This window comes from Clostridioides sp. GD02377, from assembly GCF_045899875.1.
Lineage (GTDB): Bacteria > Bacillota > Clostridia > Peptostreptococcales > Peptostreptococcaceae > Clostridioides > Clostridioides difficile_A.
In genome coordinates, this window is the sequence record NZ_JBJODA010000014.1 from 57,672 (window position 1) to 115,342 (window position 57,671).

51 protein-coding genes and 2 pseudogenes (2 of these 53 cut by a window edge) are annotated in these 57,671 nt (G+C 29.4%); 9 read left to right on the forward strand and 44 right to left on the reverse strand.

The annotated features are described in order from the left end of the window. On the reverse strand, nt 1-1,503 hold the 5' portion of the coding sequence (locus Q3304_RS13380) for a sigma-54-dependent transcriptional regulator (RefSeq protein ID WP_407813736.1). It extends 996 nt beyond the left edge of the window; the window shows 1,503 of its 2,499 coding nt (coding positions 1-1,503); it begins with the start codon at nt 1,501-1,503; its stop codon lies beyond the left edge, outside the window. Between the two features lie 234 nt (nt 1,504-1,737). On the opposite strand from Q3304_RS13380, the gene Q3304_RS13385 reads away from it, so the two are divergent. Continuing rightward, entirely contained in the window at nt 1,738-2,481 is a 744-nt protein-coding gene (locus tag Q3304_RS13385; RefSeq protein WP_407813735.1) for a phosphatase, read from the forward strand. An 870-nt stretch (nt 2,482-3,351) separates the two neighbouring features. On the opposite strand, the gene Q3304_RS13390 is transcribed toward Q3304_RS13385, so the two are convergent. The 22 genes and pseudogenes from Q3304_RS13390 to Q3304_RS13495 form a co-directional block, all read right to left on the reverse strand. Further along, nucleotides 3,352-3,753, reverse strand: coding sequence for a hypothetical protein (locus Q3304_RS13390; RefSeq protein ID WP_407813734.1), 402 nt, complete (start codon nt 3,751-3,753; stop codon nt 3,352-3,354). Between the two features lie 68 nt (nt 3,754-3,821). Further along, complete coding sequence (locus Q3304_RS13395; protein WP_407813733.1) at nt 3,822-5,414, reverse strand: hypothetical protein; 1,593 nt, start codon at nt 5,412-5,414, stop codon at nt 3,822-3,824. A gap of 47 nt (nt 5,415-5,461) precedes the next feature. Then, nucleotides 5,462-7,207, reverse strand: a complete 1,746-nt coding sequence (locus tag Q3304_RS13400) for a DUF262 domain-containing protein (protein ID WP_407813732.1) — start codon at nt 7,205-7,207, stop codon at nt 5,462-5,464. An 18-nt stretch (nt 7,208-7,225) separates the two neighbouring features. Then, nucleotides 7,226-7,621, reverse strand: a complete 396-nt coding sequence (locus tag Q3304_RS13405) for a hypothetical protein (protein ID WP_407813731.1) — start codon at nt 7,619-7,621, stop codon at nt 7,226-7,228. Nucleotides 7,622-7,745: 124 nt separating this feature from the next. Next, nucleotides 7,746-7,886, reverse strand: a complete 141-nt coding sequence (locus Q3304_RS13410; RefSeq protein ID WP_407813730.1) for a hypothetical protein — start codon at nt 7,884-7,886, stop codon at nt 7,746-7,748. Nucleotides 7,887-8,095: 209 nt separating this feature from the next. Further along, nucleotides 8,096-8,545, reverse strand: a pseudogene (locus Q3304_RS13415) (recombinase family protein); the annotation flags it as partial. After that, nucleotides 8,514-8,786, reverse strand: coding sequence for a DNA polymerase (locus Q3304_RS13420; protein WP_407815442.1), 273 nt, complete (start codon nt 8,784-8,786; stop codon nt 8,514-8,516). The pseudogene Q3304_RS13415 and the gene Q3304_RS13420, both read right to left, overlap by 32 nt. A 585-nt stretch (nt 8,787-9,371) precedes the next feature. Then, nucleotides 9,372-9,527 (reverse strand): hypothetical protein, encoded by a 156-nt coding sequence (locus Q3304_RS13425; protein WP_407813729.1) that lies wholly within the window; start codon nt 9,525-9,527, stop codon nt 9,372-9,374. A gap of 384 nt (nt 9,528-9,911) precedes the next feature. Further along, entirely contained in the window at nt 9,912-10,454 is a 543-nt protein-coding gene (locus Q3304_RS13430) for a DUF2815 family protein (RefSeq protein WP_407813728.1), read from the reverse strand. Nucleotides 10,455-10,456: 2 nt separating this feature from the next. Beyond that, a complete protein-coding gene (locus Q3304_RS13435) occupies nt 10,457-11,584 on the reverse strand; it encodes a DUF2800 domain-containing protein (protein WP_407813727.1) in 1,128 nt (375 codons plus the stop codon). After that, nucleotides 11,584-11,886 (reverse strand): rRNA biogenesis protein rrp5, encoded by a 303-nt coding sequence (locus Q3304_RS13440; protein ID WP_407813726.1) that lies wholly within the window; start codon nt 11,884-11,886, stop codon nt 11,584-11,586. The genes Q3304_RS13435 and Q3304_RS13440 overlap by 1 nt, the downstream gene beginning before the upstream one ends. A gap of 35 nt (nt 11,887-11,921) precedes the next feature. After that, entirely contained in the window at nt 11,922-12,266 is a 345-nt protein-coding gene (locus Q3304_RS13445) for an HTH domain-containing protein (protein WP_407813725.1), read from the reverse strand. Between the two features lie 317 nt (nt 12,267-12,583). Then, complete coding sequence (locus tag Q3304_RS13450; RefSeq protein WP_407813724.1) at nt 12,584-14,113, reverse strand: ImmA/IrrE family metallo-endopeptidase; 1,530 nt, start codon at nt 14,111-14,113, stop codon at nt 12,584-12,586. A gap of 60 nt (nt 14,114-14,173) precedes the next feature. Next, nucleotides 14,174-17,152 (reverse strand): type I restriction endonuclease subunit R, encoded by a 2,979-nt coding sequence (locus Q3304_RS13455; RefSeq protein WP_407813723.1) that lies wholly within the window; start codon nt 17,150-17,152, stop codon nt 14,174-14,176. A 14-nt stretch (nt 17,153-17,166) separates the two neighbouring features. Further along, a complete protein-coding gene (locus Q3304_RS13460) occupies nt 17,167-18,393 on the reverse strand; it encodes a restriction endonuclease subunit S (protein WP_407813722.1) in 1,227 nt (408 codons plus the stop codon). A gap of 17 nt (nt 18,394-18,410) precedes the next feature. Then, complete coding sequence (locus tag Q3304_RS13465) at nt 18,411-20,513, reverse strand: N-6 DNA methylase (RefSeq protein ID WP_407813721.1); 2,103 nt, start codon at nt 20,511-20,513, stop codon at nt 18,411-18,413. A gap of 18 nt (nt 20,514-20,531) precedes the next feature. After that, nucleotides 20,532-20,648: pseudogene (locus Q3304_RS13470) on the reverse strand (DUF4357 domain-containing protein); the annotation flags it as partial. A gap of 12 nt (nt 20,649-20,660) precedes the next feature. Further along, entirely contained in the window at nt 20,661-21,401 is a 741-nt protein-coding gene (locus Q3304_RS13475) for a GIY-YIG nuclease family protein (RefSeq protein ID WP_407813720.1), read from the reverse strand. Then, nucleotides 21,398-21,619: a helix-turn-helix domain-containing protein gene (locus tag Q3304_RS13480; protein WP_407813719.1), complete on the reverse strand. Its 222-nt coding sequence runs from the start codon at nt 21,617-21,619 to the stop codon at nt 21,398-21,400. Before Q3304_RS13480 ends, Q3304_RS13475 begins: the two co-directional genes overlap by 4 nt. Before the next feature lie 344 nt (nt 21,620-21,963). Continuing rightward, complete coding sequence (rlmD, locus tag Q3304_RS13485; protein WP_407813718.1) at nt 21,964-23,319, reverse strand: 23S rRNA (uracil(1939)-C(5))-methyltransferase RlmD; 1,356 nt, start codon at nt 23,317-23,319, stop codon at nt 21,964-21,966. Nucleotides 23,320-23,342: 23 nt separating this feature from the next. Beyond that, the gene (locus Q3304_RS13490; protein ID WP_407813717.1) at nt 23,343-24,065 is read right to left on the reverse strand and encodes a pseudouridine synthase; all 723 of its coding nucleotides are present in this window, start codon (nt 24,063-24,065) and stop codon (nt 23,343-23,345) included. Beyond that, the gene (locus tag Q3304_RS13495) at nt 24,065-24,394 is read right to left on the reverse strand and encodes a DUF1904 domain-containing protein (RefSeq protein ID WP_003427754.1); all 330 of its coding nucleotides are present in this window, start codon (nt 24,392-24,394) and stop codon (nt 24,065-24,067) included. Before Q3304_RS13495 ends, Q3304_RS13490 begins: the two co-directional genes overlap by 1 nt. 192 nt (nt 24,395-24,586) lie before the next feature. On the opposite strand from Q3304_RS13495, the gene fba reads away from it, so the two are divergent. Beyond that, nucleotides 24,587-25,513, forward strand: a complete 927-nt coding sequence (gene fba, locus Q3304_RS13500) for a class II fructose-1,6-bisphosphate aldolase (RefSeq protein ID WP_054268940.1) — start codon at nt 24,587-24,589, stop codon at nt 25,511-25,513. Nucleotides 25,514-25,752: 239 nt separating this feature from the next. Here fba and Q3304_RS13505 read toward each other — a convergent pair whose 3' ends face one another. The 8 genes from Q3304_RS13505 to hadA all read right to left on the reverse strand — a co-directional run bounded on the left by Q3304_RS13505 (nt 25,753) and on the right by hadA (nt 35,328). After that, nucleotides 25,753-27,384, reverse strand: coding sequence for a sigma-54-dependent Fis family transcriptional regulator (locus Q3304_RS13505; RefSeq protein WP_054268939.1), 1,632 nt, complete (start codon nt 27,382-27,384; stop codon nt 25,753-25,755). 482 nt (nt 27,385-27,866) lie between these two features. After that, entirely contained in the window at nt 27,867-28,904 is a 1,038-nt protein-coding gene (locus Q3304_RS13510) for an electron transfer flavoprotein subunit alpha/FixB family protein (protein WP_021382901.1), read from the reverse strand. A gap of 18 nt (nt 28,905-28,922) precedes the next feature. Continuing rightward, the gene (gene etfB / locus Q3304_RS13515; RefSeq protein ID WP_054268938.1) at nt 28,923-29,708 is read right to left on the reverse strand and encodes an electron transfer flavoprotein subunit beta; all 786 of its coding nucleotides are present in this window, start codon (nt 29,706-29,708) and stop codon (nt 28,923-28,925) included. Nucleotides 29,709-29,740: 32 nt separating this feature from the next. Continuing rightward, entirely contained in the window at nt 29,741-30,874 is a 1,134-nt protein-coding gene (gene acdB, locus Q3304_RS13520) for a putative isocaproyl-CoA dehydrogenase AcdB (RefSeq protein WP_021382942.1), read from the reverse strand. 47 nt (nt 30,875-30,921) lie between these two features. Next, entirely contained in the window at nt 30,922-32,049 is a 1,128-nt protein-coding gene (hadC, locus tag Q3304_RS13525) for a (R)-2-hydroxyisocaproyl-CoA dehydratase subunit beta (protein ID WP_054268937.1), read from the reverse strand. Further along, nucleotides 32,049-33,275: a (R)-2-hydroxyisocaproyl-CoA dehydratase subunit HadB gene (hadB, locus tag Q3304_RS13530; RefSeq protein WP_074179972.1), complete on the reverse strand. Its 1,227-nt coding sequence runs from the start codon at nt 33,273-33,275 to the stop codon at nt 32,049-32,051. The genes hadC and hadB overlap by 1 nt, the downstream gene beginning before the upstream one ends. Nucleotides 33,276-33,289: 14 nt before the next feature. Then, complete coding sequence (hadI, locus tag Q3304_RS13535) at nt 33,290-34,090, reverse strand: 2-hydroxyisocaproyl-CoA dehydratase activator HadI (protein WP_021382982.1); 801 nt, start codon at nt 34,088-34,090, stop codon at nt 33,290-33,292. A gap of 38 nt (nt 34,091-34,128) precedes the next feature. Then, complete coding sequence (gene hadA, locus Q3304_RS13540) at nt 34,129-35,328, reverse strand: isocaprenoyl-CoA:2-hydroxyisocaproate CoA-transferase HadA (RefSeq protein ID WP_407813716.1); 1,200 nt, start codon at nt 35,326-35,328, stop codon at nt 34,129-34,131. A gap of 676 nt (nt 35,329-36,004) precedes the next feature. Between hadA and Q3304_RS13545 the strand changes: the two genes are divergently transcribed. The 3 genes from Q3304_RS13545 to Q3304_RS13555 all read left to right on the forward strand — a co-directional run bounded on the left by Q3304_RS13545 (nt 36,005) and on the right by Q3304_RS13555 (nt 38,477). Continuing rightward, complete coding sequence (locus Q3304_RS13545; protein WP_054268934.1) at nt 36,005-37,003, forward strand: D-2-hydroxyacid dehydrogenase; 999 nt, start codon at nt 36,005-36,007, stop codon at nt 37,001-37,003. 323 nt (nt 37,004-37,326) lie between these two features. Next, a complete protein-coding gene (locus Q3304_RS13550; RefSeq protein WP_054268933.1) occupies nt 37,327-37,854 on the forward strand; it encodes a TIGR04002 family protein in 528 nt (175 codons plus the stop codon). Nucleotides 37,855-37,880: 26 nt separating this feature from the next. Beyond that, the gene (locus Q3304_RS13555) at nt 37,881-38,477 is read left to right on the forward strand and encodes a TIGR04100 family radical SAM protein (RefSeq protein WP_407813715.1); all 597 of its coding nucleotides are present in this window, start codon (nt 37,881-37,883) and stop codon (nt 38,475-38,477) included. Nucleotides 38,478-38,656: 179 nt separating this feature from the next. On the opposite strand, the gene Q3304_RS13560 is transcribed toward Q3304_RS13555, so the two are convergent. From Q3304_RS13560 to Q3304_RS13610, 11 genes are all read right to left on the reverse strand, one after another. Further along, on the reverse strand, nt 38,657-39,520 hold the full coding sequence (locus tag Q3304_RS13560) for an EamA family transporter (protein WP_054268931.1): 864 nt from the start codon (nt 39,518-39,520) through the stop codon (nt 38,657-38,659). Nucleotides 39,521-39,573: 53 nt separating this feature from the next. Then, nucleotides 39,574-40,509, reverse strand: a complete 936-nt coding sequence (locus Q3304_RS13565; protein ID WP_223152932.1) for a D-aminoacyl-tRNA deacylase — start codon at nt 40,507-40,509, stop codon at nt 39,574-39,576. 71 nt (nt 40,510-40,580) lie between these two features. Then, nucleotides 40,581-41,132 carry a helix-turn-helix domain-containing protein gene (locus Q3304_RS13570; RefSeq protein ID WP_054268930.1) on the reverse strand — a complete coding sequence of 184 codons (552 nt, stop codon included), beginning with the start codon at nt 41,130-41,132 and terminating at the stop codon, nt 40,581-40,583. A 225-nt stretch (nt 41,133-41,357) separates the two neighbouring features. Continuing rightward, nucleotides 41,358-41,849: a hypothetical protein gene (locus Q3304_RS13575; protein WP_021382913.1), complete on the reverse strand. Its 492-nt coding sequence runs from the start codon at nt 41,847-41,849 to the stop codon at nt 41,358-41,360. Nucleotides 41,850-41,877: 28 nt separating this feature from the next. After that, nucleotides 41,878-42,438, reverse strand: a complete 561-nt coding sequence (locus Q3304_RS13580) for a 5' nucleotidase, NT5C type (protein ID WP_407813714.1) — start codon at nt 42,436-42,438, stop codon at nt 41,878-41,880. Between the two features lie 151 nt (nt 42,439-42,589). Then, nucleotides 42,590-43,747, reverse strand: coding sequence for an SAM-dependent methyltransferase (locus Q3304_RS13585; RefSeq protein WP_223152931.1), 1,158 nt, complete (start codon nt 43,745-43,747; stop codon nt 42,590-42,592). A gap of 36 nt (nt 43,748-43,783) precedes the next feature. After that, nucleotides 43,784-44,722, reverse strand: coding sequence for a hypothetical protein (locus Q3304_RS13590; protein WP_407813713.1), 939 nt, complete (start codon nt 44,720-44,722; stop codon nt 43,784-43,786). Nucleotides 44,723-44,808: 86 nt separating this feature from the next. Further along, on the reverse strand, nt 44,809-45,501 hold the full coding sequence (locus tag Q3304_RS13595; protein ID WP_054268926.1) for a metallophosphoesterase: 693 nt from the start codon (nt 45,499-45,501) through the stop codon (nt 44,809-44,811). Nucleotides 45,502-45,610: 109 nt separating this feature from the next. After that, nucleotides 45,611-46,423 carry a GTP pyrophosphokinase family protein gene (locus tag Q3304_RS13600; RefSeq protein ID WP_054268925.1) on the reverse strand — a complete coding sequence of 271 codons (813 nt, stop codon included), beginning with the start codon at nt 46,421-46,423 and terminating at the stop codon, nt 45,611-45,613. 50 nt (nt 46,424-46,473) lie between these two features. Further along, entirely contained in the window at nt 46,474-47,385 is a 912-nt protein-coding gene (locus tag Q3304_RS13605; RefSeq protein WP_407813712.1) for an MBL fold metallo-hydrolase, read from the reverse strand. Nucleotides 47,386-47,425: 40 nt separating this feature from the next. After that, complete coding sequence (locus Q3304_RS13610; protein WP_407813711.1) at nt 47,426-48,175, reverse strand: YkgJ family cysteine cluster protein; 750 nt, start codon at nt 48,173-48,175, stop codon at nt 47,426-47,428. 88 nt (nt 48,176-48,263) lie between these two features. Here Q3304_RS13610 and Q3304_RS13615 point away from each other — a divergent pair, with 88 nt between their 5' ends. The 3 genes from Q3304_RS13615 (at nt 48,264) to Q3304_RS13625 (ending at nt 54,242) form a co-directional block, all read left to right on the forward strand. After that, a complete protein-coding gene (locus tag Q3304_RS13615; protein WP_054268922.1) occupies nt 48,264-48,515 on the forward strand; it encodes a hypothetical protein in 252 nt (83 codons plus the stop codon). 225 nt (nt 48,516-48,740) lie between these two features. Next, nucleotides 48,741-49,160: a hypothetical protein gene (locus Q3304_RS13620; protein ID WP_054268921.1), complete on the forward strand. Its 420-nt coding sequence runs from the start codon at nt 48,741-48,743 to the stop codon at nt 49,158-49,160. A gap of 24 nt (nt 49,161-49,184) precedes the next feature. Next, entirely contained in the window at nt 49,185-54,242 is a 5,058-nt protein-coding gene (locus Q3304_RS13625; RefSeq protein WP_407813710.1) for a DUF4132 domain-containing protein, read from the forward strand. A 159-nt stretch (nt 54,243-54,401) separates the two neighbouring features. Here Q3304_RS13625 and Q3304_RS13630 read toward each other — a convergent pair whose 3' ends face one another. Together Q3304_RS13630 and Q3304_RS13635 are read right to left on the reverse strand one after the other, a co-directional pair. Further along, on the reverse strand, nt 54,402-55,139 hold the full coding sequence (locus tag Q3304_RS13630; protein WP_169468229.1) for a LytTR family DNA-binding domain-containing protein: 738 nt from the start codon (nt 55,137-55,139) through the stop codon (nt 54,402-54,404). Nucleotides 55,140-55,157: 18 nt separating this feature from the next. Next, a complete protein-coding gene (locus tag Q3304_RS13635) occupies nt 55,158-56,093 on the reverse strand; it encodes a sensor histidine kinase (protein ID WP_407813709.1) in 936 nt (311 codons plus the stop codon). A gap of 207 nt (nt 56,094-56,300) precedes the next feature. Between Q3304_RS13635 and Q3304_RS13640 the strand changes: the two genes are divergently transcribed. Then, nucleotides 56,301-57,671: the 5' portion of an ABC transporter permease gene (locus Q3304_RS13640; RefSeq protein ID WP_407813708.1), read on the forward strand. The gene runs 1,206 nt beyond the window's last position; only the first 1,371 of its 2,577 coding nucleotides appear in the window; the start codon lies at nt 56,301-56,303; its stop codon lies off the right edge, out of view.

Below are 57,671 nucleotides of genomic sequence, written 5' to 3' on the forward strand. Positions count from 1 at the left end.
CTGAATGTGTAAGGCTATAGCTTTTATTAATTTATCTAATCCTTCTTTTCTACTCCATTTATCATGCTTTTGTAAAATATACTTCACAGTAGTTGCAATTGAATCATTAACAATATTGTTATAAGCTGTTTGATTACTACTATTATATATAAAAGTATTCATTAAATTATAGGAATACTTCTGTATATCTTCATCTATAAAGCTTCTAATTTGTGACTCTTTAATACCTTCTTGTTGAAGTTTATCCCAAGTTTCTTTTATCATTCCATAGAAATCTAAATCATATTTTTTATTTTCTATTAATAAATTTTCACTTTCAAAATTCTTTTCTTCTGGTAAAAAAATAATATCATCTTTCCCAATAAAACTGAAATTCTGTACAAACTCCTCTTTTCTGTTATTTCCATACAATGACTCTCTAATATTGTTTGGTAGAAGAGAAAGTCTTACATATACACATTCCATTTTATAGGTCATATAGTCTAAGAAAGCTCTTGCACAAATTAATTGTATGTCGCTTTTTAATTGTCCTATATTTCCCTTACACTTATATAAAATAAATGCCTTAATAACTTCTTTTGAAACCTTTAACTTAACACCAATCCTAATACTTTCTTCTTTTAAAAAATAACATATAAGCCTCATTCTCTCCTGAAAACCTCTTTCCTCTAAAGACGGAATCTTTATAGTTACAGGTATTCTTCTTAAAAACGTTTCCAACATTGCTGTTTGTGGATCTTCTGTAGTAGCCGCAATTATCATAACCCTACACTCATGTACCTTATTAGTCTCTCCTAACCTTCTATATATACCTTTATCCATAAGCAGAAATAGCATTTCTTGTCCCTCTGCAGATAACCTATGAACTTCATCTAAAAACAATATCCCATTATTAGCCTCATGTACAATACCATACTTATCTTTATCAGCCCCAGTAAATGCCCCTTTTACATATCCAAAAAGTTGCGCTAATAATAATTGCTGATTATCAGAATAATCAGCACAGTTAAATATGATAAATGGTGCATTATCACTATTTTCTTTTATAGTTAAGCTATACTTATACATATATTCTGCAAATATAGATTTACCAACTCCTGTAGGTCCTATTATTAATGTACTCAAACCCTTAGGTGGATATATTACTGCTGCTTTAGCTTGCTCTATCTGGGACTTTAAACTTCCATCATACCCTATTAAATTAAAAATATTGTTCTCTTTTTTTATGCTATCTAAAATATACTCTTCTTTGATAGAATCATTCTCACTATATTCGTTTATAGAGTTAATATTATCAAATATCCCTTTATGTAGTTTCTTTCCTAAAATACTCTCAATACTTTCTTTATATAAGTACTGAACAGGTTTTCCCTTTATTTTTATAATAATACTTTCCTTTATTAATTGATTTAATTCCTTACTAGCATTACTTCTATTTATACCTACTTCAGTAGCAATATATTCTGCATCAAATCCAAATCTAATGCCATTATTAAGGTTCAAGTGTTCCTCTGTTAGCCTTTTCAATCAAATTAAAACTTTTTCTTTCCTTGATAACTTCTTTTGTATCATAGTTGACCTCCCCCATAAGCAGTAATACTGTTAAATATTTATTATTAAGCTTAATTCTACAATATTTTAATATTTTTGTCTAATTGTGTAACTATTGATTTTATTTCTGGTTCGTTTTATAATATAAATTACGTTACCCTCATCTTTTATAGAGGAGGAATTTATATGAATTTTTTATCAGATTTACACACCCACTCTATAGTCAGTGGTCATGGCTATAGCACTTTGTTAGAAAATATTAATTATTGTAAAGAGAATGGAATTAAGATACTAGGTACATCTGAACATGGTCCTAAGATGCCTGGTTCTCCCCACAAATGGTACTTTCACAACATTCAAAATATTCCAAGAATCATAAATGACATTATAATCCTAAGAGGATGTGAAGCAAATATACTAGATATTGAAGGAAACATAGACCTAGAACCCTTTGTCATTCCTCGATTAGATTATATTATCTTGTCATTTCATGAAGCCGTTTTTTCACCAAATACATTGGAGAATAATACTAAAGCCTTAATAAATGTAATAGATAAGCATGATAATATTGAAATATTAGGTCACCTTGGAAACCCAAACTACCCAATCGACTATGAATTAATCATTAAATTAGCCATTGAAAAGAATATATTAATAGAAATAAATAATTGTTCTATCAAAGGCGTGTCAAGAAGTGGTAGCTTGGATAATTGTAAGTATATTGCTACACTTTGTAAAAAATATGGTACTAAAATCATACTAACTTCAGATGCTCACATTTGTTTTGATATAGGTAACTATGAGTATTCTGAGAATATCTTAAAAGAAATTAATTTTCCAGATGAATTAATAATGAATTATCCTAAAAAACTTGTTAATCATTTTCACCAAAAAGGTAAATTGCTAGATGTTGATTATACAAATATTTAAGTAATAATACATGCTTGCTTTAACTCTTATAAAAATCTTAATACTATTTATATTATATAAAATAATGAAATTATAATGAAGATGATATTTGATAAACTCCTTGTATCTTACACATTTATGATTTTATACATACTAAGTTCATTAGGTACAATAATTCTAAAGAAGAGTGAGATTGTTATTACAATATCCAATGGAAATATAATTATTTACCAAATGAAATTTTAGTTTCTATAAAAATGGGGATAAAATAGTATTAAGAAAATGATAGATATATAAGTAATTTAGAAGATATAAAATGTAAATAGTAAAATAGGTACTTCTTCACTTAAGAAAAAATACCTTGGAATATTATCCTATTTAAAATACCAATCTCATATTAACTACAAATAGACTATAATTTATGTATTTGTCTACTTTTTATGTGCTTACAAAAAGGTACTATACTATCAATGTTTTAGTATAGTACCTTAATTGAATATTTATAGTGTAAGTTAAATTTTTTCATCTATATCACAAGTAATTATTCACTATTACAAATCTATTGTATAGATTTTACTCTAAATTAATTTGGAGTCTGGAAATATTTTTAAAAGCATTGTAGAATAAATTTACCACTGAAAAATAATTATGGTGGCAAATCGATGGCAAATCCACCTTTATAACATCATACAAATAGCTATAACCTTGTTATTCTCTAATAAGTTTAACTACAGTCTCGCAATGCGTTACCACATATTTCTTATGCTATTTAACAAATGAGTTTTATCTTTATATAAAAATTCTAATGTTCCTCTCTATCCGAAATGCCATTAACTAACGTTTTTATCCAAACTGGTGCATTTGGAATAGCCTCTTCTTTCTCGAGAAACTTTATGACCATCTCTGTATATCTTCTTTTCGATAGAACCTATTTCTCTCAAAGCATTTATGGCTACAAAACTTAGCAATCTTTGCAAGGCTTGTAAATTCCTTCCCACAGTAATCACAAACATGTTCATGCATAATAGGATTTACTTGATACCATTTCTTTTTACAATCTACTGAGCAATATATGGGTATTCTTCCAGTAGCTTTTCTTTCTATTGCTTTATTGCAAAATTTGCATCTAAGTGCAGATGACAGTTCACTCCCTAACCCATCCAATCCAACAGATTTACAATAGTTTCTAACGCAGTCTCTACTTAAACCTGTTTCTGCAGCCACCTGTCTATAGCTTAAGTCTGTCATACGCAGATTTCTAATTTCTTTTTTAAGCTCTTCTTCTAGCTTCACAATGCACTACTCCTTATCATTTTATTAATAAGTAGTAATGCTACATTTTATCCTAAAAGTCAAGTTTCTTATTCTGTAATTTCATATCTTCCTTCAACAACATCTGGTACATGTTTTGATTTAATTTCATATTCTATATACTCTGGAAACTTCTTAAAAAACAAATGTGTCGGTAAATACATGTTTGTATTTTGCTTTAAATACCTAATGTTAAACTTTATTATATCATGATCGGCTTTATTAAAAACTTCGTAGCAAAATAAAGATTCCAACTCTCTTAGATATTTTTTCTTTTGTACTTCATATTTTTCTGATGCTGAAGGTCTATTAAATGGTGTCTTCATTGATGTATCATATGGTATGTAGTTATTGATCGGATAATCAGTGTATCTATCTATATCATCTGATTTTCTACTACAAAATAGTAATTCACATAAGTTATGATCATTTATTTCTTCAATACATGATAATCCGGGCATTGGTAAATCATCAATACTTACTATAGCTCCTCTAGGAATTATAATTTTTACATCAATATCTTCATCAAATATAGATCCTGTGTTACTTACTATAAAATCTAGACACCATAATTGATCAATTGATTTAAAAAAATTGTGATATTCATTATACTCATATATTTTAGCCCATAAACTTGTAATTAAATTATACTTTTTTTCTGCTTCTTCTCCACCTCTATACTTTTCTTCACTTCCATAAATAATTCTTGTTTCTTTTTCCAAATTACCTAGATCCCAAAACTCTTCATTTATAATAATATTTCTTTCTATACAGTACTTTTCAACAGTATCTCTTACTTCTTCATCTATCACCACTTTAACAAATGTTGATTTCATGAAATTCTGCATACCTTTTAATGATGATAGAGATATAGATAATTGTTCTGTAATTGTACTATTTAATGCAGTTGTATCATTTATAGGGTTATCTTTATTTTCAACTACAGCATCTATTTTTTCAATTCTAATATCTTTTATTTGATTTATTAACTCCAAAATTTCCTGTTCTTTATTTAAAAACAATTTAGCACTTTGAAAATTAGAGTGTTTAGCTACTGCGTTCTTACTTTTATCATTCATTAATAAATTCAATTGTGGGGTTCTAGTATTTACTTTCACCTCCTGTTGCGCACTTATTAACTGTAAAAAATAGAGTGTTAAATGGTTGAGAAATAACTTTCTAAACTCTTCATTATTTTTAACTTGCCAATATATCCCTTTGTTTGTGTATTTTTCTTTAAAAAGTCTCACTTTATCTAGTTGATTTGTATCGATTGTACTAGGATCAACTAGCCTTTCAATAAAGTACATAAATACTTGTTTTCCATTATTGATCATATCTTCTATTTCTTCTTCAGTACCAGAATCATATTTTTCAGTTGGACTCCCAAATCTATTAGCAAGTAAAGCTACACATGCATCACAATCATGTATAAATTGTTGATTTAATAATTCCTGAGCACTCCCACCTGATTGTGGATATGCATTTGAACTCCAATGTTTTAATTCAATCTTTATATTATTTGTACTACCAAATAACCCGTTAAAATCATCAACAGACTCCTTTACTATATCCTTTAAATCAACTACATCTCCCGGACATGAAAGTAGTAAATCATATATCGTTGCTCCTGGTCTAGGCATAAAGACTCTCCTCCTACTTCTCTTATAATCTAGTCTACAAAATTTTTCTACTTCCTAAGTTCGCTATTCAATCTTTCAATTAACATCTTTTCACGTTCTTCTAGGAATACATCAAAATTATTAAATGCTAAATTTACTGATGGAACATAATGTTTTTTCTTATAGTCTGCTAGTTCACCTGATGGAACTTTTTCGCTTAACCACTTTTCAAACTCCATTGCCTTTTTCTCAATATTAGGTATTTCCTCAAGCAACTGTAGGTTTCCAATAAAATTATAATTTTCTATGAAATAATTAATTTTATCTTCAGGTACTCCTTTAGCTGTCAATTTTTTAGGCGTAAACTCACTCTTAGGAAACATATGATCAACATGGAAATTATGTCTTAAATAAGCCCATGGATACAGAATAGAAAGGATTACTAACGTATCACTATGTCCATATTTTGAATAAAGTAAATTATTAATATCATCATCTGTGAATCGTAATGAACGATTAGTTCCTTTAAAATGTGCAAATATTGAATCTATCGGGAATCCATTTAATGATTGATTTTTAATTATTTCTCTTACTGGCTTTAGTACTCCATCTGGTGCAAAACTAAATACCTTCTTCAATAATGCTGAAACAAACCATAATTTAATATTTCTCCTATCATCAATTCTTGACATTGATGTTTCAAAGTTATTTGGTAGCCCTATAGTTTTAAGGTAATATGCAACTGGAATTATTAAGTTATTGGATGTAATATTGTCCCTACTGAATCCAAAACTACTTACTAATTTTAAAGCATCTCTGATTGCCTTTGTAATACCATCCCACTCTTTTTCAATCTTAAGCATATTTGTACGGTTAAAATTATCAACCTTAAATGAAATGTCAGGTAAATCACAAAGTACTAAACAAGCTTTTAGCACTATATCTTTACTAATATTAAATCCTCTACCAATTTGATTTATTTCATCCACGAATTCATTAATTTCTTCTCTTGCATCCCTAGTTTCCCATTGAGCAGTAGCAAAAGATAAAAGTAAATCTGAATAACTTAATGTTGTTCCACCACTATTTACACGTATAAAAATATTAAGAACTTTATCAAGCTCTGAACTTTGCTCAAGGTAATAGCTTATTATTTTATTTACATGAATTACAGAGTGTAACTTATATAGTGCTTTATTTGCAAATTTAGCTTTTTCCTTGTTTGGATTTGATGATAGTCCTGCTTCAATCATGAAATTCATTACATCGTACTGTTCTTTCAAATCCATAATTTTTCCAACTTCAAACCAATAATGATTATCATCAACTTCCTTTGATTCTACTTCAGTAAGAAATTTAAATTCATACTCATATGAAATATCTTCTGGAGTATCAAGTAAGTTTATATATAATTTTTTCTTTGGATAAGCTAATGGATTATCCCACTTTTTATATGCAATTTTATTAGCATAGCTTCCTTTTAAAGCTATGTACAAAGATGTTAAACGTTGCTGTCCATCAAGTACAGCCATTACATCGTCACTACCATTAATATTTGCCTTTGGATTATGTCTATTATCTTTTTGATGATACTCACGAAGAAATTCGTAGAATTTAAACTCTGAAGCTTTTTCTTTAGGAACCTTCAAAAATAAAAATGAATTAATAGGATAATCTCTCATAAGACTATCAAAAAGCATAGTTATTTGCTCTGGACTCCATACAAATTCCCTTTGTATGGATGGAAGCAAATACTTTTTTGAATGAATATCATTTATAACTTCACTAATTGTAATTGGTGTTTGAAAAGACATATTTTATTCCCCTTCCCCTTATTTAAGTTTTATAAAATTACCTGGTAAAGCTTCAAACATATCAGGGTAATGACCACAACGTGCCCTTAACTGATTGTACTTAGCTTTTTCACCATTTTTCTGAACATATAATTTTCTTTCATATATAATATCTGCTAATTCTGAAGCATGAAGTGTGTTATTCTCTACCTCTAATAGAACAATCTTCATAGCTTCTTGTAATGTATAATTACCACTTGCAGTTACTTTATTAGCATTAATTTCAGCACTTTCTTCATATTTAGATATAATGTAGGCTGGTTTATTATCCTTTAAAATAATAACTTTACCTATATCATCAACAATTTCAAAAACTCCATCAACATTATTCAACGCATTTTCTATAGATACTAATCTATTAACATTAATTTCCATTTTTTCACCTCTCCCTAAAAATAACACGCCTTAATCCTATTGTAAATACAATTGTTTAAACATTTGTATAAAATAAAAAAAGCCAACCAAGATATTTTAATTATCCTAATTGGCTTCTTGTAGTTTATTCTCTACCTAATTCGAATTCAGTTCCCTCCATAAACTTTATTACTAATTTTCCACTTTCATATACCTTAATATAATCTAATGTTTTTAGTAAGAAGTCTGTTTCGTAACTTGTTATTTTACTTGCATCTTCTGTCATATCTGCAAATTGTAACGCTCTATACTGCTCTAATGGATTCCCAAATTCAGCATATCATTCCCAACGTTTTTTTATTTCATTCCTATTTTCTAATAATGTATTCCATGCAAGTATAAAAGCCTCTTTTAAAACTGCTTCTTCAATATGTCTGCTTGTAAACCCCAAAACTCCCTTTACTCTATATCTTTCTTGGCACTGCCATACTTTTTTATACTCATTTCCATTTTTCCTGAAAGGTATTCATCATATAATCTTTCAACTATTTTAGCTTGTTCTTGGTTAATTACTAACTTTCCATTTTCATCTGCATCATATCCCAAGAACCTCTTTGTACTCATTCCATACTGACCATTTTCATATCTCTTTCTTATCCCCCAAGTTGAGTTTTCTGAGATTGACCTACTTTCATCTTGTGATAGAGAAGATAGTATTGTAAGCAGCACCTCTCCTTTTGCATCTAAAGTATCAATGTTTTCCTTCTCAAATATTACTCCTATACCAAGCTCCTTTAATTCTCTTATATAAGTCAAACAGTCTAATGTATTTCTAGCAAATCTACTAATTGATTTTGTAATAATTCTATCAATCTTCCTTGCTCTACAATCTGCAATCATTCTATTAAACTCATCACGTTTTTTTGTATTTGTTTCGCCTATGCCTTAAAGGACTTCCTTTAGTTATTTCATCTATTGCTACATTAAACATTGCAGCTGCTGAAGCTTCATATATCTTTCCATGACTTGCAAATACCTCAAGTCTCCATGTTTCACCAGAAATCCAAGCAAGAACCCTAGCTTCAATAGCTGAAAAATCAGCTACAATAAATCGATAACCATCTTTAGGTATAAATGCAGTTCTAATAATTTCAGATAATACTTCTGGCATTGAATCATATAACATATCTATATCTTCATACCTTCCTTGCTTTACAAGATTCCTTGCTAGCTCTAAGTCAGCAATATGATTCTGTGGTAGATTCTGAACTTGAACGAGTCTTCCAGCCCACCTACCTGTTCTATTTGCACCATAAAACTATAATAACCCATGAACTCTACCATCTAAGCAAACTGACCTCTCAATTGCTTGATACTTTTTAACTGATGTTTTTGCCATAAGAAGTCTAAGTTTTAATACTTCTAGCACTTCACCATCACTATCATAAATTAAATTTTTAACTGCTTTTTTATCTAAACTTTCAACTTCTACTCCACGTTCTGTAAGCTACTCTTTAACCTGGGACACAGAATTTGGATTGTTTAACCCTGTTAATTCATAAGCCCTTTTTGTACACGCTTCTTTATATTGAATATCACATTCTACCGCATTACTTACTAAATCTAAATCAACAAGTATTCCTTTATCATTAATTTCTTGGTCTAACCTGTATATCTCTTGCTCACTTTCTAAGATAGGATAGTTTCGTAGCTTCCATCTTATTTCTCACTCTGCATCCACATCTCGAATGCAATATGTTCTAAATAGTTCTCACTTCTCTGGTGCATGTTTTGAAAGATTTCTGGTTCTACCACCATTGCTTTTTGTTGGCTTACATGGTAGTGAAAAGTATCTAATTAAATCTGAACCTTCCTTTAATTTTTTACGTTCTATATTCAAAACCTCACCTACACCTTCAAGTGACAAAGGTAGCGCAAGAATAGATGCTTAAACTGCTGTACATACCCATGAGGTTGGTGATAAATAAATTCCTAAATATTTAGAAATACATCTTCTTTCAAGTGCTGCATTAAAAGCTGTTTTACTAATACTTTCATCTTTTAATGCCTTTAAAACTTCTTGTGGTATTTTCTCACCACAAGCTAAATCTATAGTTTTTGTTTCTTCATCATCAAAAGCATATGCAATTAATAAAATTTCAAAGTTCGGACTATCAGTGTATGCATATACTCCAGATGAAAATTAAATCTATATCCGAAAAAGTTTCTATATCAATTCCTAAAGTTCTCATTACATCACTCTCCATTTCTTAAATTAGGGTGGCAGTTTTTTACCGCCCCAATATAGGAATTAACCTAAGAAATCTTCATCTTCAACTGTTCCAAATTCATTAAAAGCACTAACTCTACCACCTAATGGTTCTCCATCTTTTAGCTTTTGGATGTTTCCCAATCCTGCTGCAATTCCACGATTCCCGTTTGAGTTATAACCATAAAAAGTGACACTGATTCTTCCATAACAACCTGAGTAAACTTTATTTTGATCTAATATTGGCTGTACTTTTGAATCAACCACTTGAGGTGCTTGTCTACTATTAGCATTGAAGAAATAGCTACCTTTGTAGGCACTGTCATCACTACGCTCAATATCTCCATCTCTTAGAGGTATTTTTAGGTTATTAGGAACTTTACCTCCCCACTTTGATACAGCCTCTTTTTTAGCTTGCTCTATAGCTGCTTTTATTGCAGCGATTGTTTTAGTATCTGACTTGTCAATAATGGCAGACACACTATACTTAGGATCTCCTCTATTTACTGAGTCTGGCTCCCAGCAGTGAAGAAAAGAAAATCTGCATGGTACTATCACCTTTGTTAAATTTGTATTTTGGTTCATATTTATTCCTCCTGAAATTCCGCTATTGCGGTAGATTTATTTATTGCTTTACGTTTGTCTGCATCTGGTACTAATGTAACTTTGCCTTCTGGCTTGTACACTAAATTATCCATGATTTCAGCAAACTCTTTTTTTCCCATTAAACGTTCCATTTCAGTAATACTTATAAGTGAACGTTTGTATATATCTTTATATCCTGCATCTATTACAGCTTGAGCTACTTCTTCTTCATTTGTATACTTACGGTTGCTTCTACCTTCAACTAATTTAAATCCACTCCACTGCTTACCTTTAACAATTGCTTGTTCCTGAGCAAAGGCATATACATCAGATGCCCATTTTGATAATTCATCTGCAACCCTAAGTACCTCTGAAATTTCAGCATCTGATAATAGCGCTGGTTTCCTAAATTCCATCTTTGCAATATTTAAAAATTCTTCTGCCCTTATACGACATTGATTCCTTGCCTTGCAGAAACGGCACCATGTTCCTGATTTAAATTCTCCTGCTCCCATCAATGCCATAGCACCTCTTGGTTTAAGCACTTCTTCTCCCCACTTTTTTAATTCAGTAGGACTAATTTCCCAAGTACTAAAATTATTAATTCTTGGCTGAACAATTGTAAGCTTTACAGTTTCAATATCATAAAGAAGCTCTGCCATTGATAATATCCCAAGACCATAAATCATAAGTTGTGCATTCTCTTCACTGTAAACTTGAACTCCTCTACCTAGCTTAAGATCTATAACTTGTACTGTAGAATTTGTTATGATTGTCATATCTGCCGTACCAAAACATTCATCTACATACTCTGAAGCATCAACTCTTTGTTCCACTAAAAATATTGGATTTTCACAACTTCTTTTAGATTCCTCTATTTCATTAATCACATATAAGACATATTTATCAACAGCTTCTAAAAGCTCCTCTGAAAAATAATCTGAAACTGGTCTTTTACTTCTTTGCTTAAGATGTCTTTTTATTAAGTGTTCTGCAAGAGAGTGTCCAGCTGAACCTTCTGCAGCATATTGGCTTTCTTCATCTTCAAATTGCTCCTCCAATACCAGTGAAGGTGGACAATTTATCCTGTGATAGGCAGATGAAGGGGAAAACCTTGCATGTCCACCCATTAAAGCACCTCTGCTTCTGCAAGTAATGCAGCATAATCTTTTGGATTAACCCCTGAAAGCTTTCCTGCATCATATTTCATAAGTAAGGCTTTAACATCACGTGTTTTTCCTTCTTGTGATTTCTGTGCAAGGACTGCTCTTACCATTTCAATTGTTACGTTAACTTCTGTTACAACAGTTTCAACTTTAACCCCTGCTTGTTCTAACTTTGCCATTTTCTCTTTACCTTGTTTAGCTAATTCACGATAGGCTTTTGCAACCTTTTCATAACCATCAGCTAATTGAACATAAATCTGATTCATTACCATCATCCTTTCCATTCGGGTTTGTCCCGTAATTATATATTCAAAGCAAAATCGCTTAAAATGATATTCATGATAGAAAGTTCCTGACCTGAAAGACTCTCCTTCAGCTTTTCAAGTAAAGTCTTTTGTTGTTCATTAAGATATTTCCTATACAAATCAAAATCACCAATAATCTTAACTCCTCCACCATATCTACCACGAACAGTTTCTATTGGGTATGAGAGTGATAAATAGTCAATATCATTTCTGATAGTGCGGCTAGTAACTCCAAACTCTTCAACTAAGTTTTCCATTGTTTCACTTCTTCTTTTACAAAGAACTTTTATAACTTCCATTCTTCTTTCTGTTGGAGTTATCCAATCCTGTGCTCCATTCATCACTCACACCCCCTTTCGTTTTTGCTCTGTACCTAAATAATAAAAGTTAAACTGGAAGACCCATTTCCTATTAAAAAAAACTTTTTAGCGAAACATAAAAATAAAAAAACCACGAGTTGCTCAACTCATGGCTTAATAATACTGCTAAAATAAAAATACATCTTATCACGCTATGATAATAAAAAAAGACCTATCTAACGTATAAATTTACGCTAAATAGGTCTTTTAGGGTTAAAATAAGTTTATTAAATAAAAACATCCAACTTAAATACAATAATTTTCTATCACACTGTGATAAATTAATTTTAATTTTTTTCTTAGGCCGAAACTTTTTCCTGTTGACCTAATGGCTTAAAATCATTTTCAATTAAAAAATCATTTGCACTATCTATATCACCAAAATTGCATGAGAGAATATATTTATAAATTGCATCCTCATCATTTGTATCAACAAGTACTATTCCTGCTGCTCTCATAAACTCTAAAGAAGTATCAAGAGGTAATTTCATACCTATACAAACTGCCACCATTGTTCTTTTTGAAGTTTGAGGTGGATTTTTTCTTATTCTTGATAACTCATTATCACTTAGTAAAGTCATATCCTTAAATTTTTGTGTAGTCCATTTTCTGTTATCAAATAAATACTTAAACATCTCATTAAAGCTACGTGGTAAGTTTCTTCTTTCTTCTAGCTGGCGTCTCATTTCCTCACCTGAATACCAGCGGTCAAAAACATCAGAATTTTGTGTGTTGGTTGAATATGTTTTCCTACTTGAATAGGATTCTGCTTTATACATATAAAACATATCCGTAGAATTACCACTATCCTGTGGAACATATCCATCCAATTTAAAACTAAAGCTTAATACACATTCTGACATATGTGTCTCAGCATATTCAGTTAGTATTTGTTTTCCCTCTTCATCACTTGCTATATACTTTTTATCATTAATTACAAAAAATCCATTAATATACTTAAATGCACCTGAATGTATTATTTCTCTAAATACTTTATTTCTTCTGTATTCCTCATAAGCTTCTTTTGAACTAATCTTTTGAACAGTTTTTTTAGATAATCCTCTCTGATTTATCTTAAAATTACGTTGTTTATAAGGTGAAAAATCTATCTCATTATTATAATTATAGAATTCTCTTGCTACTTCATATCCAAAATCAACCATTCTTATAACTGCGGATTGCTTTGATACTTCAAAGAATTCTGATAACTCTTCTATTGTTTCTTTTACTGCAGCATATTTATCATTTGAATAATTATGCTTAGCTAAAAATTCTTTCACTTTAACTAATGTTGTATTCTTTGGCATTAAAATTCTTGGGGCAATATTTCTAGCTTGCCATTCCATTATTTCAGCATCTGCCCATTCTTCATCCATAGTTTTATTTGTTTCTTCTACTGGACACCTGAAGGCAATGGCTTGCATACCTACTCCCTGTCTGTTTCTGATAAAATACGGTCTATGTTTAAACCAATGTACACATTCATGCGCTAATGTATTGTTTCTCCTTCCATCGTTCAACATACTACTATCTATAAAGACCATCCCTTTTTGAACTTCTATACCTTTATATGCATTTATCTCAGGATCAAAAACATCAATAATCCCATCACATAATGTAATTGCACCAAGAATTGTATTTTTATCCGATAAAAGCTCAGTATCATATATTTCTAACTGTATTCTATTTTTTGCAATGTCCCATATAGGAATAGCCATTGGTGTTTTTAAAGCTTCTGGACAATATTTATTTAAAAAATCACTGGCTACATCATCAAATTGTTCTTTAGGTATATATGGGACAAAACTATTAGAAAATTTCTGATTCATAATATCCTATTTAGTGCTCCATTGCTATGTTATGTAATGGAGCACTTTCCCCCCCTTTTGTTATTCCATATCTCTTAAAGCTTTATATATTTCTTCCATAAAAACATTTGTAATTTTTTCTCTTAGTTCTGAATTCCCTAACAATAATGTATAGAAGTCCATATTTTGATCATATCCTTGAACTAATGCATCTTGAACACTATCCTCATAAGTAAATTTAAAATCATCTAACGAATTTTTCTTAGCACTCGTCTTAAGACGTTTATCATGTAATAATAAATCCCTTATTTGCATAGCTGATTTTGACGCTACATCAGATTGATATTCTTTATTATAAATTGCATTTATTTCATCTATTATTTCTGATAACTTCTTTTTTTGCTGCTCTTCAAGATTTGCTGGCTTTGGCTTTTTAATTTTCACTTCTGGTCTTGCATCAATATAACTATTAGAATTTTCAGAAATTTGCTCCTGTCTAAATCCACTAACTGTTACTTTGTCAGCAATATCAAAATCATTTCCACCACTTCCAACTTCAATCTCTTTTACAAGATAAGATAAGTAATTGTAAAACTTATGCATGTCCACATTTTCATAGCATGTAGCTTGAATAAGAAAACAATAACTTTTCAAGAACCTTCTAATTGTAATACGTATTTCAGCTTTCTCAATTTCTTCTAAAGGGTTAATCCTTTGAAGAGCTTTGTCTAATAATGACCACATTTTTGCTTTATCTTTAGATGTTCTCTTCTGCTGATATAAAAAATGATTAAACGCTTCAATATCCGTAAAGTCTAATATATTGTTGGATTCTATTTCTCTAAGTAAATCTCTTATATCTGAAGGTGTTATTGTTTCAAATAATACAGTATCTTTATAGTAGGGCTCAAAAGCTTTTTTTATGTCATCATATTCATTTTTAAAATCAAGAACGAATGTGCGTTTATCATATGGGGGATAAATTCTATTTAATCTAGAAAGAGTCTGTACTGCAGTAACCCCTTTTAATTTTTTATCTACATACATTGCAACCAACTTTGGTTGATCAAAACCTGTTTGATACTTATTAGCAACTAATAGAACTTGATAATAACTTCTATCAAACTCATCTCTTAAATCTTCTTCACTTATCCCATTTATATTTGGTTCTGTATATTCCACCCCATCTAATGGTACTTTTCCTGAAAAAGCAACTAGCGCGTGTATATCACTATATCCATTTCGTTGAATATACTTTTCTAACTCTTGATGATATTTAACTGCTGCTTCTCTAGATGAAGTTACAACCATAGCTTTAGCTTTTCCATCTAGTAAGTGAGCTACATTATGACGGAAATGCTCTATTATAATTTCTATTTTTTGTGCAATATTAGTATCATGTAAGTCTATAAATCTAGCAATTTTTCTCTTAGCTGTTATTGATTGTAATTCTGGATCATCTTCTATTGTTTTATTTAGCTCAAAATATGTTTTCCACGTTGTATAGTTATCTAAAACATTTAATATATATCCTTCTTCTATTGCTTGCTTCATTGGATACAAGTCAAAGGAATCTTTTTGCCCCTTATCGTTTAATGTACCAAAAAGCTGAAGTGTATCTGGTTTAGGTGTAGCTGTAAAAGCAATCATAGAAACATTTTTTTGTTTTCCACTTTTTTGTATTTCTTCAACAATTTTATCCTCTTCATCTTTTTCATCATCACCATCATTTCCTGCAAGAACAGTAGTAACAGCCTGCATTAATGTTCCTTTTGTTGAAGAATGAGCCTCATCTATTAATACAGCAAAAGTTTTGTTATTTAATCCACCAAGTAAATTTTGGTCAAGTATATAGTAGAACTTATGAATAGTTGTTACTATAATTTTTGTATTTCCTGATAACGCATCAGCTAAATCTGAAGAACTACATTTATCATCCATAACCTTTACTTGACCACTCTTATGTTCTATTCCATCTACAGCTTCCTGAAGTTGTCTATCTACAATAATTCTATCCGTTATTATTAATACTGTATCAAATATATTATTATCATAATCATCATGTAACGATGATAATATATGAGAAAGCCACGCAATAGTATTGGTTTTACCTGAACCGGCTGAATGCTCAATTAAATAATTGCAACTTGAATGATTTACTTTAATATCCCCCATCAATTTTTCTATAGCGCGTAGTTGATGATATCTAGGGAATATAACCTTTTCAGTTATGATTTTCTTTCCTGTATCTGGATTTCTTTTAGTCTCTTTATTTATATAAATAAAACGCTCTATTAAAAATATGATTTTATCTTTTGTTAAAATGTCTTCCCACATATATGAAACATTTATTCCATCTTCATTGTGTGGATTTCCAGCACCAAAATCATCTCCACCTTTATTAAATGGCATAAAAAATGATGAATGCCCCTTTAACTCAGTACATAAATATACTTCATTTAAGTCCATTGCAAAACTAGCTAAACAGCCAGCTTTAAATCTAAATAGACGCGTTTTCTCATCACGCTCATTTTTAAATTGTTTAATAGCATCCTCATAATTTTGACCTGATGTATTGCATTTTAGCTCAATTGTAAAAATAGCTAGACCATTTAGGAATATAATTAAATCAACACGTTCCCCTTCTTTGTGATAGACTTCTTCCATTACAGATAATATATTAGAATTATATCTCTCATTACCTTTCTTATTGAAACTTGTTGCTAATTTAGGAAACATAAGCTTCAACGTAGAACCATTATCAAATTCTACGCCATGCTTTAGTACATCAATAAGACTACGGCTACTCTTATTAATTTCTTGATTAATATAATTAATAACAGTTTGCTCCGTACGTTCCTTATACATTTTACGAAGTTTTTCCATTGTTTCAGGTTGTGTATTATTTAGAAACTGTAACAATATCTCTACATCCATAGCTAATCCTGCAACATACTTATCTGATGTACGAATTATATAACCATTATCCTCTTTTAACCTCTCTAATATTAGTTTCTGAAAATCCTCTTTCTCTTTTAATTGATCTGCTCTTACAGGCATTGTTCCCCTTCCCCCTATACTCTTTTTTTACCAGTTACATATTCAAATATTAATGATTTTTCATATTCAACTATTGTTTTAATTGAATTTAACTTATTCTCTATTAATACATCTATAGCACTTATTTTTTTATCTAAATACTCCACAATATCTCGTTGTTCCATAATTGTTTCAGGAACACATACATTTAGTCTCTGAATAGTAGAAACTGCTAATCCAGGTTGTGCCGCACTCTGTGAATATTGGTTTAAATTCATAGCATTAAATAGATAATATAAAAACTTATTGTCTACATTTGAGTAATTATAAGTAACAATAGCATGATCAGATGCCCAATACTTTCCTTTAGCATAATGAACATTTCCACATAATGCACCTTGCCTACCTATAAGTACATTCTCTCCACAATTTGTGTACTGAGAATAATACCCTCTAATTCCATTTCCACCATAAACTAGATATTTTCCACTATCTTCAATTTCTTCTGCTGTAATAGCACTACCACTTCTCATATCACAAAGAAATTTTACTCTTGTTCGTATCCAATGTTTAGGACATTTTTTAGAATAATCTGTATCTGATGATTTAAATTCCACATTCTTATTTAAACCTATTGAAATTGTTTCAATAATAATAGATTTTTTTAACTTATTAAGTGTTTTCACTTGAGATTCCAATACTGATATTACCCTATCTATTTCATTACACTTTACATTTAAAAATTCTGCTATCTTTTTTTGCTCTTGTATTGGTGGTATAAATATTTTAGCATTTTGGATTAATTCTTTATTAAGTAGCTTTGCACCATAAATATTAGTATTTGCATTTTCTGTAACAAAAATAGGCATAGCATAGTATAAATATCCTATATCATTAGAACAATTTTTATAGTTTATTGTAATAATAGCTTCATTAGTATATAAATCTTCATCACAAATTGCAACCTTACCAATTGAAAGCTTGAAACTAAACAATAAACTACCTTTTTCAGAAATTTTAATATTTGCTTCTCTAATTCCCTTATCAGTAAGTTTAGTAGTAGTATCATTAATAAACTTTTTATTCATATCCCCTATAGTTACCCATTTATTATCACCATCATAAAATTCCATGTTTGTGGTATCTGGGGTACCACCAGCTTGATATTTGTAAAAGAACTTTACTTTAGTGCATTCCCAATCAAATGGAATATCTTTTATCCACTCTAGTCCGCTAGGCCTTTTTTTTGTTTTTTCTTCCATAATTCAAGCCTCACTTTCTATATATTTTTAATCAATTCTTGTAATTGTTTTTCATATTCCATAAACTGATTTAGTAAAGTATCTGCTTTTTCTGGTTCATGATGTTTATAAAACATTCTAGTAATTGGAAACTCTGCTCCTAATTTTTCTTTATTAGTTGCACTAGCCTTTTTACTTTCATCAAATTCATATACATAATGAGCATCTGGTATAAAAGGATATACTTCTGCCTTAAAATACTCTTCTACAGCCTGTGTTAATTTAACTAATTCGATGTCTTTAGTTGTGGTATCAAATATTACTTCTTTATTCTTATCTTTTTGAACTATTGCAGTCTTATCCATATATGATAACTCCATTGCAATAGCTCCTAATCGACTTGGAGTCATACCTTCAACTTTTCCTAATAACTCTTTTAATAATTTTACAAAAGTTGAGTAATCTTTATATTCCTTTTCAGATATATTATTTGATAGTATATCTAGTATATTTTCTATAAATGTTTTTCCTTGTTCAAACTTTTTAAACTTCTTTTCTTCAGCAGCACTTCGTGGATTCATTTCTAAAAGTTCTTCATAATCATTCCCATTAAAAAGATGAGCATTAGCTGTAAAGAATGCACTATTTTTCAATAAATCTATCGTTTCTTCAGTTATTTTTCCGGTTCTTTGCAAAGGTTGATAAACAGCATACTCTTTATACATAAACTCTTCATTATCAAAAATCTTACAATATTTATTTGGTTTAAATTCTGCATAAATCTCAGTAATAGTTTTAATATCATCACGTGAAATTTCTTTTCTCTTTTTCCCTAAAGATTTACGAAGAGGTTTAAACATATCTACAGCATTAATTAACTGTACTTTTCCCTTTCTCTCTTTTCTCTTATTCTTAGATAAAATAAATGCATAGATACCAATATCAGTGTTGTAAAATAATTGGCTAGGCAAAGCTATTATCGCTTCGACTAAGTCATTCTCTAACATATATCTTCTAATTTGACTTTCCCCACTAGTTGTATTCCCTGAAAATAGTGGTGATCCATTTGTTATGATTGCTGCTCTTCCATAATTCTCATCCATTTTATGGATTGCATGTTGCATAAATAATAATTGCATATCACCAGTACCAGGTAAACCTGCTGCGAATCGTCCTCCTTTTTTGGCATTTTCCGCTCTTACTGCTTTTTCTACCCCTTCAGCAGCATCCTTTCCTCCCCATGGTGTTCCAAATGGAGGATTTGCAATGACAATTCTCATTGATTGTTCTTCAAATGAATCCTTTTTCATAGTATCTTGAAATTTAATGTTCTCCGCATTTTGTCCTTTTATCAATATATCTGCTAGGCAAATAGCATATGATTCCGGGTTTATTTCTTGTCCAAACAACCTTACATCTGCATTTGGATTATGTCTTCTAATAAAATCAAAAGTTGTAGATAACATTCCACCCGTACCGCATGCCATGTCTAAAACTGTAGTTACTTTACCCTCCTCATAAAGATCATCGCAGCCTTCTGCTAATATTATATTTACTAATAATCTAATAACCTCTCTCGGCGTATAGTGGTCACCAGCTTCTGCATTTTCAGAGAATTTACGAATTATCTCTTCAAACATATATCCCATCTTTATTCCATCTATTGTGTGTGGATTAAGATCTAATTCTGAAAACTTCTTTATAACACCTAATAGACGGTGGTTTTTATCCATCTTCTCAATTTCTTTCTCAAAGTCAAGACTTCTTATAATCTCTTGAACATTTGATGAAAATCCTTCTATATAACTAACGAAATTTGCTGCTATATTTGTTGAATCATTTAATAGCTCCTTTAATGTATATCTGCTAGTATTATAAAATTGAAATCCTGAAGCTTTTATTAGTACACGTTCAGGTGTGCCAGGATTTCTTTCGTACATTTCTACTACCTTCATTTTAGTTGGCTCAAGAGCACACTCTAGTCTACGAATAATAATCATAGGAATAATTACATCTTTGTATTTATCAGACTTATATGTTCCACGAAGAGTATTGGCTATTGAGAATACCAAATCTACTTCCTTACTTACATTTATTGATGTATCATCAAACATTACAGGGGCTAATTTTGAATCTGTCATTACAACTCCTCCTTAGTTTTATTCTTCACTTATTTCTTTTAATGTCTTTCCATCTTTATTTTTCCACATTTGAGGACCACTCCTACTTTGCCCACATATAAAAGTAGCTGCAGCTGATGGACTTGAGAATAATGTATTTTTAGTAAATTAACCATTTTCTATCGTTCCGTCTGATAAGTATTGTTTTCTTAACTTAACAATATTATCTGAAAGTGACTTCTCTGATAAAGCGTCATTAATACCAGAACCCTTTAGTACAATAAACCCATCTGGAGCAACTATACCTGTTGCTGATAAGCCTTTATTATTTTTAATATATAGATTCTCACTTGATACTTCTCCAGTTTCCTTTTTCTCAACTTCTACGACCGGAACTAATGTTTCAAATACTTTATGCCCTAAAGCTGAAACTACCAGTTTAACATTATCAATAAACTCCTCCATTTCACTCTCTTCTGCTTCAGAAACAGATGATTTCTTAGGTGGATTAGAATTCATTATTTCATATCGCTCTGCCTCTTTACCTATTTGATAAAAACGACTTTCTAAGTATTTGATATGTGCTTTATTTAAATGATCATCTTTACTAATAAAAACAATTGCTTCGACCCAGTAATTTTTATTTTCGCTTCTAATATGGTCTCCTAATCGTTGGATTGCATCCTCTGTCTCTCCTATGTACACAAGCGGCTTACCATTCTCATCATCATAGTCAAATAAAAAATATACTGAAGGATTTCTCAGTTCATCGCGACCCATACATTTTTTATAACTCGTTCTAGGGATTTTATAAGCCTTACCAGTCCAATTAGATAATTCACACATCCATCTACCAGTAGCTACTCCATCCATAAGAAATATCTTTAGACTTTTACCTCTTTTGCTCATTGCTCTTTAGACACCTCCGGAAATTCAACTTCCACGATATCGCTTAGTTGACATCTTAAAGCATCGCAAATACGAACAAGAACTTCCATTGAAACATACTCATTACGCGACATTTTAGAAAATGTACTAGGTGCAATGCCTGTTTTCTCTCTTAAATCTGCTTTAGACATGTCCTTATCAATTAACATCTTCCATAACCTTTTATAATTTATTGACACTCATTAGCACCTCTCTTCTTACTAAACTTATTATTTATATTTTATCACTCTATATTTTTAAGTACAATATTTTTTTCGAGTTCTCAAAATTTTATTTTAAATCACATTATATAATTCTGATTTATTATATTTTAGCAAAAGGTATTATTCTTTAGTTTTTGCTCATGCTTTTGCCAAATTGTTAAACTCTATTAGCAAAACTCCACACCTTTTTTCTACTTCTCACCCCTATTAAAACTCCAAATCAACAAAAACACAGTCCATAATCTTTAAAATTAAATCTCCATGAAATAAAAAAGCCCTTGAGAACCCCGTAAAATGGGCATTTTCAAGAACTTTATTTCTTACTTTTTAACCAGCTTTGCCACCGTCTCAACGTGAGGTGTATTCGGGAACATATCCATACACTTAACCATCTTAATCTCATAACCATACCCCTTAAAATCAACCAAATCCACAACCAAAGACTTAGGATTACAAGAAATATAAACAATCTCCTTAGCGCCAAATCCACAAATATCCCTAATAGCATCCTTATGAATACCTGGCCTTGGAGGGTCAACAATAATCAAATCAGGCTTGTCCTTCAAATCCTTAACAACCTTAGCCACATCTCCAGCAATAAACTCACAATTAGTAAGCCCATTCAACTTCGCATTCTCATTAGCAGCAACAACAGCTTCCTCGACTATCTCAATACCATACACCTTCTTAGCTGCACCAGCCATAACCTGTCCAATAGACCCAGTCCCACTATACAAGTCAAACACAACCTTATCATTGTAATCTCCAATAAAATCCCTAGCAATACTATAAAGAACTTCGGCTCCTTTAGTATTAGTTTGGAAAAATGAGAATGGAGAAATCTTAAACTTAAGACCTAAAATTTCTTCTTGTATATAATCTCTTCCATACAATACTCTTAACTCATCACATTGGACTGCATCTGCTAAACCATCATTAATAGTATGAAGTATCCCTACTAACTCAGCTTTGAAATCAATTCCTAAAAGCATCTCTTTAAATTCGTTCATGTCAAAATCTTCTTGAGAAGAAGTTACTATATTAACCATAATCTCATTAGTATGAATCCCTTTTCTAACTACAAGATGTCTCAGATATCCTTTATGATTCATTGTTCTATAATAAGGAAGCTTTTTTTCATTAAAAAACTCTACACTAGAAACTAATATCTTTGAGAAGTCCTCATCAACTAACATACACTCCTCAACAGTTTGTATATCTATATGCTTTCCTTTTTTATGAAGCCCTAATGTCAAAGGTCCATTTTTTACTTCATCTCCAAAAGTATACTCCATCTTATTTCTATAATATTTGTTTTCTGGACTTCCTTCTATCCCTAAAAATTGAAATCCAAATAAGTCTTGCTTTAAGAATAAATCCATAACTTGTTTTTCTTTTATTTCCAATTGCTTTTCATATGGTACTGATAGTAATGTACATCCTCCACACTCTCTAAAATGCTTGCAAGCTTCTTCAGTTTCAAGTGGTGAGTACTCCAATAATTCTATCATCTTAACTTCGGCTTTCTTACTTCTAACTTTTTTAACACCAGCTCTTACCTTTTGACCACTTATTCCACCCTTCATGTGAATAACTCTGTCTCCAATTTGACCTAATGATGTACCACCAAATTCCATTTTATCTATTTCAAATTCTACAATATCCTTTTTCTTCACAAACCTTCCTCCAATTTATTATATTATCTTTCTTCAATCATCTTTACTTCTTCATCTGTTAACTCTCTATACTCACCTAATTCTAGGCTCTCATCCAATTTCAAATTACCCATGGACAATCTTTTTAAGTATACTACTTTTTTGCCTACACTTTCAAACATTCTTTTTACTTGGTGAAACTTACCTTCATGTATTATAAGTTCTATCTCTGATTCATCATCACTCTTTAATATATTTAACTGAGATGGCATAGTTTTATATCCATCATCAAGCACTACACCTTCTAAAAAAGCTTCTACATCTTCTTCAGTAACTACTCCATCAATTTTTGCATAATAAGTCTTAGGCACATGCTTCTTAGGAGATAAAACTCTATGAGAAAGCTTCCCATCATTAGTTAAAACTAATAATCCCTCTGTGTCTTTATCTAACCTTCCAACAGGAAATGGTTCAAAAGCTAAGTATGATAAATCAATTAAATCTAAAACCGTTGGGTCATATTTATCAGTAGTTGCTGATATATATCCATCTGGTTTATTCATCATTAAATATATATATTCTCTATATATAACTTCTTCTCCATTAAACAATATCTCATCATTTTCAGTGTCTACTTGAGTTCCTGGATTTGAAACTTCACTCCCATTTACTACTACAGACCCCTGCTTACAATACTTCTTTATTTCACTTCTACTTCCATAACCTAAATTTGAAAGAATTTTATCTATACGTTGCTTTTTAGCCATTAAAAATGTTCTCCATTCTCATAATATTTTTCTTTTTCAAATACTGTAAATGCTAAATCCATACTTTCTACATCTAAATTATTTCTTATACTATCAGTTATTATTCTTGCTACTATATCTTGTACTTCTTGCCCTCTATCAAACCAAGCTACTTCAACAAAAGGATATACATCTGCTATTTTACCATCTCTTATTGCAACTGACTTTATACATTCTATTTCAAAATAATCTCTTGGGCATTTTACAGCTTCAACTAAATCATCTATCATCTTTTCACTTATTTTGCATATATCATTTTCATTAATTCCTCTAATTTTTATCTGTGGCATTGTTAGGTCTCCTTTATCTTAATTCTTCTTAAAACGTTCATATTTTTTATTATTTTATCTAATCCTATTATCTTATATTTAACATTATACTTGTAATTTATAGTTATTACAATTTACTATATACTTTTTTTGATTTAACGTTATAATATAAGTGATGGGTAAATTTTAAAAGTTAATAGGAGGAGTTTTAAAATGGCATTAATTACTACAAAAGAAATGTTTAAAAAAGCTTATGAAGGTGGATTTGCTATAGGTGCATTTAACATAAGTGACTTAGAACAATTACAAGGTGTTTTAAAAGCTGCTAAAGCTAAAAATTCTTATGTTATGATACAAGCTTCTATGTCAGCTGTTAAATATGCTGGACCTCATACATTAGTTGAAATGGTTAAAGTTGCTTCTGATGAAATAGGTGTAGACGTAGCTCTTCACTTAGACCATGGCCCAAATATGGATGCTATTAAAACTTGTATTGATGCTGGTTTCTCTTCAGTTATGATAGATGGTTCTCATTTTGACTTTGAAGAAAATGTTAGAATAACTAAAGAAGCTGTTGAATATGCACACTCTAAAGGTGTTGTTGTTGAAGCAGAACTTGGTGTTTTAGCTGGAACAGAAGATGATGTTACTTCTGATGTTCACAAATATACTCAACCAGCTGAAGCTGTTGAGTTTGTTGAAAGAACAGGAGTTGATTCATTAGCAATAGCTATAGGAACTTCTCATGGAGCTTTCAAATTCAAAGGAGAAGCTAAATTAAGATTCGACATACTAGAAGAAATCCAAAGCAAATTACCAGGTTTCCCAATAGTTCTTCATGGTGCATCTGCTGTTGACCAAAATGCAGTTGCTACATGTAATGAATTTGGTGGAAATATAGCTGGAGCTAAAGGTGTACCTGTAGAAATGTTAAGAAAAGCATCTTCTATGGCTGTTTGTAAAATAAACATGGATACTGACTTAAGACTAGCTATGACTGCTGCTATCAGAAAATTCTTAGCTGAAAATCCAAAAGAATTTGACCCAAGAAAATACATTGGTGCTGGTAGAGATGCTATACAAGCTGTAGTTGAAAGCAAAATAGATGATGTTTTAGGTTCTGCTAACTCTATAAACTAATATAACTTTTAAATATTTATAAAAGAAAAGAGATGACTTGGAATAATTAATTTTATTTCTAAGCCATCTCTTTTAAGTTGTACATACACTTCCCAAAAAGGTTGTCCAAAATCAACATAACTTAATCTATTCTTTTTTTAAGTTATGCCAAACAGTTTATGTTTTCTATGTAATCGTCTATCATTAGCTCTTAAAAAGTAAGACTCCATCAATTCTAATTACTTTTCTAAGCTAATTGACTATACATGAATGTGTCCACTTTTTATCTTTCTATGAATAGTAGAAGGATATATACCTATAACTTCAGCAGCCTTTGTTATTGAACCATACTTATTTATAGCCTTACTTATCATTATTTGGTCTACTATTTTATATGCATCATTAAGATTCATAATTCCATTTACCACTATTGGTGATAAATCATCTGTTTCATTATCAATCATATCTAGATTTATAAGCATATTAAATTCATCTTCTCCAATTACATTTTTAGCTGATAAAACTACGAATCTTTCAATGATATTTTTCAATTCTCTTATGTTACCTGGCCAAGAATATTCTTCCAATAATTCAATAACCTTAGGTGAAACTTCTACTTCTCTATTATACTTTTCATTGTAAAGCTTTAAGAAATAATTTACTAATGGTACTATATCTTCTTTTCTCTCTCTAAGTGGTGGTATTTTTACTGGAATAACACTCAATCTATAGTATAAATCTTGTCTAAATTTAAGATTATTTCTAAGGTCTTCATGAGAAATATTAGTAGCACTTATATATCTAACATCTATCTTTATAGGTTTGCTACCACCTATTCTAGTAATCGTATTTTCTTGTATAACTCTAAGTAATTTTTTTTGCATCTGCATTGGTAATTCACCTATCTCATCCAAAAAGATAGTTCCACCATTTGCCTCTTCAAAAAGTCCCTTTTTACCTTTTTTCTTAGCTCCAGTAAAAGAACCTTCTTCATATCCAAAAAACTCTGATTCTAATAGTTCATTTGGTATAGCTCCACAGTTTATTGCGATAAAAGGTTTTTCCCTTCTTGAACTGTACTTATAGATAGTTCTTGCTATTATTTCTTTTCCTACACCCGATTCTCCATTTATAAATATAGAAGAATCCGAAGCTGCAGCTCTCTTGACAACTTTTTTTATGTTATCCATAATCTTACTTTGACTTATATACTCTGTATCCTCTGACATATCACTATATCTTATCTGAGATTCAAGCTTAATGACCCTTGAAATATCTCTTCCTGTAAGTACTCCTCCTGTAAGTTTTCCTTTAGAGTCCCATCTTGGAACTGCTGTATAGGCAATAAGTTTTCCATCAGGGTAAACGATATTTCTATAAATCTTTTTCTTCACTTTAAGCATATTTAATATTATTGGTTCTTCTACTAATCCTTGTCTTACAAGATCCGTTATATTTCTACCAAGTACTTCAGTTCTTTTAAAAGGTAATATCTCATCACTAACATTATTCATCTTTTCAATTACCCCATCTTTGTTAAATACAACGACAACTTCATCTATATGTTCTATTATATCCTCAACTACTTTATCCGATATTACAGATTTCTCAAATAAATAAACTATAGTATTTTCATTATTATTATCTTTCATATTGTATATATGTGCATTCATTCTTAATTCTCTGAAAGCTATTTTCTTTTTACTATCTGTCAGAATTTCTTTTTTGTCAAAGTTAGAATCTAATTCATTTATATTTTTAGGCTTTTTTATATCTAGAAAACTAAAAATACTATCTATTAGATGATTACAATATATTATTTCGCCTGATTCCTTACATAAAATAGCTGGATTTTCTACATGTTCTATAAGCCCTATTAAATTATTATCCATTAATATTCGCACCTTTCATTAAGTAATTTATTGAACTACATACAAAATTTATTGTTTGCTTACAATAAATACCATTAGCACATACAACCAACTCCTCGTAATATTTGTCTTTTTAAATAGCTTCCTTCATTAAAATGTAACTAAGATATAATTTTAATGATTATAGTTTGTTAAAAATTTCATTTTGCTTTTAATTGTATTTTATCACACATTTAGTAATTATTTGTCTATTTAGTACAATTTAATTAAATTTAAGATTTATTCAAAAAAATAAAGATAATCCTTATAGGGTATGACTCACATTTTGTAAGCAATACACATATAAGGATTATCTAGATTATCTTGTATTGTAAAATTTTATTCAAACAGACTTTTTAATAACTGACAAATACAAACTAGCAACAACTTATCAAAGGGTTAATAATCATGTTACTAACTAATAAGACTTATTCAATCAGTAATATTTATATAATTTGTATCAATTAAGCTTTTATAGCTTCTAATAAATCATCAACGCTATCTAATTTATCTATAAGCATTGGTACTATTTCATGTAAATCTCCAACTACTCCATAATCAGCGATTTCTAAAATTGGAGCTGCTGGGTTTTTGTTTATAGCAATTATGAAATCTGATGATTGCATACCTGCTAAATGTTGTATTGCTCCTGATATACCACAAGCTATGTATAGGTTTGGCTTAACAGTAGTTCCTGTTTGACCTACTTGGTGAGAATGGTCTATCCATCCAGCATCTACAGCTGCACGAGAAGAACCAACTACTCCACCTAATTTGTCAGCTAATTTCTTAAGCATTTCAAATCCTTCTGGTCCACCTAATCCTAAACCACCTGATACTATAACATTTGCATCTGTAAGAGATACTAAATCTTTTTTAGTTTTAACTGTTTCTAAAACAGTAGTTCTTATATCATCTTGAGTTATTTTATAGTCTAATGCTATAACTTCACCAGTTCTTGTTTCGTCTTGCTCAGCTTTATCCATAACACCAGGTCTAACTGTAGACATTTGAGGTCTATGGTTTGGACATATGATTGTAGCCATTATGTTTCCACCAAATGCTGGACGAGTTTGTTTTATTTTCTTATCTTCTGGGTCTATTTCTAACTTAGTACAGTCAGCTGTTAATCCAGTTCCAACTCTTGAAGCTATTCTAGGTGCTAAATCTCTACCTATATGAGTTGCTCCGAAAAGCATTATTTCTGGTTTTATTTCATCTATTGCATCTTTTATTACTTTTGTATATGCATCAGTTGTATATTTTTCTAAAAGAGCATCATCTGCAACATAAACTTTATCTGCTCCAAAAGTGATTAACTCTTTAGCTAATCCATCAACATCTTTTCCTAATAATACTGCACAAAGCTCAGCATCTACTTCTGTAGCTAATTTTCTTCCTTCTCCTAATAATTCGATAACTACTGGAGCTATTTTTCCTTCTCTTTGTTCTGCAAATATCCATACGTTTTTATAAGAACTTAAATCTTTTATATCATTCATAGTTTGTACTCCTCCAACTTATATAATGTGCTTTTGTTTTAGACCGATTATTATTTTGTTAGCTATTTCATCAGCTTTACCTTCTAAGATTTCTCCTTTTCCTCTTGGCTCAGGAGTAAATGATCTAAATACTTTAGTTGGTGATGCTTTTAAACCAACCTCTTCTTTATTTACATCTAAATCATCAATTGTCCAAACTTTTACATCATGTTTATATGCTTTTACTATTTTATCAACAGACATGTATCTAGGTGCATTTAACTCTTTTACTGCTGTTAAAAGTACAGGTGTACTTACTTTTATTAATTCATATCCATCTTCTAATTGTCTTTGAACTATTATATCTTTTCCTTCTATTTTGAAGTCTTGTACATATGTAACTTGAGGAATGTCTAATTTCTCTGCAATTTGTGGTCCAACTTGTGCAGTATCTCCATCTATTGCTTGTCTTCCTGCAAATATTATGTCATAATCTCCAACTTTAGCTATACCTGCTGCAATAGTATTTGATGTAGCCCAAGTATCAGCTCCTCCAAATGCTCTATCACTTAATAATATTGCATCATCAGCACCCATAGCTAAACACTCTCTTAGCATAAAGTCTGCTTGAGGAGGTCCCATTGTTATAACTGTTATAGTTACATCATCATGCTCATCTTTAATTTTTAAAGCTTCCTCTAATGCATTAGCATCATCTGGGTTTAATATACTTGGAACTCCATCTCTTATAAGAGTACCTGTTTCTTTATTTATTCTTACTTCGTTAGTATCTGGAACTTGTTTTACGCAAACTAATATTTTCAAAGTCTATACCTCCAATTTCATTAGATTATTTATTATTTTAATACGTTTGATGAAATTACCATTTTTTGAACTTCTGATGTTCCTTCGTATATTGATACGATTCTAGCGTCTCTGTACATTCTTTCGATTTCATAATCTTTTATGAATCCATATCCACCATGAAGTTGTAATGCTTTGTAAGCAACTTCATTTGCAACTTCTGCTGCATAGTATTTAGCCATTGCAGATTCTTGAGCAACTCTCATTCCTGCATCTCTCTTTTGTGCTGCATCGTAAACTAATCCTCTAGCTGCACAAACTTTTGTTTCCATATCAGCTATAGTAAATTGAGTATTTTGGAATTTAGCTATAGGCTTACCAAATTGAACTCTTTGTTTTGTATATTTAACAGCTTCATCTAAAGCACCTTGAGCAATTCCTAGAGCTAGAGCAGCAACACCTATTCTACCTACTTCTAAAGTACCCATTGCTATTTTAAATCCATTACCTTCTTTTCCTATAAGGTTTTCTTTTGGAACTTTAACATTTTCAAATATTAAGTCAGAAGTTTCAGTTCCTCTTATACCCATTTTATCTTCATGAGCTCCTGTTGAGAAACCGTCCCATTTACTTTCTACTATAAATGCTGATGTACCTCTAAGACCTTTACTTCTATCTGTAACTGCTATTACTATAGCTATGTCGCAGAATGGTCCATTAGTTATGAAAGTTTTTCTACCATTTAAGATGTAGTGGTCTCCAACTAATTCTGCTGTTGTTTGTTGCCCACCTGCATCAGAACCAGCTCCTGGCTCAGTTAAACCAAATGCTCCTATTAATTCACCTGTTGCTAAACCTTTTAAGTATTTTTGTTTTTGCTCTTCAGTACCATTGTAAAGTATTGGTAATGTAGCAAGAGAAGAACCAGCTGTAACAAAAGTAGCTGTTGATGCACATCTTCTAGCTATTTCTTCCATTATGATAGCATAAGAAACATATCCTGCTCCCCCACCACCATACTCTTCTGGAATATTACTGCTTATAAATTTTGTTTCAGCTAACTTTTTGATTAATTCCTTAGGCATTACACCTGTTTTATCCATTTCTGCTGGTAAAGTATCTAATTCTTTACTAACAAAATCTCTTACTGCTTTTCTTAAAAGTTCTTGTTCTTTGTTATATAACATAGCTTCCTCCAATTTTCACATTTTATAGTAAATTTATTTTAATGAACTTACGCTAAACTCATCATCTCAGCAAAAGTTTGAATACGAGTTCTGGCTTGTTCATTATTCTGAGTTTGTTGGTCAATTTCAACATATAAAGTAGGTATTCCACTATCTTCTATATCTTTTTTAACTAAAGGATAATCGTATTCTTCTGGGTCACAGAACTTCATCATACAGAAGATAACACCATCTATATCTTTCTTTTTAACTTCATCTACTATAAGTGACCCACGTTTTTTCTTAGGGTCATAAGCTAATGAACATCCTTCTATGTTTGACCATTGTCTTGCTAATCTCTCTAACGCATCATCACCTGCTGGTACATCTGTTCTGAATTGTCTTGTTTCTTGAGCTAAATCATCTGCTACAACTGATATATTGTTGTCTTCTAAAATATCTAATATATCTTTAGAATCAGCTACTATACCTGTTAATAAAACTTTCTTTCCAGAACAGACTTCTTCTGGCATAGCATTTAATTTTGCTATTAATTCTTTTACTAATTCAGTGTGTTCTTCTTTTCTCATAAAGAATCCACTTTTGATTACCAAGCTTCTTACTGATGGTTTTATAGTATTAGAATGTTTATAAGCTACTTCAACAAAGTCTCTCATAGTTTTTCTATGTTCATTGTAAACTTCTATACTTTCATGAATTTTTGCTTCTTCTATTTCATAACCACATATTTCTTCAAGCTCTCTTTTTACACCTTTGTACTCACTGATTAGGTATTTTACACCAGCTTCAAGTTTTCTATTTTGTGGATGTACTAATGATATATATTTTATATGAGGTACTGCTGATTTCCAGTTTTGTCCTAGACAAATTAATGTATCACACATACCTGGTATAATAACTCCAGATAATTCATCATAAGCACCTTTTAATCCATATTCTAAACATGATTGCATTATTGAACATGCAAATGCAGGGAAATATTGTTTAGCTAAATCTAATTCTGTTTGTCCTCCCCATATACCAACTGGAAGCATTCCAGCTGCATGTATAATCTCTTCTGGGCAGTAAACTGGGAAACAACCTATAGCTTTTTTACCAGTTTCATCTTTATATTTTTTTACAGCCGCATTTGGATTTTCAACTACTTCTTTCATTTTAGATAAAATAGCTTCCATTATATCTCACCTCTATTAAGTTTTTTTCTTTCTTCCATTACTTCAACTAAACCTTGAATTCTTGTTTCAAATTGAGCATTAGTAAAAGCTCTAGGATCTGCTTGGTCACCATCAAATCCAGCATATGGTAATCCAGTTTCTTCAGCTGCTCTTCTTTGCATTTCATATTGTATTAAACTCATAAGTTTACAGCTTCTGTTCATATGATAGAATGCTCCATCACATTTACCATCTATTAAAGAATCAACTCTATATTTTGTCATACGGTCTAAGTTTACATTGTTAAACATAGTACTGTATGCTACTGCCATTCCATCTAAATCATTAACTTCATATTGTAATGCCCAAGCATGTGGGTAAACACTACCTGTCATGTTAACTCCAAATTTAGCTAATGTTTTCATTTTGTATCCTATATATGGCCAACAAGGTATACCTTCCATCATTATTCTGTATTTTTCTTCTCCTCTGAAAGAAGATTTCCCAGTTTTCATGTTGTCCTCTAATTCTTCTATAAGTAACTTAAATGCTTCTGTAGTTTCTTTTTTACCTCTAGCACAAACTATTACAGCCATGTAAGTAAATAAGTCAAATCCATTCATTGGTGAAGGAGAAGAATCTGCTGGTAAACTCATAGAGTATTTCCATAGTCTTCCGTTTTCAGCTGATATTTTCATTACTTCTTCAAACTTCTTAGGGTCAAATTTCTTTCCTGATATAATTTCTAATTGCTTTATAGCTTCTTCAAATTGAGCTTTAATATAATCAATTCTTGATTGAGTAACTTCATCTTCATTATTGAAAGTTGTATCAATCATTATTAGAGGTATATCTAATTCTCTTGAAATATTTTCATACCATTTTATAACTTGGTTACATATATTGTTACAGCAAAGTAGGAAATCTGGAGCTGGCATATCTAAAGCTTCACAGCCACCATTTTCTAAAAGACCAAAATTTGTTCTTGCATATGCACATAGGTCGATAGAATATCCTTTAGATTCAGCCATTTCACATAATTCTAAAGAACCTTTTTTAGCCGCTACCCCAGCTGCTTGATTTTCTGGATATAATACATTTAAGTCAAATACTTCTGCTAATTCTTGAGGAAATACTGATGTTGACCAACCTACAGGTCTTCCTTCTTCTTTAGCCTTAAATGCATTTGCATATTGTTCAGCTAATAAATCATTTATTACTACTCTAGCTTCTTTTTTTTCAGACATTTTCATCCCTCTTTTTATATATTTTTCACTTCTTTTTGTGATGTTTTCGCCTCATCAAAAGCGTATAATGCTGCTCCTAAAGCGCCTGTTAATTGAGGTATATCAGGTACAATAATTTCTGTGTTGATTTCTCTTGCCATAGCTCTTACGATACCACTATTTCTAGCAACTCCACCAACCATAACTACATTTCTTTGTACTCCTATTCTTTTTACTAGGCTAGAAACTCTCTTTGCTACTGAAGTATGAATACCTGCCACTATATCTTCAATTTTTGCATTTTCAGATAAATGTGATATAACTTCAGACTCTGCAAATACTGTACATGTACTGCTTATTGACACTTCATTTTGAGAATTCATAGATATACTTCCGAGTTCAGATACATCAACCTCTATTATCTTTGCCATTACATCTAAAAATCTTCCTGTACCTGCAGCACACTTGTCATTCATAAGAAAGTTTAGTAGTCTTCCATTATTATCTAACTTTAATACCTTTGCATCTTGACCACCTATGTCAATAATGGTTCTTGTCTCTGGAATTATGAAGTTTACTCCCCTGGCATGACAGCTTAATTCACTTATCTGCTTATCAGCATCTGAATAATTCATTCTTCCATATCCTGTAACTACAACTTTTTCAATGTCTTCTCTTGCAAGACCAGTCTTGCCATATAATTTTTCTAAAACTCTTGATGGTCCAGTAGTACCAGTACCAGAAGATATTGTCTCATAAGCTACAATATCTTCTCCATCTTTTAAAATTACTCCCTTTGATGCAGTTGAACCTATATCTAATCCCATTGTGTACATCTTTAGCATTCTCCTTTTATAAAATCTAGAATTACTAATTAGTATCTTACAATTTTACTATCTTTAAAGTTATTTATTTTTTCTTCATCATAACCTAAAGATTTTAATACTTCTACAGTATGTTGACCTACTTTTGGTGCTGGTGTATAATCTTTTATTCCTTCATTTCTAAACATAACTGGAGTATTAACTAAGACACCTGTATTTCCGCTATCATATGTTTTCTTAAATAAGAAGTCGTTTGCCCAAGCTTGTTCATCATCTAATAAGTCTTCACAGCTTTGGATTTTTTCAAATGGTAAGTCTGCTTCTTCTAATAGAGCTGACCACTCATCTAATGTTTTTTCTAACATAGCTTCTCCAACTATCTTAACTAAACCTTCAACATGATTAACCATTGAATCTATGTTATTGTATCTATCATCTTCTAATATATATTCTCTATTTATAACCTTACAGAATTTGCCTAACCACTTGTTATATTGTATTAAAGCTAATTGAATCCATCTTCCATCTTTACATTTATATGTAGTCATTAATGGGCTGTTTGGATTTTCTCTTGATAAAGGCATTTCATTTCCGTATTGTGCTGTTGTTATCATTGTTCCCATTCCATATATAGCTGTATGGAAAAGACTTACTGTTACTCTTTCACCTTTGCCAGTTTGACCTTTTTTATGTAATGCTGCTAAACTTCCTGCTGCTAATGCTAGACCTGCATAGTGGTCACCAAATCCTGCTGCTGTATTTGCTGGAGATGTTCCTTTTTCCATAACAGATTGGCTAACTCCTCCTCTTGCGAAGTATGCAGTGTAGTCAAATCCTGGTTTATCTTTTAAAGGTCCTTTTTCACCATATCCTAATATTTGAGAGAATATTAATCCTGGATATTTATCTTTTATTTGGTCATAAGCTATACCCATTTTTTCTAATGCTTGAACTCTAACATTAGTTACAAATATGTCTGCTTCTGATAATAATTTATGTAATATTTCTACTCCTTCTTTTGATTTTATATTAATACTTACACCCTTTTTATTTCCATTTTCTAATTCAAACATAGGGTTTTCATCATCTGATGCTGGAGATTTAAATGTTCCACCCATAACTCTTATTCCATCACCTTCTATAGGTTCAATCTTAATAACCTCTGCACCCCAGTCACCTAACATTTTTGCACAACATGGTGCTGCGATGAAACTTGAAAGTTCTACTACTTTAACTCCTTCTAAAAGCATAACGTTTTCCTCCTTAATAGTATCAATTATAAAATTTCGATTAAATCACTCATGAAATACCTTTTTCTGATATTAACTATTTGATGTCAAAGTTCCTAATCTTATCTAAAATAACTTAAAAATTATTAAAATTATTTTTTATTGTTTTATTGTCTTACACCTATATTGTTAAGCATTTATCGTGCCAACTTTATATTTAAGCAAAATATCGCTTGATTTGAATGTTTTTTAACAATATACAATTGAATTATTATTTTCATATCGTGGCATTATGCAACTCTCCATTGCATTTTGCTATCCTTTCTATGCATATAAAAGTTTTTTTTATATATTTTTTTGTGAAAAAGCTTGACATTTCAAAAAAAGTTTTCATTGCTAAACTCAAAAACACATGTTATCATTGTAATTAATCAGCAAGTTAGTTAACTAATTTCAAACTTAGATAAATTTTTAATAATATTTAATCTAAAAAATAACAATTTCTTTGATAAATTTTTAAAGCAATTATTACATTAAATAAAAAATAACTAAATATCGAAATATGACAGGGAAAACAATTTCAAAACTAAATTTTTAACCTTAAAAATTTTGTATAAAAAACATAGCCTTATATGTTACATATTATTTCTAAATGAAAGATTACCATATAATTTAATAATTACAGGAGGGTATTGATATGAAAATACTAGTATTTGGAGCACGCGATTATGAAGAACCAGTAATAAAACAATGGTCTGAAGAGCATAAGGATGTTCAAGTGGATATTTATCCTGAAAACATGACTGAAGAAAATGTGGTTAAAGCCAAAGGGTATGATGGTATATCTATACAACAAACTAACTATATAGATAACCCTTATATTTATGAGACTTTAAAAGATGCTGGGGTTAAAGTTATAGCTTCAAGAACTGCAGGAATGGATATGATACATTTTGGTTTAGTTAATGAAAATGGACTTATTGTTACTAATGTTCCTTCTTATTCACCTAATGCAATAGCTGAATTAGCTGTTACTCAAGCTATGAACCTTTTAAGAAAAACTCCTTTAGTAAAGAAAAAAGTCTGTGAAGGTGACTATCGTTGGATAGCTGAACTTCTTGGGACAGAAGTTAGATCTATTACAGTAGGTGTTATAGGTACTGGAAAAATAGGTGCTACTTCTGCAAAACTATTCAAAGGCTTAGGGGCTAACGTAATTGCATTTGACCAATATCCAAATAATGATTTAAATGATATATTAACTTATAAAGATACTTTAGAGGACCTTTTAAAAGAAGCTGACCTTATAACATTACATACTCCTTTACTTGAAGGAACAAAACATATGATAAACAAAGATACTCTAGCTATAATGAAGGATGGAGCTTATATAGTAAATACTGGTCGTGGTGGTTTAATTAAGACAGGGGACTTAATAGAAGCACTAGAATCAGGAAAAATAAGAGCTGCTGCCCTTGATACATTTGAAACTGAAGGATTATTCTTAAATAAAAAGATGAATCCAGGCGAATTAACTGACCCAGAAATAAACAAACTTCTTTCTATGGAACAAGTTATATTCACTCATCACCTTGGTTTCTTCACTAGTACAGCGATAGAAAATATAGTTTATTCTAGTTTAAGTAGTGCTGTAGAAGTTATAGAAACAGGAACTGCTACTAATAGAGTAAATTAGTATTTTATAAATATATTTTTTTATTAATTAGCTATTATCTAACAAAATAGCCTTTAATTTCCCAAATATAAGAGAGTCTATTGGGTAGACTCTCTTATATTATTTTTTTATCTATAATTTATCCACTTCTAATACATCACATATTATTCTACTTTGCCTACTACTCTATTCCACGTTTCTATTTATATACATTTGAATGGGTACAATCTATATTTTACAAAAAAAACACTAAACAAACTATGAAAATTGTATGATTAATATTAATATATGTATAAGAAAACATTACAATTATCTTAGTTTTGGATTTCTAGGGAGGGAGTATATTGGAAAAAATGAATAAAGTTACTTCTAAAAAAACTACCTATATTGTTACTTCTGCGTTATTTGCATCCATAATATGTTTGACAATAGCGTATATACTACATATCCCAGTGGGTGGAAATAATGGATATGTTCATATAGGAGATGCTTTTATTTATCTTGCTGCAACCATCTTACCAACAAACTACGCTATAGCAGCCTCTGCAATAGGTGCTGGTCTAGCTGATTTATCTACAGGTGCTGCTATTTGGGTAATACCAACTATAATCATAAAGCCAATACTTGTATTATTTTTCACTTCTAAAAGTGACAAGATAATAAATAAAAGAAATATAATTGCTTCGATTATAGCGGGTATAGTAGGGTTAGTCTTATACATGTTTGCTGAAGGAATAATCATTGGAAGCTTTACAAGTGCATTTATAATGAGCTTACTCGGTTTATTACAGCCAATAGGAAGTTTTATTGTCTTTATAATTTTAGGTATAGCACTTGATAAACTTGACTTTAAAAGACGTTATTTTAATTAAGAATTTAAATTTATGGAGGGGAAATTATGAATATCTTATATACAATTGAAAATAGTATCTATGTAAATATAACTAATACATGTCCATGTAGTTGTGTTTTTTGCATAAGAAATGAAAAAAATGAAGTAGCAAATAGTGGTAGTCTATGGTTGGAACATGAACCAAGTATAGACGAAGTAAAAGAAGCCTTCAACAAATACAATTTAGACGACTACGATGAAATTGTTTTTTGTGGATATGGTGAACCATTAATGAGAATAAATGAATTAGTAGAAGTTGCTAAGTTTATAAAAGAAAAAAGTAACATAAAGACAAGAATAAATACAAATGGTTTAAGTGATTTAATACACAATAAAAAAACAGCTATCCTATTAAAAGATGTTATAGATGCAGTATCAATAAGCCTTAATGCTCCAAATAAAGAAGCATATAATAGAGTTACACAACCAAAGTTTGGGGAGAAATCATTTGATTATATGTTAGATTTCGCAAGAGATTGCAAAAAACATATAAAAGAGGTGGCTTTCTCAGTAGTAGATGAAATATCTCCAGAAGAAATAGAAGAATCTAAGCAATTAGCAAAAGAACTTGATATACCACTAAGAGTTAGACATAAGAACTAATAATTTGTGAGATTCATATTATATCAAATATAAAAATCAATATAACCAAAATAGGGAATATAAACGAATTTATCTAAATAAATATGTTTATATTCCCTATTTATTATTTATTAATTATGTATTAGCTATTTATTAAACTGACTTTAATTATCTATACTTCTTTTTAATTAATGGAACGATTAAAGTAACAATAGCCATCCACCAATTAGTATTAAAATTGAACCTGGTATTTTTTCTTTTATATTTTCTTTGAATATAAAATGAGCAAGTATCAAAGTTATTATCATAGATACCTGAGAAAACGGTTCAGCTATACTAAGCTCTAGATTATTTAAAGCGATTAATAATGCTAAATAAGAATATCCATTAATAGCACCACTTACAATTGAAAGACCTTTTTTATTACTAAAAATCTCATAAATTACTTTTTGCTTCTTTTTAAATGCTAAGAATACAAATAGATTTAATCCCACAAAGAAATAAAGTATAGTCGAATATAATATAGGAGATACTTGTACAAAAAAAGCCTTATCCAGCACTCTCCCTACTGATTGTAAAAATATGTACAAAAACATTAGTCTACATGGCAAGTTGTTAAAAATTACGGATACATTTTTTAGAAAAGAACTTACTTTTTTTAATATGAATACTCCACCAATCATAACTATGATTCCTGCAACTTTGGCTAAACTTAAACCTTCACCTAAAAATATAACTGATAAAAGTAATAGAAACAAAGAATTTAGACTGTTTATTGGAGTCACAAGTGAAACTTCACCAGTTGCTAAAGATGTCACATATGCTACTGAGCCAATTGAGTAAACTAAGCTACTTATATAACATGGTATTAAAAATGACCAATCACTAACTTTATACGTTAAACTAAATGGAAGTAAACATACTCCTCCAATAAAGAAAAATAAAAATGATGAAGCTATATTTTTATAAATATCACCTTCTTCATCGCCTAATAACCTTACAACTACTCTCTCAAAAGCCAATAGCACTACTCTAATTAATAATGCAAAATAAGATAATATCATTTTTGACCTCACTTAAAAATTAATCTGACTTATTATTTATATTGATTATATAGCTACCATATAGGCAAATCTTTTGGATTTTTTAATATTTTATGTTTAAATACAGGGACATTAAGTTTTTCACCTAATTTACGACATTGCTCTTTATAAGTACCTTTTAATTTATCATGAAAAACTATACCATCAATTCCACCTTCAATACTATTTACACATTTCTCTAATTTTTCAAATCCAAATTCATCATCATACATCCCACTTACAATCCACTGATTTGGCAGTACATGTCCAATTGATATGTTATATTCTTTATTTTTTATAATATCTGCAAAAGATTTTTCAAAATGAACCCCTCCAACACATAATAAAGTTTTTAAAGGTTCATCATTATCAAATACTCTAACCAGTGCTTTTGCTAATACTTGTATTGCCATCTTATTATTAAAACTATCACTACTACTTCCTATCTCTATGTCTAACATAGGTACAGAATATTCTGTAATTAGTTTAGATTCTTCGCCATATGTTGTGCCAGACCAATGGGTTGCTTCTGTTAATGTAGTAAATTCATCAAGTGAAGTTTCATTTTTTATATCTTCAATTGCATTAATTATGTTTTTAAAGTATCTTGGGTTAGAATTTCCAAACTCTCCTGTTGGTACATCTCCAATTGTATGAGCTGTTAAAATCTGCTCTGGAGCATTTTCCCCCTCATGCCAATTTACAACACCTGCAAAATTATAATCTTTAAAATATTTATTTAAAATTGGCAAGTAATATTTGTAATTATGACTTATTACATCTTTTGTCTTTACAAACTGAAATAAATTATTGTCTTTATCTGTAAATTCTAATACAAAACTTTCATCAATGACAATATCACTTTGCTTTAAATCCATCATTTCCTCACAACATTTAATCACACTATTTGCTACTGGGTCTTTCTTTAAATCATTACAAAAGAAAAAGACAGCTTTTTTGTTAATCATCATAAATCACACTCCTATTATTTAATCTCATACCTAAAAACATCTAAATATAACTATATACTTCACCAAATTATTTATACATAATATACTACCATGCTCATTTTAGCTATACCCTTACCTGAGTTTCTATATATATGTGATACATCTGCTTTAAATCTTATAGAATTTCCACTACACACAACATAATCATCTCCATTTATTTTGATGGTTACCTCACCACTAAAAACAGTTATAAACTCTTGTGTCCCTGGAAGTTCAGCATTTGAATCTAAATTTCCACCCTCTTCTATTTCAATCATAAATATTTCGAATCTTCTTTTAGAATCAAATGGAAATATCGGATAACTTATATATTTTCCATCATCCTCAATAAAATGGTCTACATCACTTTTTTGAACCAATTCTATATCACTTTCCTGTCTCTCCATCAATGATGTAAATGAAATTTTTAGTCCATTAGTTATTTTCTTTAAAGTAGATATAGTAGGATTTACCTCACATTTCTCAATTTGGGACAACATACTCTTACTTACTCCACTAAGTTGAGCAATCTTATCTAAACTAAGGTGTTTTTCTTTCCTTATTTTTTTCAAATTTTCTGAAATTATTTCATTTAAATTTTGCATAAATTCTCCTCCTGCTATACTAAGCTAAAAATAAATCATTTAGTTGTTTAATACATTTAGTAACTCAACTCTATTTTTCCATTATACTGTACATTATGTTTAATATACATTACTTTTTTAATAATGTAAATAGTTTTCTGAAACTTTGTGAAAATGTACAAATAAAAAAACTAGTAACCAATGTTTTTACAAGGCTACTAGTTTTTAACACCATACGATTCCATTTTAACTATAAAACTTAGATGCACCTATAAGCTGTCTTTTAGAAACAATCTTAGCTAGGTTTGCTAATGAAGAAATTTTTATATCTTTAAAAGAAACTAAAAATACAAACTTAAAATCGGTAAATTCTTGATTTATATTGTATATATCAAAATAACATCTCAAATTATCAAATAAGTAATTTTCTTGTAAATCTGCTTCTATCTCATCAGTAGCATCTTTTAAATAAGCTCTTACATCTTCAAATAAAACATTGAAATAAGACTCATCTATTTCTTCACCCAATTCTTCTAATATTTCTTCTATATCTAAATCATCCATATCAAAAGAATTTCCTGTCAGTTGACAATCAAACACTAATATGTTTTCTTGATTTATAGTATTTGATATATCTTGTACATATTCAAAGTCTGGACGTAATTCTAAAATATCTTTTACTTCACTGCTCTTTACATGAATCTTTCCTTTTCTATTTTCAAGTTTTAAATCTATCATATGCTCCCCCTTTCGATTTACAAATCTTTTAAACACTTTGTTTTATAATTTTTTCAATATCTATCCAATTATTAACTCTAACTATATTTTGATGTGTAATATCTTTATTATAGTTAGTATCTAGAAGTATTACTTTAACTCCAGCATCAGCTAATTGTACTGAGTTTAAAGGATTATCTTCTATAAATATATCACAACTCAGCTCTCTTGCCTTTTCAACTTTATAATCACTTCCTAATAAGTAAACCTCTATATCTGAAAATCCTTGTCTCGATAGCCAGTTTTTAGTTACATCAGTTAAACACTCATGTCTAGCTGTTACAAAAGATAACTTATGTCCTTTAGATAATGTGCCAATTACCTCAGTAGCACCCTCCACAATCTTTGCTTCATCATATGAATGTATATACTTATTATTAAATTCTGTATATACATCTCTTATCCCTGAACCATATAATTCTTCCCAATTATGTGTTATACACTCTGCTTCAGTTATGTTTTTATTAAAAATATCATTTAGGTATGGAAGAAAATGATAAGGGCTTGTTATTGTTCCATCTATATCAATACATATATTTAATTTGTTCATTTTTACCTCCATGTAACGTTTATTGATTTGATTAATCACATATTATAGCACAGCTTTAATTATAAATCAAAACTCTGGATATGACTATACCTATATAATACCAAAAAGCTTGCATATTTAAGCAAGCTTTTTGTAAATTTTACATTTTTAACTAATATATAAGTTTTTCTAAAGTTGGTTCAACTCCAAATTGAGCTTTAAGCTCTCTATATTCTTTTAATGCTTTTTCATTATTTGTTTTAGTTTTTATTGCTCTTATCATTAGATTTTTTGGTGTATCGAGTGGAGATATGTATTCTACTACAGAAGTATCATATCCATTGCCTTCTAATAACAAAGTTCTTAGACCATCAGTTATTAAATCTGCAAATCTAGCTTTAAATACTCCATGTTTTAATATTGGTTCCATAGATTCATATTTATATTGCCCTAATAATTCCTTATGGCAACATGGTACTACTACTATAGCTTCGGATTTTGCCCTAATTCCTAGACCTATTGCCATATCTGTTGCTGTATCACAAGCATGTAGACTTATCACAAGGTCAACATCTCTATTTGGTGTATAATTAGTCAAGTCCTCTTTTATAAACGACATATTTTTATATCCTAAGTTTTTAGCCATATTTCTTGATGCTTCTATAACTACATCTGAATAGTCTATTCCTATAAAATAACAGTTTTTCTTTAGCACTTCTTTTATATAAAAGTTTAAAACAAAACTTAGATAAGATTTACCACAAGCACAATCCAAAATTGTTATACAGTCTTTATCCTTTATTTCCTTTAGAATACTATCTATTAATTCCACAAAATGGTCTATCTGATTGTACTTTCTTATTTTATCATTTTTTATCTTACCATCTTTTGTAAGTACCCCAATTTCTTTTAAAAGTGCATTTGCCTGTCCTACTTTTACATAATAATCTCTGTTTTTTATTTGAGATGCTGTAAATTCATCTATTTTGGGTACTTCTTCTATGTTGTCTAGATACTTTACATTTACCTTCTTATTATCGCCTTCGATTACAACGATAGTTCCTCTTTCAATATATTTAAATACTAAACTATCATAGTTTTCTGCTTCTTTAGAAATATTCTTAAGCAATTCATTAAATGTATATAAATCTGATTTTCCTTTAAAATTAAATTTATACTTATTATCTTCCTCTGTTGCCACTCCTTTAAATTCTTTTCTTCCAGATTTAAAAATCACTTCTAACTCAATAAAAAAATCCCTATTATCAAGGTTTCTTTGAGTAATCCCCATAAAAAACATATTTAGTTTTCCAATACTCTGCTTATTCATCTTAATCTCCCTTTTAACTTATATGCTTAATTCTTATTAATCAATACTATTTGTTTCTGCTTCATTTATTTCTTCTTTTAAATCATTCAATCTATTTTTAAAACTTTCTATCTGCTTATCTGACAAGTCAAGATACTCAGTTATCTTCCCTATATATTTAGGGCTTTTAGTATTTATTAACTTTAAAGCACTTTCCATAGATTTTTCTCTAAGTTCATATGCTTTCTTTACATCATCTCTAGCATTGCTCAATGTTTCTGTATACTCTTCCTTAGAAAGTTCTGGAATCTGCATATTTTCATACTCTTTTACAACTTCTTTACACTTATCTCTAGCATTTGTAACATCTTTTTTTATACTAGACAATTTAGTTATATTTTTTGCTATGTCCTTAGTGTAAGGAATACATTCTCTCATTGGAACCAAAGCTACTCTTTCTATATTATAGATTTCTTTCTTAAAAATTCCTATACTTTCTATATCTATTTTTTTTATATCTTCACTATTTTTTTCTTTGTTCGTTTGATTACTACTTTCTTTTGTTGTATTTTCTTGTTCTTCTGATTTATCATTTGCTGAAATATTATTCTCTGAATCGCTATTTTCTTTTAAATTCGTATTCTCTTCATTACTTTTGTTATTTTGTTCATTTTCATCTTGTTTACTATTTAATTCTTTATTATTTGATGCTTCTTCATTATTTACCTTATTCTGTTTTAAATCAGTACTTTCTTTTTCATTAAAATTTGATACATACTTTTCATCATACCTCTCATCGGAAATATAATTATGATAATACATAGATTCTTTTATCTTATTAAGTCCACTCATATAAATATTACTTATCATTATTGTTGTAGCTAATACCACATAAATACTACTGTAGATACAAGACCTCTTAAAATTCTTGTAATTTCTAAATATCACTACTAAAGGAATAAGATATAAAAATATAAAAACTAATATCCACCTCATAAGTCGTGTCTCCTTTCTCAAAACCGAAATCCCTCAAATATTTATTTTTAATCATGTATCTTATAGTATTTACCAATTTATGTTTTTTAATCGTTAACTTTTATTAATTTAAATTCTGTATAGTCACAGGATGCTAATATATATTCTACTCCATTTCTAATTCCCTTTAATCCCATTTTAAAAGATTCTTTTCCATGTAAATGACCATAAATCACTTTCTCTACGTTATATTCTTCAAATAGCTTTGTAAATAAAGATTCTTCTAATTTATCATTTGTAGGAGGATAATGAGTAATCACAATTATTTTTGAGTGACCTCTTTTGCGAGCAGATTCTAATGATAATCTCAGTCTATTTTCTTCCCTTTTATAAACTTTCTCATCAGTCTCATCAAATTTGACATCATTAGGGCATATCCAACCCCTACCACCACAAATTGCATAATCTTTATATTCATAGAAATTTGTCTGAATGAAACTCATGTTTTCGTATAATTTATTTAAACTTGTAACAGTTGTCCACCAATAATCATGGTTTCCCTTTATAAGTATTTTCTGTCCTGGAAGTTCGCTTATTATATCTAAGTCTTTTTTAGCTTCTGATAAATTAATTCCCCAAGATGTATCTCCTAATACTAAGACTAAATCGTCTTCCTTAACAACTTCTTTCCAGTTATCTATAATCTTCTTTTCATGACCATCCCAATTACTTCCAAAGATATTCATTGGCTTATTGACTGATGTTGAAAAATGTAAATCACCTATAGCATATAAACTCATAATATCATTCCTTTCTTGATTACACTAAATAGGCTGTCTCTTTTTAGAAATTATTTTCCATTAAGAGGCAGCCCCATTAATATTTAGCAAATTTTCTATAAGTAGCTTTTTATTGAACTACTTTATCATCTACCTTAGTATTTTTATATTGCTCCAGTAATATATCTATTTCTTGTTTTAATTCCAATATCTCGGTTATATTTTTATCTGTTTCAGTTCTATCCAATTTTCTTTGATACTGCATAGCTTTGTGTGTGTCCCCTAAGTCATATAATTCTTGTATTCTATTTAGAGTATCTCTAATAGCTATAGATTTCATTTGATACATAGCCTGAGCTTTCATTATGTCCTCTCTTATTTCACTCATTTCTTGGTCTAAAAGAAAGGCAGCATCAGATGCTCTTCTAAGTCTTTCGGCAAGAGTCTCAGGTATGTAATGGTCATATTTATATTTTAATGAATGTTCTATTGTAGCCCAGAAATTCATTGCAAGAGTTCTTATTTGTATTTCACATATAATTTCTTTTGAACCCGCAATTGAGTTTATAGGGTATTTTATTATAACATGATAGCTTCTATAACCACTATCTTTGTAATTTGTAATATAATCTTTTTCTCCTATTATAGTCATATCATTTCTTACTTTTATCAAATCAACTATAGCATATATATCTTCAACAAACTGGCACATTATTCTTATACCAGCAATATCATCAATTTCAGTTTCTATATCTTTTGCATTTATCCTTTTTAATTTAGATATTATGGAAGATATTTTTTTTGTTCTGCCTGTAACAAACTCTATGGGAGAATATTCACCTTTTGCTAAATATTCTTTTCTTATATTTTTAAATTTTATTTTTAGCTCTTCTACTGCATGTTCATAAGGCGCTAGTATTTCATTCCATTTTTCGTATTCCATATTGCTCACCCTTTATTTGTTTTTTATGACCTTCTTTATTTTATCATAATTTATTTTGTTTTTGTATAGTAAAGCAATTCCCCATTCTCCAATATATATCCTATTTCTCCTAAATCAACTAAGTAACTTATAACAGATACTAATGAAGATTTAAAAAAATGATACTCTTTATAATTATTACTTAAATTATTGTTATTTATAATGTTTTTTAATAAAATTTCTAAAGATTTAGGCTCTTCAAGTAACTTTCTTATTTGATATAGATATTTTTTTAGAGCATTTAAATGTTTTTCGATTAATTCATGAGAATCTTCCTTTGATATTACTTGCTTGCCATGACCTAAGACTAAGTACTCAAAATCTATATCTTTTAATTTCTCTAATGAATTTATTTGTTCTTGTATATCATATAAAAACAAGAAATCATATTTTGATAGAATTTCATCTCCTATCAATAAATCTCCAACAAAAATTACCTTATCCTTTGTCAAAACAGCGACACTTCCAGGTGTATGACCTTGAAATTCAATTATATCAAACATTTCATTATTTAATTCAAGCTTGCCAGCTTCTATAGATTTATCTATTTTTATATCATCCAAAAGTTTATTTTTTAAAATATTATCCATAAATACATTGCTCTTTCCCCCGACAATATACTTTGAAAATAGTTCTGGATTTTCTATATATAATTTATCGTATTTTGATGACATTATACACACATCTTTATAATACTCTTTAAATTGACTACATGCTCCATAATGGTCATCATGACCATGAGTGTTTATAATATATTTAACTTGTATTTCATTTTCATCTAAAACTTTATTTACTCTCCTAGGTCTTGAACCACATAATCCTGGGTCTATCATAAGTGCTGTATTATCTTCAAATACATATATCCCTGTATTCGTGCCACCTTTTATAAAAAAGGTATTTCCTTTTACTTTTGTAAGATTCACCTTCTTCACCTCATTTTGACAATATTTATGCTACAATTTATTACTTACTAATATGAGAATCTACAAGAACAATCCTTTTTATTCTATCAATAGTTCTTCTTCTTATTTTGTACTCTTTAGATATCCTTATTTTTACATTATAGGATAAGCCTCTATAAAGTAATGACTCTATAAAATATTCAACTATCCCTCTATCTCTAAAATCTATATCTATGAGTCCATTAGAATAAATCTTTGAATCTAATACCATAAGTTTATCAGAAAAACTTAATCTCTCAGATTTACTTAAATAATCCTTGTCTGGAACAAAGCTATCACAGTAATCTATTCTATAATTTACCACTTCATCATTTATTTCAAATCCATATTGTTTCTTCATCAATACTTTATAATCGTTATTTTTCTTAGTGACATTATCTAAATTTTTATTATAGTCTTCTTTTTTCCAATGTCCAAACAGTCTACAATTTAATGGTCTAACTTCATATATCAAACATCTATTATTATTATCTTTAAATGGACATGCATTCTTTCTTGTATACTCTTCAAAGTAGTAATCTAATACCTTACTTATACAACTTCTTTTTAAATCAACTCTATCTTCAAGATAACAAAATATATTCAAAAACTCAATTAAATTTATACCTACTGATTCCATACAACAATTTCCACATCCAGAACAATTTCCTGTTGGCAAAGATTTATATACATCATTTAATTCATCAAAGAGCTTATTTTTAATGGAATAATCTATACAATTTAAAATATCTTTATTTTTTATACTAGTCATTATTATTACTCCTTGTTATAATTATTAAGTTAATACAAACAATTATTATAACATATTTTTAAAATTTAATCGCATAAGGAGGCATTTTATGAATAGATATACAAAAATAATTAATATGATGGGAAGTTATTACACAAAAGACTTTGAGAAAGAAAAAAAGAATGTAATAAAGGTTAGAGAAGTTAAAGAAGATACTGTTAGAAAATTTTTCTTACAAGGTGACTGTGAGGTTCTTGTAGTATTTGAGGATACTGGAAAAGAAATACTTATTGATGACTTTTCTCCTGAAGAAGAAATAAAAAAATATTTAGGACCAAAATTTGTAAATAAAAAAAGATAGATACCAAAAGTAATTCTAAAATTAAAATTTAATAAATGTATGGTTATAATTTTATATACTCATAGTTAAAAGTTATCTTTTATTTCTTTTTTAGACTTTAAGATAGCTTTTTTTCTATTTTTTGTAAAATAATCTCATAATTCACATTAATAATTCACAAAATGATATAATATAACAAATAGATAAATTTTTAAATATATAATTAATGTTTTGCGAGGTGATTTTATGCAAATTTATTTTAGAGTTAAAGCCGTTGGCAAACGTAAACCTATGCTAGAACTTACTCCTTTTGATTTATCTGACAACATCAATTGCCTAAAAGAGGCTATCTCTGAAATTGTATCTAAAAATGTTCTTGAATATAATGAAAAAATCCCAGAAAAATCAATAATAAACTTCTTAACTAATGAAGAAATTGAATCTCAGGCTGATATTGGAAAAGTTGGATTTGGTTCTATTTATAACGAAAATAAACAATCTGTAGAAAAAGCAATAGAAGTTGCATTACAGGCATTTGAAGATGGAATTTACAAGGTGCTTATAAATGAAGATGTTATTGAAGAACTTAATTCCCCTATAAGTCTAAAAAATGGAGATATATTTACCTTTATAAGACTTACCCTACTTGCTGGAAGAATGTTTTAAAATAAATAATTTGGAGGTACATAAATGTTGGAACGTACTAGAGTAGAAAAAAATCCTAAAATAATTGAAAATTTAAAAAATAATTTTACTAAATCCTCTTCAAAAAAGTATTATGACTTAGCAAAAGCTCTCTGGGACTGTATAGAAAATAGCTCATACTATTATAGAGACCCTGAAGATAAATTCTTAAATATGATAAAAAAATATTATAATTGCTATTATTATGAGATTAAAAATATAGATGAACTACTTTCTGGACCCTTAAAAAATGCTTTGGAGTTAATACTTACTTCTGAACAAGTAGAAGAACTTTGTCAGTTAATTAAAAGAAAGATGGATTATACATATTCAGGAGGCTATTATCGTAAAGGTTATCGCTCAAATAGACTTGTAGATTATTTTAGAAGTATAATTAGATTTATTTCAAACTATGTAGATTTAATTTATTATGATTTCTCAGTTATAGATTATCTTACGCTTCCAAATAAGGTCTTATACTATGACTCTGTAATGAGTGATAAAATAGCACTGGAAATAGATAAAGGTAATCAAGAAATAATCAATGCCTTGGAAGAAGTAATATTTGGAGAGAATCAAACTGCTCTACTTACAAGACAAATGATAATTGGTATTATGAAAAGTCATAGTGAGAAATGCTATGAAATGCTTTCTAAACTTCTTTTGGCAGCTAAGCAACAAGAAGGGCTTAGACAACAAATTGTGGAGAGCTTAGATGAAGGTACAATTCCTGCATCAATATACATATTAAAAACTATCTTGGACAATAATTTAGAGAGATTTAGTTCTGTTATAAGAGCCTTAGATACATGGACAGGACTTGGTTTTTCAGACCAAAAACCCGGAATAATACGTAAGTGCTTAGAACTTTCATATAAATCATTAACTGATGAAAATTTCCGCACAGAATCAGTTAATAGTGATGATAATCTTGAAATTTATTTTGCTTTATGGGCTACTGCAACTTACAATATATATGACTCTTACTCTCTTATTGAAGATTTACTTTCTTGTCAGGAAAAATATAAAAAACTTGTAGGTCTTTACTTCTTGTCACATACAGAAAGTACATATTTCAAACACTCAATAGCATCTAAAAATATCAAGGGAGATGATTTAGAAATTCTAGCATGGGTAATTAGAAATTTCTATGTAGAAAGTTCTGTTGGCTACTACTATAATTGGCAAAAAAGAGAAACTGACTTTGACCTGTCAAACACTCCAATTGATAAAGACTTTAGTGCTAGAAAAGAACAATTTGAAAATTTAAAACATACTTTAGAAATTTTAAATTCAAAGACTAAATCTTTTTCAGGAAGCGTATTTCCATGGACTTGGATTGAAATTTCTTCTCACGATATACTTAAATGTATGATGACATTAACAGCATACGATATGAATGCCCAATTTATAGACACTCTTATGGAAAATTGTCATCTTATGAGCTCAGACTTAAGAGCTTCACTTATAGTCAACTTTATAAATGAACCAAAAACGGATAGACAACGTGAGTTCTTACTAGAATGTTTAAGTGATAAGAGTGTTTCCAATAGAGAAACTGTATTAAGTCTACTTAGAAAGCTTGAACTAACAGATATAGAGCTAGACAAAATAACCAATCTACTTTCTTTAAAGACAAGCTCTATTAGACAAACTGTAATAAAAATTTTACTTGAACAAGATGATTCAAAATTAGAGAACATCGCTTCCTCTCTTATAAAATCTTCAAATTCACAAAAATGTCTTGGAGGTCTTGAAATTGTAAACTTATTAAAAGACAATACTAATAGACAAAAACTATATAATAAGCTTATTTTACTGATAGAAGATATTGATAAATCTAAAAAGAATACATCTCAAGTTCAAATATTAATTGATAATTTATTAGGTAAAGCAAAAAATGATTATTGTAAAGAAAATGGGTTTGGAATATATAATCCTAAAGACAAGGTTCAAATTCCTGAACAATTTACTTTTAAAGATGATTCTTCTACTCCATCAAAACTTAATAAAATTATTTCAAATATAAGTTTATCTTCAGGTGAAGAATCTATTTCTATATCAACAAAAAAAGAAGCTAAAAAAATTCTTGATACAGACATAAATAAAATAATACAAGTTTATGAAAAATTTGATGAACTTATTACTGAAAATGCAGACTATGAATATGAAGTTGAAAGATGGTCAGGTAATGTAGAAAAAGTACTTTTAGGTTACTCTACTTATAATCTGACTCCTATTAAATATAAGACTTCTAATGATACTCTTGATAATTATCCATTGGCAGGACTTTGGAGGGGAATTAGTAAAAAACTCGATTTAGACTACAAATTAATACTTGATATTTTATTTTATAATATAAATACATGCGGATATAATGAAATAGAAAAAAGTTGGTTTTCGTCTATCTATTCAAATGTTCTTGACTATAAAAAACAAAAGAAAATATATGCAAGACTTGATAAATTAAAATTCGATGCACTTACAAGAAGACTTCTAAGAGTTTTACTAAATGAGTTTGACCATAAAGAGATATTTGACTATTGTTTAGATATATATTATAAACTAAGAAATTTATTAACTACAGAACAATATAAAAAACAAAGAGTTGAATTTACTAAAAACTATTATAGACAAAATGAATACTGCCCTGCTTTGGATGCCCCTATTTTAAATTATTGGCTTGATAAAGCAAATTCATTTATTTATGATGATATTTCTTTTACTAAGTTTTTCTATACTACATTTTCAAATTATCAGTTATTAGAATATAAGTTTCCTTTTTACACTAGCATAGGTGTATTTGCTCGTGCTCATGAATTAGGATTAATGACTGAAGAACAAGTTAATAGAGAAATTATAAGTGGATACAATTCATCAAATATAATAAGAACACTAACAAATCCTAGATGGGCTGGCGACACATTAGAAAAGTATCCTTGGCTTAAAAATAATTTAAAAACTGTTACAAATAGAGTTATAGAAATTGAATCACGTAGAGGTGATATGCCAACAGAAGTTTCTCATCTAGCTAATAACATACAATATTTTGAAGGTATAAATTATTTTGTAAATCTATTAGTTGCTCTTGGTAAAGAAACTTTTCAAAGGGGATATTCATATGGTAACAATTATTCAAAGAAAGATGTTTTAAGTTCTCTACTTAAAAATTGTTATCCTACTAAAGAAGATGACTCAAAAGAATTAAAAAAATTGCTTAAAGACACTGATATTACTGAATTAAGATTGATAGAATCTGCTATGTATGCTCCTCAATGGGTCAATATAATTGAAAAGTATTTAAACTGGAAGGGTCTAAAGAGTACAATTTGGTACTTCCATGCACACATAAATGAAGGATTTTCTGCACAGAAAGAATCAGAAGTTGCTCTATTCTCCCCTATTTCACCACGTAGTTTTATCGATGGGGCTTTTGATATAGACTGGTTTTTGGATTCATATAAGACCATTGGTGAAGAAAGATTCAATCTACTTTACAAATCAGCTAAGTATATAACTAGTGGTGGAAACTCTCATAGACGTGCACAACTTTATGCTGATGCTACACTTGGTAAACTTGATAAGGACATGTTAATGAAGGAAATTGAAACAAATAGAAATCAAGACAAGCTGAGAAGTTTTTCTTTACTTCCTATGAAAAAAGGAGACCTTAAAGAAGCAACTTTCCGTTATGAATTTATCCAAAAATTTGCTAAAGAAAGTAAACAATTTGGAGCACAACGTCGTGAAAGTGAATCGAAAGCTTGTACAATAGCGCTAGAAAATCTAGCTCGAAGTGCTGGATTTGGAGATGTCAATCGTATGATGTGGGCTCTTGAAACTGAAAAACTAAATGAAGTCTCTCATTTATTTAAACCAAAAGATATTGATGGAACTTCAATTTGGATAGATGTTGATGAAAATGGTAAAGCATCTACTAAAGTCCAGAAAGGTAATAAAGCTTTAAAAAGTATACCAAAAGCCATTGCCAAACATCCATATGTACTTGAACTTAAATCTGTTCAAAAAGATTTAAAGAGTCAGTATTCTCGTGCAAAACAGAGTTTAGAACAAGCTATGAAAAATGAAATAATATTTACAGTTAAAGAAATCTCCAATATTTATAAAAACCCAGTTATCTGTCCTTTGATTAAGAATCTAGTGTGGGTGTGCGATGATAATATTGGATATGTTTATAATGATAAATCTAAGTTCTTTATTTGCAATATAGATGGCGAGACTTCTAAATTAACAGCAAAAAATAAATTAAAACTTGCACATCCGGTTCATCTTTTTGAATCTGGTAAATGGAGTGAATTCCAACATGACTTATTTAATAAGCAAATTGTTCAGCCATTTAAGCAAGTATTCCGTGAGTATTATAGAATAAATAGTGATGAATTATCTGAAAAAACTATATCTCGTAGATATGCTGGGCACCAAATCCAGCCAAAGAAAACTGTAGCACTTCTTAGAAATCAGCTTTGGACTGTCGATTATGAAGAAGGTTTACAAAAAGTGTTTTATAAAGAAAATATAGTAGCAAAAATGTTTGCACTTGCTGATTGGTTTTCGCCAGCAGACATTGAGCCACCTACTATTGAAACAGTAGAATTCTTTGATAGAAAAACTTATAAAAGCCTAGAATTGGCTTCAATACCTCCAATTTTATTTTCAGAAGTTATGCGTGATATAGACCTCGTTGTAAGTGTCGCTCATGCTGGTGGTGTTGACCCTGAAACAAGCCATTCTACTGTAGAGATGCGTATAGCAATTGCTAAAGAATTGCTATTATTGTTAAAGATTAAAAATGTCAATTTTGAAGGTTCTCATGCTCTTATAGTAGGCAATTTAGGTGAGTATTCTGTACATATGGGTTCTGGTATCGTACATAAAAAAGGAATGGGTGCTTTAAATATACTTCCTGTACATTCTCAAAGTAGAGGAAAGATATTCCTTCCTTTTGCTGATGAAGACCCTAAGACTGCTGAGATTATGTCTAAAATCTTATTACTTGCTGAAGATAATAAGATTAAAGACCTTAGTATCTTAAGCAACTTATAAATATAAGATTTGTCTCTAAAACATATTGGGCTTTCTAATTTTCCATGAAAGTCCAATATGTTTTATATTATATTTTATAAGAATTAATTTATAACTATAGCAAATTTATATGATATCTTCATCATACATATTGTATATCACTGAAAATTTTTTTCTTCATTAAAACCTTTTAACCCTATAAAATCTGTATAGAAAATCTTTTTCTAAAGATTTATTTAAAGTAGCACTTTCTTGAAAATTTATAAATTTTATCTCTAAAGAAGACTTATTTATAGGTATAACCTTATGTATAAGCCTTAAATTTACTATGTATTGTCTATGAGTCATAAAGAAATTAGGAGGTAGGCGTTTTTTTAAATCATCAAAGTTTTCATAAAATTTTATCGTATCTTCATCTCTAGTATATAAATTGATAGCTCTTGAATTTTTCTCAAACATGACTATATCATCAAAATTAATCATATGTATCTGTTTCCTTATTTTATATACAAAAAGAGTATCTTCTATAAAATTATTTTTAGCAATTTTATGAGAGTTAATATGGTCTATTGCTATGTTAATTGAATCAATTATTTTTTCTTTTTTAAATGGCTTAACTATAAAATCTATAGGATGTACTTTAAAGCTCTCAAGACTATAGTCAGCAAAACCTGTTACAAAAACTATATGTATATCTTTATCTATAGAAAGAATTTCTTTGGCAGAATCAATCCCATTTTTATATGGCATATCAATGTCAATAATCAATAAGTCTATTTTCTCACTTTTTATAAATTCAATTGCTTCTATACCATCCTTGACTTTCTTAACATAATCTACATATCCAGACTCTTTAACTATATTTGCTATATCATCTCTTACAATTTTATCATCATCACAAATCAAAACTTTTATCACAGACTTCTCTCCTCCTAACTAATAATATTTTGGTATTAAAATTACAAATTCAGTTAAAAAATCGTCACTATTTGCAAGTATACTATAATCATACTTATCTAGTATATTTTTAACTAGATATAACCCAAAACCTCTGTCTTGCCCTTCTTTAGTGCTAAATCCATCCAAAAATATACTTTCGACATTATGTATTTTAGGACCATTATTTTTTATGACTATAATATACTGAAATTCATCTTCATATGCATGTAATCTTATATACTTCTTTTCCTTTTGTATAGCAGACAAAGATTCTATTGCATTGTCTATTATGTTTAATAGCACTGAACTCATATCATTAGGTTCAATCTCTAAATTATCCATAAAATCTTGGATATATACATCAAAAGATATGTTCTTTTCAAGACATTCCTCATATTTTAAGGAAGCTATAGCATCTAAATAAGATACTTTCCCATATCTTGAATTTTTTGATTTAAAGCTATTTGATATATTCGTTATATATTCTTTGGCATCTTCAGCTAAGCCAGTATTTAATAGAGAATATACTACTTGTAAATGTTTTAAATAGTCATGTTTTTGACTTCTTAATTTTACGATTATATTGTCCTTATGATTTATTTTACTGTCTAATTTTTGTAGCTTATACTCTTGTTTATTGTTATTGTCTAGTAATCTTATAAATTTAAATCCTATATAAAAACTTAAAATAATTAAAATTAAAAAAAGTATAATATTTAATACTCCTTCAAGTAAAAAATTATATCCTAAACTTAATTGTATATACTCAATACCCTCCATGAATAAAATCCATACAAAACACGATACAAAAAACGTTAATATTCCTCTTTTTAATATGTCTAATTCTTTATAAAACCTGTATTTATTCATTATAAGATTACTAAATATAAACAAAGTTAGTATTACTATAGGAAATATAAAATTATTCTCCATAATTCCCCTCCCATCTACACTTTATATGAGGATTATATCATTTTAGAAAAATTATGTAAAAAGTCAAAATTTACATGTACATTAATTAAACTTGCAAAAACACATATAAATTTGTACAATTAAGTACTCAAAACTTGAAGATACTTACTTTGATATATATTTTAAATAAACATATAATTGATTTAGCTAAGAAAGGAAGTGGTAAATATGAAAGATAATTTGAAAATAGTACTAAGATACATAAAAAGTTATAAAGCAAGATCTTTAGCAATTACTCTGAGTATAATTCTTGCTACATCACTCATTGTTGGTATTGGCACCCTCTCAAGAAGTGCTCAGCAAGCAGATGTAGATAGATTAAAGAGAGAGCTTGGAACTGACCATGTATACTTTAAAGATATAAATAAAAATCAATTAGAATCCATAAAATCTGGTAAAGATATTAAAAACCTAGGTATAACATCTTATTATGCATCTACAGATCTTAATGAAAAATTACCTATAAACATACAATATGCAAATAAAAATTACTTAACTAATCAATCTAAACTTATAAAAGGTCACCTCCCAAAAGCTAACAATGAGGTGGTGGTAGAAAAATGGGTTTTAAATAGTATGGGTTTAAAGCCAGAAATAAATCAAAACCTTACTTTTAAATTATATCAAAAAGAAAAACCAGAGACCTTTAAAGTTGTAGGAATACTTGAAGATAGATTTATAGAGAAACAAAAGGGGAAATGTGAAATTTTTTTAAACCTACATGAATCAAAATTGAATAAGTTTACAGCTTCTATTGAATTTAATGAAGGCAGTGATATAAATACAAACATAGACAATATAGTAAAAAATGCTATGTTGGATGAGAAAAGCGTAGGAAGAAACTCAATGCTTATAGACGCTACTATGGAAAATGGTACTTTAGATAATTCAAGTAAATATGTTGCAATTGCTATGAGTATATTTTCTGGTATTGTAATCTATAGTATCTATGTTATATCAATATACCAAAGAGTACAAGAATATGGTATCTTAAGAGCTATTGGCTCCACTAACTTTAGGATTTTCAAACTTATGTTTTATGAACTTTTCATACTTGCTCTGATAGCAATGCCTCTAGGTATATGTACAGGTATGGGAGGTGCACAAATATTTAATAGGTTTGCAGGAAATATTCAATTTGAAGGAAATATAAATGTTACCCCTTTTGTTATTCCAGATAAAATAATCCTCTTATCAATTGCATGTATAATACTGACAATACTCATTATAAGTTTCTTTACATATTTAAAGATAAGAAGAATTTCTCCTATTGATGCTATAAGAAAAACTTTTGGAACTGATAAAAATATAATCAAAGTTAATTCTTTAATATCAAAATTGACTTTAAATATGTCAGTAACAAAATCTATATCTGCAAAAAACATCTTTAGAAATAAAAAGGGATTCCTTATAATTGTATTATCTATGAGTATAGGAGGTATAATTGTCATAAAAGACAATTATAAATATTCTTTTTTAGATGTCAAAAACAAAAACATTCAAGAGCAAGTATATATGAATGCAGATTTTATTCTATCA

What these genes read in the sequence shown, in the direction of transcription:
- hadB (WP_074179972.1), bottom strand. Translation starts at nt 33,275, where the DNA reads ATGTCTGAAAAAAAAGAAGCTAGAGTAGTAATAAATGATTTATTAGCT.
- Q3304_RS13600 (WP_054268925.1), bottom strand. Translation starts at nt 46,423, where the DNA reads ATGGAATACGAAAAATGGAATGAAATACTAGCGCCTTATGAACATGCA.
- Q3304_RS13435 (WP_407813727.1), bottom strand. Translation starts at nt 11,584, where the DNA reads ATGGGTGGACATGCAAGGTTTTCCCCTTCATCTGCCTATCACAGGATA.
- Q3304_RS13615 (WP_054268922.1), top strand. Translation starts at nt 48,264, where the DNA reads ATGAATAGATATACAAAAATAATTAATATGATGGGAAGTTATTACACA.
- Q3304_RS13405 (WP_407813731.1), bottom strand. Translation starts at nt 7,621, where the DNA reads ATGGAAATTAATGTTAATAGATTAGTATCTATAGAAAATGCGTTGAAT.
- acdB (WP_021382942.1), bottom strand. Translation starts at nt 30,874, where the DNA reads ATGTTATATAACAAAGAACAAGAACTTTTAAGAAAAGCAGTAAGAGAT.
- Q3304_RS13495 (WP_003427754.1), bottom strand. Translation starts at nt 24,394, where the DNA reads ATGCCACAGATAAAAATTAGAGGAATTAATGAAAATGATATATGCAAA.
- Q3304_RS13420 (WP_407815442.1), bottom strand. Translation starts at nt 8,786, where the DNA reads ATGTTATATGATTCAATGCCAGAAGTATTATCTGAAATTATTAGAACT.
- Q3304_RS13395 (WP_407813733.1), bottom strand. Translation starts at nt 5,414, where the DNA reads ATGCCTAGACCAGGAGCAACGATATATGATTTACTACTTTCATGTCCG.
- Q3304_RS13625 (WP_407813710.1), top strand. Translation starts at nt 49,185, where the DNA reads ATGTTGGAACGTACTAGAGTAGAAAAAAATCCTAAAATAATTGAAAAT.
- Q3304_RS13560 (WP_054268931.1), bottom strand. Translation starts at nt 39,520, where the DNA reads ATGATATTATCTTATTTTGCATTATTAATTAGAGTAGTGCTATTGGCT.
- Q3304_RS13575 (WP_021382913.1), bottom strand. Translation starts at nt 41,849, where the DNA reads ATGATAGATTTAAAACTTGAAAATAGAAAAGGAAAGATTCATGTAAAG.
- Q3304_RS13490 (WP_407813717.1), bottom strand. Translation starts at nt 24,065, where the DNA reads ATGGCTAAAAAGCAACGTATAGATAAAATTCTTTCAAATTTAGGTTAT.
- Q3304_RS13585 (WP_223152931.1), bottom strand. Translation starts at nt 43,747, where the DNA reads ATGAATAAGCAGAGTATTGGAAAACTAAATATGTTTTTTATGGGGATT.
- Q3304_RS13385 (WP_407813735.1), top strand. Translation starts at nt 1,738, where the DNA reads ATGAATTTTTTATCAGATTTACACACCCACTCTATAGTCAGTGGTCAT.
- Q3304_RS13545 (WP_054268934.1), top strand. Translation starts at nt 36,005, where the DNA reads ATGAAAATACTAGTATTTGGAGCACGCGATTATGAAGAACCAGTAATA.
- Q3304_RS13445 (WP_407813725.1), bottom strand. Translation starts at nt 12,266, where the DNA reads ATGAATGGAGCACAGGATTGGATAACTCCAACAGAAAGAAGAATGGAA.
- hadA (WP_407813716.1), bottom strand. Translation starts at nt 35,328, where the DNA reads ATGCTTTTAGAAGGAGTTAAAGTAGTAGAACTTTCAAGTTTCATCGCA.
- Q3304_RS13455 (WP_407813723.1), bottom strand. Translation starts at nt 17,152, where the DNA reads ATGCCTGTAAGAGCAGATCAATTAAAAGAGAAAGAGGATTTTCAGAAA.
- Q3304_RS13555 (WP_407813715.1), top strand. Translation starts at nt 37,881, where the DNA reads ATGAATATCTTATATACAATTGAAAATAGTATCTATGTAAATATAACT.
- hadI (WP_021382982.1), bottom strand. Translation starts at nt 34,090, where the DNA reads ATGTACACAATGGGATTAGATATAGGTTCAACTGCATCAAAGGGAGTA.
- Q3304_RS13440 (WP_407813726.1), bottom strand. Translation starts at nt 11,886, where the DNA reads ATGAATCAGATTTATGTTCAATTAGCTGATGGTTATGAAAAGGTTGCA.
- Q3304_RS13460 (WP_407813722.1), bottom strand. Translation starts at nt 18,393, where the DNA reads ATGGAAGAAAAAACAAAAAAAAGGCCTAGCGGACTAGAGTGGATAAAA.
- fba (WP_054268940.1), top strand. Translation starts at nt 24,587, where the DNA reads ATGGCATTAATTACTACAAAAGAAATGTTTAAAAAAGCTTATGAAGGT.
- Q3304_RS13610 (WP_407813711.1), bottom strand. Translation starts at nt 48,175, where the DNA reads ATGACTAGTATAAAAAATAAAGATATTTTAAATTGTATAGATTATTCC.
- Q3304_RS13595 (WP_054268926.1), bottom strand. Translation starts at nt 45,501, where the DNA reads ATGAGTTTATATGCTATAGGTGATTTACATTTTTCAACATCAGTCAAT.
- Q3304_RS13635 (WP_407813709.1), bottom strand. Translation starts at nt 56,093, where the DNA reads ATGGAGAATAATTTTATATTTCCTATAGTAATACTAACTTTGTTTATA.
- Q3304_RS13570 (WP_054268930.1), bottom strand. Translation starts at nt 41,132, where the DNA reads ATGCAAAATTTAAATGAAATAATTTCAGAAAATTTGAAAAAAATAAGG.
- Q3304_RS13430 (WP_407813728.1), bottom strand. Translation starts at nt 10,454, where the DNA reads ATGAACCAAAATACAAATTTAACAAAGGTGATAGTACCATGCAGATTT.
- Q3304_RS13450 (WP_407813724.1), bottom strand. Translation starts at nt 14,113, where the DNA reads ATGAATCAGAAATTTTCTAATAGTTTTGTCCCATATATACCTAAAGAA.
- Q3304_RS13465 (WP_407813721.1), bottom strand. Translation starts at nt 20,513, where the DNA reads ATGACAGATTCAAAATTAGCCCCTGTAATGTTTGATGATACATCAATA.
- hadC (WP_054268937.1), bottom strand. Translation starts at nt 32,049, where the DNA reads ATGGAAGCTATTTTATCTAAAATGAAAGAAGTAGTTGAAAATCCAAAT.
- Q3304_RS13620 (WP_054268921.1), top strand. Translation starts at nt 48,741, where the DNA reads ATGCAAATTTATTTTAGAGTTAAAGCCGTTGGCAAACGTAAACCTATG.
- Q3304_RS13410 (WP_407813730.1), bottom strand. Translation starts at nt 7,886, where the DNA reads ATGACAGAAGATGCAAGTAAAATAACAAGTTACGAAACAGACTTCTTA.
- Q3304_RS13400 (WP_407813732.1), bottom strand. Translation starts at nt 7,207, where the DNA reads ATGTCTTTTCAAACACCAATTACAATTAGTGAAGTTATAAATGATATT.
- Q3304_RS13565 (WP_223152932.1), bottom strand. Translation starts at nt 40,509, where the DNA reads ATGATGATTAACAAAAAAGCTGTCTTTTTCTTTTGTAATGATTTAAAG.
- Q3304_RS13475 (WP_407813720.1), bottom strand. Translation starts at nt 21,401, where the DNA reads ATGAGCAAAAGAGGTAAAAGTCTAAAGATATTTCTTATGGATGGAGTA.
- Q3304_RS13510 (WP_021382901.1), bottom strand. Translation starts at nt 28,904, where the DNA reads ATGAATGATATAAAAGATTTAAGTTCTTATAAAAACGTATGGATATTT.
- Q3304_RS13590 (WP_407813713.1), bottom strand. Translation starts at nt 44,722, where the DNA reads ATGAGGTGGATATTAGTTTTTATATTTTTATATCTTATTCCTTTAGTA.
- Q3304_RS13505 (WP_054268939.1), bottom strand. Translation starts at nt 27,384, where the DNA reads ATGGATAATAATTTAATAGGGCTTATAGAACATGTAGAAAATCCAGCT.
- Q3304_RS13580 (WP_407813714.1), bottom strand. Translation starts at nt 42,438, where the DNA reads ATGAACAAATTAAATATATGTATTGATATAGATGGAACAATAACAAGC.